Raw genomic sequence first — 55,026 nt, forward strand, 5'->3', positions numbered from 1 at the left:
CCACGCCCGAAACGCCCTCGACCGCGCCGACGGCATTTTCCACCCAGCCGGGCATCTCGCCGGCGACGGGGCAACCCGGCGCCGTCAGTGTCATGACGATCTTCACCATGCGGTCGTCTTCGATGTCGATCTTGTAGATCAGGCCGAGTTCGAAGATGTCGGCGGGAATTTCCGGGTCGTAGACCGTCTTCAACGCCGAAATGACGTCGTCGCTGAGACGCGCCAGTTCGTCGGCCGGAATCGTGGAATGGACGATCCCCTCACGGACATCAATCTTCTGTTCGCTTTCGTCCAGGCTCATCGCGGACACTCCTCAGGCAAAAAATTTGCGCGCATGTTCCAGCGCATCGGCCAACGCATCCACTTCGGCACGGGTATTATACAGGCCGAAGGATGCACGGCATGTGGAGGTGACGCCGAAGCGTTTCAAGAGCGGCTGGGCGCAATGCGTGCCGGCACGCACCGCGACACCGCGACGATCGATGACCATCGAAACGTCGTGGGCATGGATGCCGGCAAGCTCGAAGGAGAAGATTCCGCCCTTGTCCGGTGCCGTGCCGAAGATGCGCAACGAGTTGATGGCGCTCAGGCGTTCCTGTGCATAGGCCGCCAGATCCGCCTCGTGGGCGGCAATCGCGGCCCGGCCGATGCCGTCCATGTAGTCCAGCGCATAACCGAGCCCGATCGCCTGCACGATCGGCGGCGTGCCAGCCTCAAAACGGTGCGGCGGGTCATTGTAGGTGACGGCGTCCTCGGACACGTCGAAAATCATCTCGCCGCCGCCCTGGAAGGGCCGCATCTGCTTCAAGCGATCCATCTTGCCGTAGAGCACACCAATGCCCGACGGGCCGTAGAGCTTGTGGCCAGTCATCACGTACCAGTCACAATCGATGTCGCGAACGTCGACCGGCATGTGCACGGCACCCTGGCTGCCATCGACGAGCACCGGAATGCCACGCTCGCGGGCGATGCGGCAGACCTCCTTGACCGGCACGATGGTGCCGAGCGCATTCGACATATGGGTGATGGCGATGAGCTTGGTCTTTTCCGTCAGGCTTTTTTCGAAATCCTCGATATGGAAAGCGCCCTCTTCATCGACCGGCACCCAGACGAGCTTGGCACCCTGCCGCTCGCGGATGAAGTGCCACGGCACGATGTTGGAGTGGTGCTCCATGATCGTCACGACGATCTCGTCGTCTTCGCCGATGTTCGGCATGCCCCAGCCGTAGGCGACCGTGTTGATCGCCTCGGTGGAGGATTTGGTGAAGACGATCTCGTCCAGCGAGCCGGCATTCAGGAAGCGGCGCACCTTTTCGCGCGCCGCCTCGTAAGCTTCCGTCGCCGCGTTGGAGAGGAAATGCAGGCCGCGATGCACATTGGCATATTCGTTGGAATAGGCATGCGTGATCGCGTCGATGACCACTTGCGGCTTCTGAGCCGAAGCGCCGTTGTCGAGATAGACGAGCGGCTTGCCGTAGACCTCGCGCGACAGGATCGGGAAATCCCGCCGGATCGCTTCGATGTCATAGGCGGTCGGCGCCACAAGCTTGTCCATGGTCTTCGTCCTATCCGGCACGCCTCAGGCGTGCCTGTCCAGCCATGCCGAGATGATGCCTTCCAGCGCCTCGACCAGGCTTTCCTCTTCCAGTTCCTCGACGATCTGCGCCACGAAGGCGTAGACGAGCATGGCCCGCGCCGTCTTCTCCGGCACGCCGCGCGTCATCATGTAGTACATGTGATTGCGGTCGATATCGGCAACCGTCGCGCCATGGCCACACAACACGTCGTCGGCGAAGATTTCCAGTTCCGGCTTCACCGAGAAATCGGCATCGTCCGACAGGAGCAGCGTGTTGCATGCCATCTTGGCATCGGTCTTCTGCGCCGCCTGGGCAACGCGGATCATGCCCTGGAAAACACCGCGGGCGCGATCGAAGATGACGTTGCGGATGATCTCGGTCGAGTTCGTATGCGGCACGTTATGATCGAGCACCAGCGTCACGTCGGTATGCGTATCGCCGCCCAGGAGGTTGACACCGCGCAACGTCAGCTCGGAGCCCTCGCCGCTGACGGTGATGCGCAGTTCCTGCCGCACCAGCTTGCCGCCGGCGTTGACGACGAACAGGCGCAGCTTGGCGTCCGCGCCGAGTTCGACGCGGATCTGGCCGAGATGGGTATCGGCGGCGCCCTGTTCCTGCAGCACGATCCAGGTGACTTCGGCACCGTCTCCGAGCGTCAGGGCACTGATCGAGGAGACCAGGGCCGCCTCGTCACCCTCGCCGCGATGGCGCTCGATGACGGTCGCCTTGCTGCCGGCGCCGAAGCGAACCGGGAAACGGGTATGCACCTGGCCGGCGCCGTGCAGCGACTGGATTTCCAGAGGCGCGGCGAGCTCCGCACCGTCAGCGATCTCCAGCACCAGCCCGTCACGTACGAAGCTGCCGTTGATGCGGCCGATGGCATCGTCGGCGCTCGCTTCGCGCAGGCCTTCGGCAGCGGTTCCGTCCACCAAGCTGTCGGCGTAACGGCGGACCGTGACACCTTCCGGTGCAGTTGCCGCATCGGCAGCGCCCTGCCGCAACGTCAGCACGGAGGCACCGGACACCAGCGGCTTGACCGCCGAGAGCGAGGGCGCCGGCTGTACGGCCGGCACGGCGCGCAGCAGCGCCCGCAGGTCGGTATAATGCCAGGATTCGATGCGGCGGGTCGGCAGGCCGCCCGTCTTCAGCTCGTCCAGCAGCCGGTCACGTACCGAAAGCACGGCGCCGTCGCCCGGCAGGTCACCGATCTGGGCGTTGTAGGCGTCGAGCAATGCGCTCTCCGCCGTCGTCAGCCGGTTCGTCGTTTGAATGTTCATCGACGTCATCCTTCCCGCCGCTTAGGCTGCTTCCCCGATGATGTCGGCGTAGCCGTTGGCTTCCAGCTCAAGCGCCAGGCTCTTGTCGCCCGAGCGGATGATCTGGCCCTTGTAGAGGACATGGACGGTATCCGGCACGATGTAGTCGAGCAGGCGCTGGTAGTGGGTGATGACGACCACGGCGCGATCCGGCGACTTCAGCGCGTTGACGCCGTCGGCAACGATCTTCAGCGCGTCGATATCGAGGCCGGAATCGGTCTCGTCGAGAATGCACAGTTTTGGCTCCAGCAGCGCCATCTGCAGGATCTCCGCACGCTTCTTCTCGCCGCCGGAGAAGCCGACGTTGAGCGGGCGCTTCAGCATGTCCGGGTTGATCTGCAGCTTGGCGGAGGCTTCCTTGACCAGGCGCATGAAATCCGGGGTCTTCAGTTCTTCTTCGCCACGCGCCTTGCGCTGCTCGTTCATGGCGACCTTGAGGAACTGCATGGTGGCGACGCCCGGAATTTCGACCGGATACTGGAACGCCAGGAAGATGCCCTTGGAGGCGCGCTCGGCCGGATCGAGTTCGAGGATGCTTTCGCCGTTATAGAGGATGTCACCCTCGGTGACTTCGTAGTCTTCGCGGCCGGAGAGGATGTAGGAAAGCGTCGACTTGCCGGAGCCGTTCGGGCCCATGATCGCAGCGATCTCGCCCGGCTTCACGGTGAGGTTGAGGCCACGGATGATCTCGGTGTCGGTATCGGCGATCTTGGCGTGCAGGTTCTTGATTTCAAGCATGGTTCATATCCAAAAATTCGGGGTCTTCTGGGGGAGCGAGCCGGTGCTCACTCAACGATATCAAGTCGTTTGCCGATGCGCTCGAGCTGGAGCTTCATCGCTGCGATGTCACCGTCCTGCGCCGTTTCATGCGACATGAAGGCAGCCATGTGCTGCTTCATCGACCGCATCTCGGCGCGGATGCCGCTGACTTCTTCCTTGAGGGAAGAGACGTCGGCGCGGATCACACGCAAATGCTCCAGAATGAGGTTCTCGACTTTCTCGTTCATCTTATCCGACGCTGCCTTCCAGCGAGATATTGATCAGCTTCTGCGCCTCGACGGCGAACTCCATCGGCAGTTCCTGGATGACTTCGCGGACGAAGCCGTTGACGATCAGCGCGATCGCCTCTTCTTCCGGAATGCCGCGCTGCATGGCGTAGAATTTCTGGTCCTCGGAGATCTTCGAGGTGGTCGCCTCGTGCTCCACCTTGGCCGTGGAATTCTTGACCTCGATATAGGGCACGGTGTGGGCGCCGCAGGTATCGCCGATCAAAAGCGAGTCGCAGTTGGTGAAGTTGCGGGCGTTCTCCGCCTTGCGGTGCATCGATACCTGGCCGCGATAGGTGTTGTTCGACACACCGGCGGAAATACCCTTGGAGATGATGCGGCTCGAGGTGTTCTTGCCGAGATGGATCATCTTCGTGCCCGAGTCGATCTGCTGGTGGCCGTTCGACACGGCGATCGAATAGAACTCGCCGCGCGAATTGTCGCCGCGCAGGATGCAGGACGGGTATTTCCAGGTGATCGCCGAGCCGGTTTCCACCTGCGTCCAGGAGATCTTCGAGTTGGCTCCACGGCAATCGCCACGCTTGGTGACGAAGTTGTAGATGCCGCCCTTGCCCTGCTTGTCGCCCGGATACCAGTTCTGGACCGTCGAATATTTGATTTCGGCATCATCCAGGGCAACGAGTTCTACGACGGCAGCATGGAGCTGGTTTTCGTCACGCTGCGGCGCGGTGCAGCCTTCCAGATAGGAAACGAAAGCACCTTCGGCGGCGATGATCAGCGTGCGCTCGAACTGGCCGGTGTTCTTCTCGTTGATGCGGAAGTAGGTGGACAGTTCCATCGGGCAGCGAACGCCCTTCGGCACATAGACGAAGGAACCGTCGGTGAACACCGCGGAATTCAGCGTCGCATAATAGTTGTCTGTGGTCGGCACGACCGAACCGAGATACTGCTTGACGAGATCGGGATGCTCGCGGATCGCCTCGGAGATCGACATGAAGATCACGCCGGCCTTTTTCAGCTCTTCCTTGAAGGTGGTGACGACCGACACGCTGTCGAAGACGGCATCGACGGCGATCTTCGACTTCTCGACGCCGGCCAGGATTTCCTGCTCGCGCAGCGGAATGCCGAGTTTCTCATAGACCTTCAGAAGCTCCGGATCGACCTCGTCGAGCGACTTCGGACCGGCGGTGCTCTTCGGCGCCGCATAGTAATAGATGTCATTGAAATCGATCTTCGGATAAGAAACGCGCGCCCAGGTGGGCTCTTCGAGCGTCAGCCAGCGGCGATAAGCCTCCAGGCGCCATTCGAGCATCCATTCCGGCTCCTGCTTCTTTTCGGAAATGAAGCGGATGATATCCTCGGAAAGGCCTTTCGGGGCCTTGTCGACTTCGATCTCGGTTTCGAAGCCGTATTTATACTGGTCCACATCGATCTGGCGGACCTGCTCAACCGTTTCCTGGACAGCAGGCATGTCTTTCTCCAATCCCGCCGGATTCAAGGTTCCAGCGGCTCTCGTTCATAGCGCGGAAAATTCCGCCTTCATGTAGGCGCCAGAGGCGCGTTTTCACACCTCTTGGCAAGCAGAAATTTGTCTTTCCGCAAAATTCGGCCGCGTCAGGCGGCCTCACCGGCCGGTCTGCGCCGGCCGGCAATCTTTTGAAAGGCGGCAAGCACCCGGTCTATGTCGTCATCCGTCGTCGTCGGGCCGAGCGAGATGCGCAGGGCACCCAGCTTGGGATCCTTGCTCATGGCGGTCAGCACATGGCTCTCGCCGACCTTGCCCGACGAGCAGGCCGCGCCGGCCGACAGCGCGATCCCTTCCAGATCGAAGGCGATCTGGCCGGTTTCCGCCTTCAGGCCGGGCAGCGTGAAGAATGTCGTGTTGGCGACCCGCGTTTCATCAAGGCCATGGATCAGCACGTCGCTAGCCGCAATCCGCATGCCATCTTCGAGGCGGGCGCGCAAACGACCGATCGTCGCGTTGCGCCCGGAAAAATCCTCCAGCGCCGCCGCAGCGGCAGCGCCGAATCCGACAATAGCGGCCAGGTTTTCCGTGCCGGAGCGATGTCCCTTTTCCTGTCCGCCGCCCTGGATCAGGGGTTTCGGCATCAGAACCTCGCCGCGTGAAACCAGCGCGCCGACGCCCTTGGGGCCGCCGATCTTATGGGAGGAAACGATCAGGAAGTCGGCATCGAGCGCGGCGATATCAATCGGCAGGCGCGAGGCAGCCTGAACCGCATCGACGATCATCAGGCCGCCCCTGGCATGGACCAGCCTCGCCGCCTCAGCGGCCGGCTGGACAATGCCGGTCTCATTGTTGACCAACATGACGGCAACCATCGGCAGCCCGTCGGCAGCATCATGTCCGGCAAGCAGATCTCGCAACGCATTGAGATCCACCACACCGGCGCCGGTCACCGGAATTTCCGTGACACGATCCTTTGGAAAACGGCCACCCTCCCGCAATGCCGGATGCTCGATGGCCGAAACGTAAAGCCGGCCGATCGACAACGGCGTGCGCCCCATGCGGAAAACCGGCGACAGAACGAGATTGGCGGCTTCCGTCGCACCGCTGGTGAAGACCACATGGCTGGCCTCGGCACCCACAAGCGCCGCCACCTGGCGGCGGGCATTTTCCAGCATCGTCTTGGCCGCCCGGCCCTCGCCATGCACCGAGGACGGATTGCCGGGCAGGTCGAGCGCACGCAGAACGGCCTCACGCGCTGCCGTCGATAGCGGCGCGGTGGCATTCCAGTCCATGTAAGTGCGCGTGATTGCCATGCCTCTTCCGGTCATCCTTGCTGGCTCGTTGCATTTTTCTTGAAATTTCCGAGCGGCTTGCCTTATGACACCTTTCACAACGTGTGGATCCACACCAAGTTTCGAATGGTTCTAAACTGCGTTCTAGAAAACTTGACGGCATCCGTCAAGTCAAACTGGCAAGCGCGTGAACGTTTTGAACCGGAAGCACCGACCGGAGTACCGATGCCCGAAGTTATTTTCAACGGCCCCGCCGGCCGTCTTGAAGGCCGCTACCAGCCCTCCAAGGAAAAAAGCGCCCCGATCGCGATCGTCCTGCATCCGCATCCGCAATTTGGCGGCACGATGAACAACCAGATCGTATACCAGCTTTTCTACATGTTCCAGAAGCGCGGCTTTACGACCTTGCGGTTCAACTTCCGATCGATCGGCCGCAGCCAGGGTGAATTCGACCACGGCGCCGGCGAATTGTCCGATGCGGCTTCGGCGCTGGACTGGGTGCAGAGCCTGCATCCCGATTCCAAGAGCTGTTGGGTGGCGGGTTATTCCTTCGGCGCCTGGATCGGCATGCAGCTGCTGATGCGCCGGCCGGAGATCGAAGGGTTCATGTCGATCGCGCCGCAGCCGAACACCTACGACTTCTCGTTCCTCGCCCCCTGTCCGTCGTCGGGCCTGATCATCAACGGCGATGCCGACAAGGTGGCGCCCGAGAAGGACGTCAACAACCTCGTGGAAAAGCTGAAGGCCCAGAAAGGCATTCTCATCACCCACAAGACGGTGCCGGGCGCCAACCACTTCTTCAACGGCCAGGTGGAGCCGCTGATGGCCGAATGCGAGGACTATCTCGACCGCCGCCTCAACGGCGAGCTGACGCCGGAGCCGGCCGCAAAGCGGATCCGGTAATCAGTCTTTACAATTCAAATTGACCTGTTCGACACGCATGGCACATTGAAGCCATGCGTGTTGTCGTCGATACCAACGTCTTCATCGGTGCTTGCCTTGCCAGAGGCGCGGCCTCCCAGGTCATCGAAGAATGCATGACCGGCAGGCTCGTACCGGTCATGGGGTCTGCGCTTTTCCTCGAATACGAAGATGTTCTTTCCCGCCGGGAGCTTTTTGCCGGGGCGAGGCTGGATGCTGATGAGCGCGATTTTCTGCTCGATGTCTTTCTCAGCAAATGCCGATGGCATGCCATTTATTTTCTGAGGCGGCCGAACCTGCGGGATGAAGGGGATAATCATCTCGTGGAACTCGCCGTAGCGGCGAATGCTACCCATATCGTAACGAACAATCTCAGAGATTTCCGAAGTTCGAATTTACGCTTCGAACACATTGGGATAACCTCGCCACAGGCGTTAATCAGGGATTTGAGGCTGTGAACGCAATCACTTTTCATCTTCCGGCGGAAGCGCACCAAAAATTGAAGGCCGTGGCGGTAGAGCGCGGCATGAGCATAGACGTGCTGCTGCAGGAACTGACGGTTTCGATGATCGAAGAGCACGAAGTCGAAAAGAGATTTCGTGCCCGGGCAGCACGCGGTGCCGGACGGGAAACCGAAGCGCTCGCGCTTCTACGGAGGGACTAGAGGTAGACGACCGGCGACATTTATCTGCCGGGAGCCATCACCCCACCCGTCACCGCCTCCCTCACGCCCGTGGTACCGGCAAATGTCAGTGGCAAACCCTTCACCGACCGGACCGCGAGATAGGCCCAGGCCTCCGCCTCCATGGCATCGCCGTCGAAGCCGGCGTCTTCGGCCGACAGTACGTCTGCGCCCTGGCGGGCAGCGAGATCGCGCAGGTCCGCCATGATGATGCGATTCAGGCGACCGCCGCCGCAGATGATGTAGAGCACCGGCGCCGCCGGCAGGTGGCCGGCGGATTTGAGGATGGCGGCGGCGGCCACATAGGCGAGCGTGCGGGCGCCGTCGGACAGTTCGGCGTCGCTGCCGGCGGGCGGCAGAAAATCGTTCCGGTCGAGCGAGCGGCGATGGGTTGCGTGGAAGAACGGACTGTCGAGATAGAGACCGGCAAGCGCCGGCAGCACGCGACCCTCGGAGGCGATCATCCCTCCCTGGTCGAAGGGGATGCCGGCATGGGTTTCGACCCATTGGTCGATCAGCGTGTTGCCCGGTCCGCTATCGTAGGCGACGATGACGCCGTCCCGGCCGATGGAGGTGAGGTTCGAAATCCCGCCGATATTGACGAAACACACCGGCGAACGGTCGCCCGGAACGTTGCGGGCCAACGCCGCATGATAGGCCGGCACCAGCGGCGCACCCTGGCCGCCGTGGCGCATGTCGTTGGCCCGCATGTCGTAGACGACGTCGATGCCGGTTTCCCGCGCCAGAAGGACACCGTCGCCGATCTGCACCGTCAAGGCCTCGTCGGGACGGTGGAGAACCGTCTGGCCGTGGAAGCCGAGCAGGTCGATATCCGTTGCCGAAAGGCCGTGAGCCTGCAGAAATGCCTTGACGGCATGTGCATGCCGTAACGTCAACTCACGCTCGATGTCTGCGAGATCGCCCGGCCGTTCTTGTCGATCACGAATCGACTTTGCCATGTCCAGAGCAGACTTCAGCCGGTCGCGAAACGCCTTTTCGTATCCGAATCCCTGGAATGGGCCGCGTTCGACGATCGCCTCGCCGTCGGTTCGCAGCAGGGCGACGTCGATGCCGTCCATCGAAGTGCCGCTCATCAATCCGATGGCCGTCAGAAGTTTCGTCACCGCAGGCTCCTTGCGAATGGAATCGATCATCAACATTCATGGCGGAAACGGGTGCACTTTTCAAAAAACAATGCTAAAGCGCCCGGCATTCTTCCCGGATGCGATGCATCAGCATTCCCTCGCCCAGAAAGAGACAGGTCATGTCCAGGTTCAAATCCGATTTCCTTCGCACGCTCGACGAACGCGGCTTCATCCACCAGATTTCCGACGAACCCGGACTGGATGCACTTTTCGCCAAGGAAACGGTGACGGCTTATATCGGCTTCGATCCGACGGCGCCCAGCCTGCATGCCGGCGGCCTGATCCAGATCATGATGCTGCACTGGATGCAGCAGACCGGCCACCGGCCGATCTCGCTGATGGGCGGCGGCACCGGCATGGTCGGCGACCCCTCCTTCAAGGACGATGCCCGCCAGTTGATGACGGTCGATACAATCGAGAGCAACATCGCTTCGATCAAGCGCGTCTTCTCCAATTACCTCAACTACGGCGAAGGCCCCAAGGACGCGTTGATGATCAACAACGCCGATTGGCTGCGCTCGCTGAACTACCTCGAATTCCTGCGCGATGTCGGCCGGCATTTTTCGGTCAACCGCATGCTGTCCTTCGACAGCGTCAAGAACCGCCTCGACCGCGAGCAGTCGCTGTCCTTCCTCGAGTTCAACTACATGATCCTGCAGGCCTACGACTTCGTCGAGCTGTCGAAGCGTTACGACTGCCGACTGCAGATGGGCGGCTCCGACCAGTGGGGCAACATCGTCAACGGCATCGACCTCGGCCACCGCATGGGCACGCAGCAGCTTTTCGCACTGACCTCGCCGCTGTTGACGACGGCTTCGGGCGCCAAGATGGGCAAGTCGCTCAGCGGCGCCGTGTGGCTGAACGCCGACATGCTGTCGGCCTATGATTTCTGGCAATACTGGCGCAACACCGAGGATGCCGACGTCTCGCGCTTCCTCAAGCTTTACACCACCCTGCCGATGGACGAGATCGCCCGGCTTTCGGCGCTCACAGGCTCGGAGATCAACGAGGTCAAGAAGATCCTCGCCACGGAGGTCACCGCCATCCTGCATGGCCGCGAGGCCGCCGAACAGGCGGCAGAGACCGCCCGCAAGACTTTTGAGGAAGGCGCGCTTGCCGACAACCTGCCGTCGATCGACATCCCGGCTGCCGAACTGGACGCCGGGCTCGGCCTGCTGACCCTTGTGGTCCGCGCCGGGCTGGCATCCTCGAACGGCGAAGCCCGCCGCCATGTCCAGGGCGGCGCCGTCCGGATCAACGACAAGGCGATCTCGGACGAACGCCAGGTGATCGGCAGCGCCGACCTTACGGCAGACGGCGTCATCAAGCTTTCGCTCGGCAAGAAGAAGCATCTGCTGATCCGGCCGGCGTAAGCCTCCTGACCGACGCGCTTTTTGCGCGGCCCTCAGAACTCGAAGATCTGGCGGAAGACGCCCGGCGCGATCAGCGACAGCGGATTGACGCTCAGGCGCGGTTCGGCAAAACTTCCCTGCAGCCGGAAGGTGATGCCGAGCAGGCCGCGGTCCCGGCCGTTGCCGAGGATGACGCCGACCAGCGGCAGTTCCGCAAACAGGCGGTTGAGACCATAGGCCGGCATGAATGTGCCGGTCATGTCCATGTTGCCCTGCTTGTCGCGCAGCGTTCCCTGGAACGTCGCACCCACCTGCTCGCCGCGCACGACGCCGTTCTCGATCCGGACGACATCGTTCTGGATGATGACACGGGCAAAGCCGCGCTGGAACCGCTCGGAACTGACGTCGATGTCGCGCCGGACGGCATTGTTGAGACTGCGCCCGTCATTGCCGACGGGTGTCGATACCATCGATTGCAGCTTCTGTTCGTTGGCGAGCCGGAAGGTGCGGATATCGACATTGCCGGCCCAACTACTGTTCTTGCCGGCGCGGAGTTTTAGGTTGAGCAGGCCGCCCTGCATGCGTTTGTAGACGTCGGTAAAACGGGCAACGGCGCCGGCATCGCTGCTGGTGACCTGGATCTGGCTGCCATCGCCGCCGTTTTCCGTCTGGACGACGATTGCCTGGCCGCTTTTGGTCACGCCGGAAAACTCCGCTTTGTCGATGCGCGAACCGCGTGCGGCATAGGTCAGGCTGACATTGGAGATGGTTTCGTCGTTGAATCCGAGAATGCTGTCGAGATCGGCGCGTAGCGTGATGGCCGTATCGTCCTTGTCGCCGGATCCCGACTGCTGCGAACGCATGCGAGCGATGACCGGCCGGATATCGGCCTGCTTGCCGGAAACGGCGATATCGTAGCCGGATTTGCCACGCTTGACCTTGACGCCATAATTGTCGGCGCCGGTCAGCCGCACGCGGGCAAAATCGGCGGAAACCAGTCCCCCCTTGCCGAACTCCAAGCTACCAGTCGCCCCGAACCCTTGGCCGGTCAACTCGAAATCGCGGATGCGCACCTGAGGACCGTCGGAGGACAGTTCGAATTCCGCCTTGGCGGGAACGCCACTGCCTTTTGTCCAGCCAAGCCAGGGAATGGACAGCACGGACCGGGTGAGATCGACCGAAACGGCCTGTCGGTCGTCGTCCAGCCGCGAAAGCTCGACTTTCGTGGAGCCCGACAGGATGTCGCCGAGACCCGGCGCCAGCATGTCGCGCTGCTCGTTGTTGACGGTCGCGGTGATCACGCGCTCCTTCTTGACGGTCGATCCCGAATCCACCGGCTCGACCAGATGGATATCCATCGGCACCTTGTCGACGGAACCCTTGGCATCGAGCACGGCCCGCTGATTGTCGACATCGAGCGTGCCATCGAGATCGCCGATCTTGCGGCCGGCGATTTCCTTGCCGAGATCGACGCCGGCCAGACGCATATGCGTGCGCCACACCGGCGACGGCGGGTCCTGCGCATTGACCAGCCCGAACGTCGCCTGCACGTCGGCGGTGATCGTGCCGGAAAAATCCGTCGGCTCGAATCCGGTCCGCTGCAGCACCTTGATCGGCTTGTAGGTGATGAGTTCGGCCACGGCATCGGCGGCACCGGCAACCGACATATCGATCTCCGCCATCAATGGCTTGTCGTAAGTGGCCGGGATGACGAATTCGCCGCCGCTGATCGCCACCGAGCGGCCCGAGGGGAAAAACGAGGCGCCGCTCTTCAAGCCGACGGTAAGCCGCGGTCCGCTCAGGTCGAAATGCGCCACGACGTCGCGCACCGGCGGAATGTCGCCGGCAACGTTGAGGCGGGCATCGTCCATGTCGAAATTGATGTTCAGCTCGGTTTCGCCGAGATGCAGCGGCCCGCCGCCCGGCGGAATTCTCCCCTGCGGGATGAAAACGGCAATCGATGCGTTGGTGATGGTCCCGCCGTAGATGTTGGCCAGCGCCCAGGTCCGCGCCTTCGGCGCCATCCAGAACGGCCACAACTGCTTCACCGCTCCCGTCTGCACTTTCGGCGACTGTGCACCAAAACTGATTTCCGGCGAGCCCTCACCCTTGAAACGCACCACCATGGAACCGGCCATCGTGCCGAGCGGGCTCGATACCGCCATGCGCTCCAGTTGCAGTTCCTTGATGCCGGTGACATAGCGGCCGGTCACCTTGGCGCCGTAGGCCAGCGGGGCGACGCCTGTGCCGGCGGGCGCGGCCACGCCGTCGCTGACCAGCAGATCGATGCCGAAACCGTTCTGCGATTTGGGGTCGAGCCGATCGAGATCGATGACGGCTGCGGTGAACGGCACGGTCGTCCCACCGAAACGCAAGGTCGATTGCAAGAATTCCAGCGAGTTCTTGTCGAAATCGTAGATGACGCTGACATCCGACTTGCCGACGTCCTGGGCGATGCTTTCGGAATAGAACGTCGCCTTGTCGATGCCGAGATCGAGCGCGAGCGACGGTTTTTCCTCGCCTTCGGCCCGTTTGGCATTCAGTTTCAGGTTCAACGTTCCATCCAGGCCCTGCCGGGGCAGACCTTGCGCATCCCATTTCAGCAGGAAGGGGGTCAGCACCAGGCCGCCGATATCGGCGGAGAGGGAAACGGTGCGCTCGCCCTGATTTTGCGCGTGGGCAACAAGTGTCGCAGGCGCACCGTCGATGGTGACGCCCCCCTTGAGGCTGAGCGAACCGTCGGCGTCGCGGCGCATCTCCACCGCGTCGAGAACGATGGACAGCGGCGTGCCATTGCTGACGGGAAGCCTGAGATCCAGCCCGGCAATCCTGACCGCGTCGGTTTTGCCGCGATCGACGAAGCCGCGCAGGATGTCGAGCTGGCGGAACAGCGTTTCCAGTCCGTTGGGGATCTGGTCGACCCTGAGGCCCGACACGTCGATCGGCTTGCCGGCCGGCAGCAACCCCGCATCCAGCTGGATGCCGTCGGCCTCTATTTCGGTGATGGCGAGCTTGCCGGCAAACAGCGCCAGCGGATCGAGCACCAGCCGGATGGAGTCCGTACGGGACAGATGCCGGCCGCTGTCGCGCTCGACGGTGTTGACGTCGCGCGCCTCCAGGGCCAGTCGCGGACCGGAGGCAAAGCGGATGACGGTGGAACCCACCTGCGCCGTGTAACGGGGACCGATGGCGCTATCGAGCGCCATCTTCGCCCGCGTCGAAAGCGTCTTGTCGAAAAGTCCGGCCTCGACGGCACCAATCAGGCCGGCGAAAACGAGAACGACGAGCAAGACCAGGCCGGCGACGATGCCGAGCACCCGCTTCACCGAGGAGGTCGGCAGCGGGCAATGCACGATCATCGGGTCATGAACCTGCGCGGATGGCAACTCGTGCAGCGCCACGATGTCCTGCCGGCCAAACACCACTCTTTCGCCGCGGATTTCACCCATGCGTGCGCATCTGTCTCCGTGTAGCCTTGGATAACGTCCGAACAAGCTTGGACGATAGCCGCGGCGACTATATATGCTTCGCGACAATATTCTTGCAAAAAATCGGCAGAAGGAAGGTTTCCCCATGGCAGAATTGCGCGCCGGCGACACGGCTCCGGACTTCGATCTTCCGGGAAACGGCGGCGCCAGGCTGACGCTGCGGCAATTCCGCGGGCATCCGTTTGTCCTCTACTTCTACCCCAAGGACGACACGCAAGGCTGCACTGCCGAAGCCGTGTCGTTCTCCGAGCACAAGGAGGCCTTCGCAGCAGCAGGGGCTTCCATCGTCGGCATCTCGCCGGACTCGCCGAAACGGCATGACAATTTCGTGAAGAAATATGCGCTTGGCATTCCGCTCGCCGCCGACGAGGAAAAGAGCGTGATCTCGGCCTACGGTCTCTGGAAGGAAAAGAGCATGTATGGCCGCAGCTACATGGGCGTCGAGCGCACCACCTTCCTCATCGATGCCGAGGGCGTCATCAGCCGCGTCTGGAACAAGGTCAAGGTGAAGGGCCATGTCGAAGAGGTGCTCGAAGCTGTACAGGCGCTGAAATGAACGGACCGGCGGCGGGACAGACCCAGGTCTTCAAGCTGACGTCCTTGCGCGGCGGCGCCACGGAGGCGATCCTTGCCAGCGATCTCGACCTCAAGACCCGGCTGGCGCAGGAAACCGCCAACCGCTGGTTCGCCCGCACGCTTTCGCTGCGTTCGCCGCTCGACCCGCCGTTGCCGGAGCGGCCCGGGCGCCCCGCAAAGCCCGAACTCGTGCCGCCGAAACATATGGAAAAACGCTCCCTTCACACGCTGAAGGGACGCATTGCCTTGCTGCACGCCATCGCCCATATCGAACTCAATGCCGTCGACCTGGCGCTCGACATCGTCGCCCGCTTCACCAGCGAGCCGATCCCGCATTCCTTCTTCGACGGCTGGATGCAGGTTGCTTTCGAGGAGGCCAAGCATTTTCGCATGGTGCGGGCGCGCCTGAACGACCTTGGCGCCGATTACGGCGACCTGCCCGCCCATGACGGGCTATGGCAGGCGGCGCATTCGACCCGCAACGACCTGACGGCGCGGCTGGCGGTGGTGCCGCTCATCCTCGAAGCGCGCGGCCTCGATGTCACGCCGTCGCTGCAGGCGAAGATGGTCGAGACCGGCGACATGGACAGTGCCGCGGTGCTCGACGTCATCTATAACGACGAAAAGGGCCATGTCGCCGTCGGCGCCAAGTGGTTCCGGTTCCTCTGCGCCCGCCAGAAGAAGGATCCGGCCGCAACCTTCCGGCAGCTGGTGCGCGCCAACTTCCGCGGCTCGCTGAAGGCGCCGTTCAACGACATCGCCCGCGCCGAGGCCGGCCTGACGCCGACATTCTATCGCGCCCTCACCTCCACCAGCAGTTGAGGCGAGCCGAGATTCACGGCTGAAACGGCACCACCGTCAAGAGGTTGTTAACCTTAACAGTGTGTAATCACTCCCAGTTGGCGCACCCTAAAGCGCATCCTCTGGGAGATGATCCGTGACCCACCGGCCGGAAAACCGCGTATTCGGAAAACGTGCCCAGCCTCATGTCCTGATTCTCGCCAGCGGCGACAAGGTCCGGCATATGACGATCCGGCCGTGGATGGCGGCGCTGGGTGTCTGCGTTGCCGGCGCCGTGACCATCGGTTACCTGCTTGCCACTTCCTATCTCGTCCTGCGCGACGACCTGATCGGCGCGACGATGGCGCGGCAGGCGCGCATGCAGCACGAATATGAAGACCGCATCGCGGCGCTGCGCGCCCAGGTGGACCGCGTCACCTCGCGCCAATTGCTGGACCAGCAGGTGGTGGAGGAAAAAGTCGACCAGTTGATGGAACAGCAACTCGCCCTCACCTCCCGCCACGGAAAGCTCGGCTCGCTCCTCAACCGCGCGGAAAATTCCGGCGTGCCGACCGGCGACGTGCCGATCCCCGCCTTCAATCCGGATCGCCGCGCAGAAGTCTCCGGCGGCATCCAGGCGATCGAAAGCCTGATGGCGGGCACCCCCCAGGCCGAAGCCGACACGGCGACGTCGGAGCTTGCCTACGCCCCCGCCAGCGAGACAGCCGCCGAAAAGGCCGACCGGGTTTTTTCCCGCGTCACGCGGTCGCTAAAGGCGATCGAGCGTGAACAGCTGACCCAGATCCAGTCCCTCACCGTCGGCGCCGAAGCAACGGCAGGCGCGATCGAGAAAATCCTGGCACGCAGCGGCATTGATGTCGCCTCAAGCGAAACGACAGAAAACGATGCGGTCGGCGGCCCGTTCCTGGAGCCGCAATCCATCGATCCCTTCGAGGATTCGATGGACGACCTCGACGCGGCGCTGAACCGTCTGGACAACGCCCGTGACACGGCAAAACGCCTGCCCTTCGCCAATCCTGCGCCGGGCAAGGATATCACCAGCCGTTTCGGTAATCGCAGCGATCCCTTCCTCGGCCGGCTTGCCATGCATGCCGGCATCGATTTCCGGTTCGGCGCCGGCGAAGATATTCACTGTACGGGTGCCGGCGTGGTAACGGCCGCCGCTGCCGCCGGCGGTTACGGCAACATGGTCGAAATCGACCATGGCAATGGTCTGACGACCCGCTACGGCCATATGTCGCGCATCCTCGTCTCGGTCGGCGACAAGGTGAAGGCCGGCGACGTCGTCGGGCTCGCCGGCAGCACGGGCCGCTCCACCGGCACGCATCTTCACTACGAGGTCCGCCGCAACGGACAGGCCGTCGATCCGATGTCCTACCTCAATGCCGGACGCAAACTTTTGGCCTATCTCGACTGAAATATCGTCCCGATGGCCGGCTGCGCGCGCTTTCCGGGCGATTGCGCGCTATTTACGGTTTCTTTTAACCCTCAAGCAGCGCAAATCGCTTGGTTTCCTTGACTTGATGGGCATTTGAGACTATGCCGCCCAGCAGTTGCGCAGTCTTGCGCCTGAATCATCAGTGTTCGCTAGAACCGGAACGGAAACAGATTCCCCTTTGACAACGTTTGCTGACCTTGGCCTGAGCCAAAAAGTTCTTTCTGCTGTTACCGACGCGGGTTATTCCACGCCGACCCCCATTCAGGCTGGCGCTATCCCTCCTGCCCTGCAGCGCCGGGATATTTGCGGAATTGCCCAGACAGGAACGGGCAAGACGGCCTCCTTCGTGCTGCCGATGCTGACGTTGCTGGAAAAGGGCCGTGCCCGGGCGCGCATGCCGCGCACGCTGATTCTCGAGCCCACCCGCGAACTCGCCGCCCAGGTGGCCGAAAACTTCGAAAAATACGGCAAGAATCACAAGCTCAACATTGCGCTTCTGATCGGCGGCGTGTCCTTCGATGACCAGGACCGCAAGCTGGAACGTGGCGCCGACGTGCTGATCTGCACCCCTGGCCGCCTGCTCGACCATTGCGAACGCGGCAAGCTTTTGATGACCGGCGTCGAGATCCTCGTCATCGACGAGGCCGACCGCATGCTCGACATGGGTTTCATTCCCGATATCGAGCGCATCGCCAAGATGATTCCCTTTACCCGCCAGACCCTGTTCTTCTCGGCCACCATGCCGCCGGAAATCCAGAAGCTGGCCGATCGCTTCCTGCAGAATCCGGAGCGCATCGAAGTCGCCAAGCCGTCCTCGACGGCAACGACCGTGACGCAGCGCCTCGTCGCCTCGCATCACAAGGACTATGAGAAGCGCGCCGTGCTGCGCGACCTGATCCGCGCCCAGGAAGACCTGAAGAACGCCATCATCTTCTGCAACCGCAAAAAGGACGTTGCCGATCTCTTCCGTTCGCTGGAACGCCACGGTTTTTCCGTCGGCGCCCTGCACGGCGACATGGACCAGCGCTCGCGCACGACGATGCTGCAGAACTTCCGCGACGGCAACATCCAGCTGCTGGTCGCTTCCGACGTCGCCGCCCGCGGGCTCGACCTGCCCGATGTCGGCCACGTCTTCAACTTCGACGTACCCATTCACGCGGAGGATTATGTCCACCGCATCGGCCGTACCGGCCGCGCCGGCCGCTCGGGCCGCGCTTTCACCCTGGTCACCAAAAGCGACACCAAATATGTCGACGCCATCGAAAAGCTGATCGTTCAGAAGATCGAGTGGCTGAGCGGTGACCTTTCCGCCCTGCCCGCGCCCATGGAAAGCTTCGAAAGCGACCGGCCGCGCAAGGGGAAGGACAAAGACAGGGGCCGTGGTCGTCGCGGACGCGACAATCACAAATCGGACATCAAGACAACCGATACTCCTGTCGATTCGGATGAAAGAGCAGCAACCCCAGCAAAGGTCGAAAGTGTGAAGACAGAGCGCAGAGCAGAACAGAAGCCGCACAACACCCCCCGCAATACGCGGCCGTATCCTGCCAATGACGACAACCGCGAGCGCCGCAGCCGCCACTACCGCGATCACGACGATGGCCCGACACCGGTCGGCTTCGGCGACGATATCCCGGCATTCATGCTGATCGTCGCAAACGCGAAAGTTTGATGGGTCTTCCGGGAATCGATTTTCCCGGTGTCGGCGCCGGCCTTGCGATCATGCGCGACGGCCGGCTTCTTCTTTGCCGTCGCCTGAAGGCGCCCGAAGCGGGGCACTGGAACATCGTCGGCGGCAAGGTCGACCATATGGAACCGGCCGTCGAAGCAGCCCGCCGTGAGGCTGAAGAAGAGACAGGCCTGACCATCGGCAAGGTGGATTTCCTATGCTCGACCGAACTGGTCAGCGAGACGGATCGGCAACACTGGATTTCGCTGATCTACGTCACCACGGACATAAAAGGTGAGCCGCGGCTTACCGAACCGGACAAGCTTTCGGAGATCGGCTGGTACGATCTCGACGCGCTGCCCTCACCGCTCTCGGACTTTGCCCGCGTCACCGTCGAACACCTGAAGCGGCAGACCGATCATTTGGCCCGCAGCGCTGCCTCGTAAGCCAATCCCACCCATTTCGCCATTTCATCCGGATCGTCATAGGCGACATCCGGGATCGTCCAGTAGAGCATGGCGACGGGCCTGCCCTTCTTGCCCTCATATTCCCAGCGGCGGGCGCCGGCTGATTCCAGTTCTGGCGCCGTTTCCGCATCACCTTTCAGCATGATCTCGTCGCGCAGTTCTATGGCAATGATGCGGCCCAGATGGTAGATGCCCTTGCCGCCGAACATCCGCCGGATGCTGACTGGCCCGAGCGACTGGAACATCTCCTCGATCGCGGTATTGTCCATCGCCCCTATCCTTTCAGCACGCCGCCGGCGGCAATCACCGCTTCCGGCGTATCGACGTCGAGATGCGCCGCCTCGCCGATATCGACATCGATGACCGCCAGCCCGCAGGTCTCGACGATATGGCGGGCGCCGACATCGCCTTCGAGCTTCATCAGGGCATCGTAGGTGGTACGCGGCAGGATGACGGGATTGCCACGCTTGCCGTTCGATACCGCCCGGACGATGGCCCTGCCGCCGGCGCCGCGGAAGGCCGAGACCAGGGAACGCAGGTCCGCCGGTGTGACGCCGGGCATGTCGGCCAGCATCACCAGCACGCCATCGGCATCCGCCACACCGGGCGCCGAAAGGCCCGTCGTCAACGAGCTTGCCATGCCGCTGGCGAAATCCGCATTGTGCGCCAGCGTCAGGTCGAGGCCATCGAGACAGGCGGCGATTTCTCCAGCGCGATGGCCGGTCACCACGACGGTGCGGCCGACGGCAGCGGCAAGCGCCGTTTCGGCCGAAAGGCGCACCAGCGGCTTGCCGTCGAATTCTGCCAGCAGCTTGTGCCGTCCCTCGCCGCCCATGCGGCTTGCCTTGCCGGCCGCCAGCACCACCACGGCGATGGTCAGCTTCTCCGCCTCGTCGCCGGTGAGGTCGCGCGGTTGCGGGCGGGTGGGTATTTCCATCAGCAAACCTCCGACGCCCAGGCCGGTGATGTCCTGCGCGGTCGGACATTCGCCGGCGAGGATGCGGTTGAGGATCCAGTCGAAGCCGTTTTCCTTGGGGCTGCGGGCACAGCCCGGCGCGCCGAGCACCGGCACCTCGCCGATCCAGCCGAGCACGAGCAGGTTGCCCGGATCCACCGGCATGCCGGCATGCTCGACGCGACCGCCGGCCTGGCGGATCGCCTCCGGAATGACGTCGGAAAAATCGGCCATCGCCGATGCGCCGAAGACGACGATCATCGCCGGCGCAGCGGCAGCGGGCCTTGCCAGCGCCTCGCCGATGGCGGCGGCCACCGCCTCCATGCGGTGCGGCACGCGGATCTCGCCGACGATGCGGCTGCCGGACAGCGACAGCCGCTGCGCCAGCAGCCGCTCCGTCTTGTCCATCACCGAAACCTTGAGCGACGGCAGTTCCGTCGCCACCAGAGTCACGGCCCGCGGCTGGAACGGTTTCACTTCGAAAGCAACGGCCTGTTCGAGGATGCGCCGCGCCGCCTCGACCTTTTGGCGCGATACAGCCAGCGGGATGATCTTGATCGTCGCTACCATATCACCGGCGCGGACGGGCACATGATCGGCGAGGCAGGCGAGCGTGATCGCGGCATCGACACGGTTGAAACGGTCGACCACCGTCTTGTCGGCGACGAACAGCCCGTTGGCATCGGCATAAAGATTGACCCGGCCGGTGGCCGCTTCCGAAAACCGCAGGTGATCGCGCGGGATGGCGTCGGCCAGCTGCGCCGCGGCATCGTCTTCCATCAGGTCATCGGGCTCGACGCGGACGGCTATAATACTGGAGAAACCGGAATTTCTTAGCCGGATAATATCCTCGACGCCCAACACATGGCCTTTCGGCAGCCGGCCATCGGCCAGCTTGGCCGCATGCGCAAGCACGGCGCCTTCCGCCTGATCGAGATCGACGGCGCCGAAAATCATGGCGCCTCGCCGCCGGCGTTCCGCAGATCGCGGCGCCTGAAGGCCTGGATCACCTGCGCCAGGATGGCGACGGCGATTTCCGCCGGGCTTGCCGCGCCGATATCGAGGCCGATGGGCGCGGCGATGCGGCTGAGCGCGATATCGCCGATCCCTGCCTCCTTCAGGCGTTCGATCCGCTTGGCATGCGTCTTGCGGCTGCCGAGCGCGCCGACATAAAAACAGCCGGTGCGCAGCGCCTGCATCAGCGGGAAATCGTCGATCTTCGGATCGTGGGTGACGGCCACCAGCGCCGTATAGGCATCGAGCGGCCTGTCCTTCAGCACATCCTCCGGCCAGTCGGCAACAAGATCGATGCCGGCAAACCGTTCCGGCGTCGCAAAGGCGGTTCGCGGATCGATAATGGTCAGGTCGAAACCCGCGAGTCTCGCCATGACCGCCAGGGGCTGACTGATATGCACGGCGCCGATGACGACGATACGCGGCGGCGGCAGGTGGACATTGAGAAACAGGCTGCGGCCATCCGCCTCGACCGTGCCGGACTTGCCGGAGCGGAAAGCGGCGGCAGCTGCGGCTTCCAAATCGCCGCCCAACGACAAGCCTTCGGTGATGACGCGGTCGCTGCCGTCGGTGAGATCGGTGGCCAGGATGACGGCCTTGCGGTCACGCCTGGCGGCGTTGACCGCCTGCAGATGCTCAAGTTTCATTGGCCAAGCCTTTCGACATAGACGCGGATACGGCCGCCGCAGGAGAGCCCGACACGCCAGGCGGTTTCGTCGGCAACGCCGAATTCCAGCATCTTCGCCCCGCCCAAGCCGATGATATCGACGGCCTCGGTGATGACGGCGCCTTCGACGCAGCCGCCGGAAACCGAACCGTGGAAATTGCCTTCGCCATCGATCACCAGATGGCTGCCGACCGGGCGCGGTGCCGATCCCCAGGTTTCGACGACGGTTGCAATCGCCACGTCGCGGCCCTCGGCCTTCCAGGCCTCGGCGATCGACAGCGGATCGAGCGTTTCGGGTTCGGTCATGGTCTTCACCTTGTCATCTGCTTGAGAAAACGTCGGGGATCGGCATCCCGGCTCCTGCTGCCGCTGAGCGAGGCCACCAGGTCCGCCAGCGAAGAGAGATTGTGGACGGTGCGGAATTCGTCGACATGCGGCAGCATGGCGCGCACGCCGCGGGCACGCGCCTCGAAACCCTCGAAGCGCAGCAGCGGATTGAGCCAGATCAGCCGCCGGCAGGAGCGGTGCAGCCGGTCCATTTCGGCGGCAAGCTGCTCGACGCCTTCACGCTCCAGGCCATCGGTGATCATCAGCACGACGGCGCCCTGCCCCAGCACCCGCCGCGACCACAGCCGGTTGAACTCGTGCAGCGTCTCGCCGATGCGTGTGCCGCCCGACCAGTCCCGGACCAGCCGGGCGCATTCGTCGAACGCCTCGTCGGGATCCTTGTGACGCAGCTGGCGCGTGACGTTGGTCAGCCTGGTGCCGAACAGGAAGGTATGCACCCGGCGCCGACGCTCGGTCAACACATGCAGGAAATGCAGGAAGATGCGGGTGTACTGGCTCATCGAGCCGGAAATGTCGGCCAAAACCACCAGCGGCGGATGGATCTGCCTGGCTTCGCGGTAACGCGGCAGGACCAGCGCTCCGCCGGTGCGCAGGCTGGCGCGCATCGTCGCCCGCGGATCGACATGGCGATGGACATGCGAGGTGGCGAAACGGCGCGTCTTCACCATGTCGAGCGGCAGTTCGAGGCGCGACAGCTCCCGTTTGGCGGCAGCCAGCTCCGCCGCCGACATCTGGGCAAAATCCATGCTGCGCAGCAGTTCGTTGCCGGACATGGTGAAGCGGGCGTCGATCTCGACATCCGGATCGTCCTTGCGCTGCGGCTCCCGACGTTTTTCGGCAAACAGCGCATCGCTGACGCGTGACGAACCGGGCTTGGCCTTCTGCCGCTCGCTGTGGTCGAGCGCCACCGGCGACATCATGGCGATCATCTTCTCGACGAGGTCGCGCGACCGCCAGAACAGGCGGAAAGCCTCGTCGAAGACGGCGAGATCTTCGTGCCGCTTGACGAAGACGCAACAGAGGGCGGCATGGAACTCGTCGCGGGAGCCGATGCCGATCGCTTCCACCGCCGCAATCGCATCGGTGATGGCACCCGGTCCGATCTTGAGGCCGGCCTTGCGCAGCGCCCTGCCGAAGAAGACGATGTTGTCGGCCAGCCGGCCATCGCCGACCGGGATGGGCGGGACGATCACACCGTCTGTTGCCGCTCCCGTCATCAACCGTCTACCCCGTGGCCAGCATCTCGGCCTTGACCTCTGCCAGCACCTTGGCGCCCTCGCCGCCCTGGATGCGGGCGATGTCGTCCTGGTATTTCAACAGGGCGCCGAGCGTATCGGAGATGGTCTCGGGATCGAGCGCCATCCGGTCGAGTTCGGTCAGCGCCGTCGCCCAGTCGATGGTTTCGGCGACACCGGGATTCTTGAACAGGTCGAGGGTGCGCAGCTTCTGCACATAGGCGACGATCTGGCGCGACAGCAGGTCGTTGCAGCCTGGCGCCTTGCGCCGGATGATCTCCAGTTCCTGTGCCGCCTGCGGATAATCGACCCAGTGATACAGACAGCGCCGCTTCAGCGCATCGTGGATTTCGCGGGTGCGGTTGGTGGTGATGATGACGATCGGCGGTTCGGCGGCACGGATGGTGCCGAGTTCGGGGATAGTCACCTGGAAATCGGAGAGGATTTCCAGGAGGAACGCCTCGAAGGCCTCGTCGGTGCGGTCGAGCTCGTCAATAAGGAAGACCGGCGCACGACCTTCGACCGCAGACAGTGCCTGCAGCACCGGCCGGCGGATGAGGTAACGCTCGGAGAAGATGTCCGCTTCCATCCGGTCGCGATCGGTCAGGCCTGCGGCTTCCGACAGGCGAATTTCCAGCATCTGCGCCGGATAGTTCCACTCGTACACGGCGGAGGCGACGTCGAGGCCTTCATAACATTGCAGCCGGATAAGCGGACGTCCGAACGCCTTCGACAGAACTTTGGCGATCTCGGTCTTGCCGACGCCTGCCTCGCCTTCGAGGAACAGCGGCCGCTGCATCTTCAGCGCCAGGAACAACACGGTCGCCAGCGAGCGGCCCGCGAGATAATCATGCGCCGCCAGCATCTCCAGCGTCTCGTCGATCGAGCCCGGCAGGGCGCGCGCAGTGTGATCCGTCATGTCGTCTCCAATCCCTCAGCCGAGCTTATAACGCCCTATAGCCCCGGTCCAGATAGATGAGCGAAGGTTTGCGCGGGCCGAAATGAATGGCTTCGACCTGGCCGAAAAGCACCGCATGCGTCGACATGCGCTTCATCTCGGTCACACGGCAATCGAAAGCGACGGCTGCATCGGAAAGCACCGGCGCACCCGTCGCCATCACCTGCCATTCGGCCAGCGCAAAACGCGCCTCGCCGTCCATGGCCGGGCGGCCGGCAAAGGCATCCGCCAGCACTTGCTGGTCGGCATGCAGGCTGTTCAGCGCAAAAACGCCGCTTGAAAAGAAGATCTCGTTGTTCGGATTGCTGCCGTTGAGGCAGACGAGAACGCTGGCGGGATTGTCGGATACCGAGCAGGCGGCGGTGATCGTCACGCCGCGACGGGCCTCTCCCAGCGCCGTGGTCACGATCTGCACATGTCCCGCATATCGGCTCATGGCGTCGCGATAGAGCGCCGGATCGAAAATTTCTTCACGCAACGATGTTGGTCTCCCTGCCCGGCGGCTGCCGTCTTTCCGACATATGGATTCGCAATCCCTGTTTTTCCATGCTCCGGCATGAACTCAAGTCCCGCCGGGACGAAATCCCGCCTTTTTCTTTGACGGCGGAGTTTCGACCGATCATAAGAAGACTGCGTGCCACGACGGCACGGGGCGGGATTTCGGGTTTCATGCGTTTTTCAGGCTATCTGCCGTTCACCATCGCTTTTTCGCTGCTTGCCGGCACCGCGCAGGCCGCCGGCCTGTCCATCGGCGTCGTTGCGCCGACAGAGGGCAATTTTGCGCTGCTCGGCAAGCAGATCTTCGACGGCGCCGCCGCAAGAATCGCCGCCGATGGCAATACGGCCGTGCCGATCGCCGAAAATTGCGAGCCGGACAGCGGTGCGGCGATCGCCAGGCAGATCGTCGATGCCAAGGTGGTCGCCGCCGTCGGTTTCCTGTGCAGCGAGACGCTGGAAGGCGCCCTGCCGGCTCTCAAGGAAGCGCAGGTTCCCGTCGTCACCGTGTCGGTGCGCGCCACCATCCTTATGGAAGACGCGCTGACGGCCGGATGGCCGCTCTATCGCCTGGCGCCGGCGGACGGATCGGAAGCACGGCGGATCATCGATTTCATTCTCAGCGACTGGGCGAGCCAGCCGATCGCACTGGTCGAGGACGGCACGATCCACGGCCGTGAACTGACCGAGGCGGTCCGCAACGCGCTCGAGGAAAAAGGGTTGAAACCGGTGTTCACCGATACCTACCGGCCCGGCCAGGACCAGCAGTTGGCGCTGGTGCGCCGGCTGGAGAAAGCCGGCGCCACCCAGGTCTTCATCGGCGGCGACCGTGCCGATGCCGCCGTGATCGCCCGCGACGCGACGCAGGAAAACATCAAGCTGACCCTGCTCGGCGGCGACGCCCTGAACGCCGCAAACCAGCCCGTGCCACTGAAGGACGGCGTCCGCGCCGTCGTGCTGCCGGATCATGCCGCCGATCCCGCCAATGCCGCACTGGTGAAGGCATTCCGCGCCAGTACCGTGGAGCCGGAAGGTTATGTGCTGCCGGCCTATGCGGCGGCGGGGATCGTCGGGGAAGCGGCCAGCATCGCCGCCAACGAGAACAAGCCGATCATCGAAGCGTTGCAGATGCGGGCCTTCGAAACGGTGCTTGGACCGGTGCGCTTCACCGATACGCATGAACTGACCGAAAATCCCTACCAGGTGCTCGAATGGCGGGGCAATGCCTTCGCGACACCGACACCGCCAACGGAATGAACGGCAGGCCTTCCAAACTCCGGACAAATGGAGCGGGTCTTGTTGTTCCTCCGCGCCTGCGGTGCTAACAACCGGCTTCATCGCCACCGACGGAGTACCTCCATGACCCTGCCCATCCGTATCGCCCCCTCGATTCTCGCCGCCGATTTTGCCCGACTGGGACAGGAAGTGCGCGATGTGACGGAAGCCGGCGCCGACTGGATCCATCTCGATGTCATGGACGGGCATTTCGTGCCGAACATCTCCTTCGGCCCCGACGTCATCAAGTCGCTGCGCTCCTATTCCAAGGCGCTGTTCGATTGCCACCTGATGATCGCCCCCGCCGATCCTTATCTCGAAGCCTTTGCCAAGGCCGGCTGCGATTCGATCACCGTGCATGCGGAAGCCGGCGTACACCTGCACCGCTCGCTGCAGACGATCCGCAGCCTCGGCAAGCGCACCGGCGTAACGCTCAACCCGTCCACACCGCTCTCGGTGCTGGAAAACGTGCTGGACGATGTCGACCTGATCCTCATCATGAGCGTCAATCCGGGTTTCGGCGGCCAGAAATTCATTCCGGCGATGGCCGACAAGATCCGCGCCGCCAAGGCGATGATCAGCGACCGGCCGATCGAACTGGAGGTCGACGGCGGCGTGACGACCGAGACGGCACCGGCAATCATTGCCGCGGGTGCCAACGTGCTGGTGGCCGGCTCGGCCATCTTCAAGGGCGCCGGCGTTGACGATTACCGCAAAACCATCGACGCTCTGCGGCAGAAAGCCGAAGGAGGCCGCGGGTGAAAGGAATATTTAGGATCGCCGTGCCGGTGCGGCCATGACGACGCTGTCGGCTGCCGCGGCAGGCGTTCCCTCAACCCCGGCACAGGCAAGCCGGCTGCGCCAGCGGATAGCCTCGGCGCGCCCGCCCCTGCCCGGCCTGCTGGTCGGCGCCGTCGCCTGGGGCCTGCTGATGGCCGCCGCCGCCCTTCTCGGCCTCTACCTGCGCTTTCGGCTGCAGACGGCGCATCTGCAGGAATTGATGCTGCTCTATTTCGCCGGCGGCCTGCTCGCCTGGCTCGTTGCCGTTCCTGTCGGCCGCTTCCTTGCCTTCCGCCGTTCGCCCGAAACGCGGTTCGCCGCTTTTTTCCTGACGCTGACCTGTGCCACCATCCTGGCGACGGCCTTCCTGTTTGCGATGCAATACCGGCTTTTCTATTCGCAGTGGCATCAGCCCTTCGGCACCCGCATCTGGGTGCTGCAGTTCCTCTTTACCTCGGCTTCCGCCACTTATCAGTTCCTGGTGCTCGGCATCCGCCTCTATCTGCCGCTCGGCCTCGTCTTCCTGATCGCCGCAAGCGTCTTTCTCGCACGCCGCATGCGTTGAGATTATCGGCCGGGTTTGCTAAAGCGACCGCAACTGCCGCTCCAGACGAAAGCGATATCCCATGATCCCCCGTTATTCCCGTCCAGAAATGGTCGCCATCTGGTCACCCGAAACCAAGTTCCGCATCTGGTTCGAAATCGAGGCGCATGCCTGCGACGCCCTTGCCGATATCGGCGTCATCCCGAAATCGGCCGCCGCGACCATTTGGGAAAAGGGCGGCGCGGCCAACTTCGACGTCGACCGCATCGATGAGATCGAGGCTGTCACCAAGCACGACGTCATCGCCTTCCTGACGCACCTCGCCGAATTCGTCGGCCCGGACAGTCGTTTCATCCACCAGGGCATGACCTCCTCCGACGTGCTCGACACCACCTTCAACATCCAGCTCGTCCGCGCTGCCGATATCCTGCTCGCCGGCATGGACCGTGTGCTTGCGGCGCTGAAGAGCCGCGCCTTCGAGCACAAGGACACCATCCGCATCGGCCGCAGCCACGGCATCCATGCCGAACCGACGACGATGGGCCTGACGCTCGCCCGCTTCTATGCCGAGATGAACCGCAACCGCGAACGCCTCGTCGCCGCCCGCGCCGAAGTGGCGACCGGCGCCGTCTCCGGCGCTGTCGGCACCTTCGCCAACATCGATCCGCGGGTCGAGGAACATGTCTGCGAAAAGCTCGGTCTCATTCCGGAGCCGGTCTCGACGCAGGTCATCCCGCGTGACCGCCATGCGATGTTCTTCGCCACGCTCGGCGTCATCGCCTCGTCGATCGAGAACGTCGCCGTCGAAATCCGCCACATGCAGCGCACCGAGGTGCTGGAGGCAGAAGAGTTCTTCTCGCCCGGCCAGAAGGGTTCGTCGGCCATGCCGCACAAGCGTAACCCGGTGCTGACCGAAAACCTTACCGGCCTCGCGCGCCTCGTGCGCATGTCGGTGGTGCCGGCGATGGAAAACGTCGCCCTGTGGCACGAACGCGACATCAGCCATTCGAGCGTCGAGCGCGCCATCGGACCCGACACGACGATCACGCTGGACTTCGCGCTCAACCGGCTTGCCGGCGTCGTCGAGAAGCTGGTGATCTATCCGGACAACATGCTGAAGAACCTCAACAAGTTCCGTGGCCTCGTGCATTCGCAGCGCGTGCTGCTGGCCCTCACCCAGGCCGGCGTCTCGCGTGAGGATGCCTATCGCCTGGTGCAGCGCAACGCCATGAAGGTCTGGGAACAGGGCAAGGACTTCCTGGAAGAGCTTCTCGCCGACCAGGAAGTGCGGGCCGCCCTTTCCGAAGCCGATATCCGCGAAAAATTCGACCTCGGCTACCATACCAAGCATGTCGACACGATCTTCCGCCGGGTGTTCGGCACCGTTTGATCGGCTGCCGACGGCAATCGAAAAAAACATGCCGGCGGCAGTGCCGAAGCGCACTTCGCCGGCGTGAGACTCTGTATTAGACTGCCTGCCGTGCGCTGTCGCACGTATCCCAGGGAGTCTAAGCATGAGGTTTCCTAAAATCCTGTTCCTTGCCGCAATATTTTCTTCGTCCTTTGCCGGGCTCGCCGCGGCGCAAACGCCGCAATCGATCCTGGAACTGCTCAAGTCCGGTTACGACATCATCAACGTGGCACCGATCTCGGAAAGCTATGCGGTTTTCCTCGAAAAGGACGACGCCGTGGTGATCTGCCAGATGGGGTTCAATTCCGGCGCCTTTTCCACCGACAAATGTTACCCGCTGACCAAGTGACCCCGGTCCGGAGTGGCGATGGTGCCTGCAGCGCCATCGTTTCCCCTTGACACGGCAACCGCGCAACCGCACATCACAGCCATGAAAGTATCGGAAGCAGACATCCTCATCATTCCCGGCCACGGCAATTCCGGCCCGCAGCATTGGCAGACCCGCTGGCAGGAAAAGCTCAGCACGGCACGACGCGTCGAGCAGGACGACTGGATGACGCCGGCCCTGGGCGACTGGACGGGCCGGATCATCGAGGCCGTCGAAGCGGCGACGAAGCCGGTGGTGCTGGTGGCGCATTCGCTCGGTGTCGCAGCCGTGGTGCATGCCGCACCGCAGTTCGGCCAGCGCATCGCCGGCGCCTTCCTGGCCGCGCCACCGGACCTGACGCCCTCCGACCTCCTGCCGCAAGAACTGGTGGCATTCGGGCCTTACCCACGCGATCCGCTGCCGTTTCCCTCGATCACCATTGCCAGCCGCTCCGATCCGTTCGGCACCTACGATCACGCCGAGGACATCACCAATGCCTGGGGTTCGCTGCTGATCGATGCCGGCGATTCGGGCCACCTCAACACCGCATCCGGTCACGGCCCGTGGCCGGAAGGCTCGATGGTCTTTGCCCAGTTCCTGAGCCGGCTGCAGGTATAAGGCCGCAGATCCTTTCCCGAAAACGAATTAATGGGGCTTTAAATCTCTCTTGGCACTATAGACCCTTGTCCAAGCGAGTTTTTGCGTTGACGTCACATCGTAAGACCAAGGCTTCAGATAGCGGTCAGATCATGGCCGATGAAAAATGCCTGCGAGAGATCGTTGCAGGCATTTCCAGTGGCCTGGCATTTCTTGATGCCGGTGGCCTTATCCTTTGCCACAACCCTGCCTTTGCCAAACTTCAACCTCAAGGCCTGCCTGTCAAAGGCCTGGCGCTGGTCGATCTTGTCCATCCCGAAAGTCGCGCCGATCTGGCCGGGCTGATCGCCGCGACGCAACGCGGCGAGGTCGACAATGGCCGGATCGAACTGCGGTGCGGAACCCCGGAAGACGGATACCACTGGTATCGCTTCGCTCTGAACGCATCCGCCGTTTCATCACCGGCAACGGTCCTCGTGACGACATTCGATATTCACAGCCGCAAGATCCAGGTAGACGATCTCATCCTGCGGGAAAACCGCTGGCGGGATGCCCTGGTGAATTCCGGCACCGGCGTGTGGGATCAGAATTATGCGACAGGCGTCATGTATTATTCCGACACCTGGAAAGCCATACGCGGACTGGCGCCGGACGAAAAATCCGCCGATGGTTTCGAGAGCTGGCTGCTGCTGCTCCACCCGGAAGACCGCGACTTTGTCGTCGAAGCGATCCAGCGGCAAAACAGCGGCGATCCGAATTATGCCATGTTCCAGTACCGCGAGCGTCACAAGGACGGCCACTGGGTCTGGATCGAATGCCGCGGCGCGGCGGTGGAATGGGATCGCGACGGCAAGCCGACGCGGGTGATCGGCACCGATACCGACATCACCCAACGCAAGGCCGCCGAAGAAATGCTGGCACAGCTGTCGCGGCGCCTCGAACTGGCACTGTCGATCTCCGATATCGGCGTGTTCGAGGCGGATCTCGAAACCGACATGGTTGATTGGGACGACCGCTTGCTGGAGATGTTCTGCATGGAAGGAACACCCAACCTCAAGCCCGGCCAAATCTGGGAATCGCTGTTGCATCCCGAAGATGCGGCAACGGCGCTCGCCTGCGTCGCAGACCACCTCGATGGCGAAAACGAATTCCGCAACGACTACAGAGTGGTGCTGGGCAACGGCAAGGTCCGCCATATCGAATCGCGCAACAAGGCTTTCCGGGACGCCAACGGCAAGCGCAGGCTGGTGGGCGCAAACTGGGACGTTACCGGCGACGTCATCCTGCGCCGCGAGCTGGAACGGGCGAAAACGCTGGCAGAGGCACGCAACCGCGAACTGGAGATGGCCAAGGCGCGCATCGAGCACAACGCCCTGCACGACTACCTCACCGGGCTTCCCAACCGTCGTTATCTGGACGAGGTTCTCGACGCACGCGCCGAGGAATGCCGGCGCAGCGGCTCGACGATGGTGATCTTTCATATCGACCTCGACCGCTTCAAGCAGATCAACGACACGCTCGGTCACCGGGCCGGCGACACCATGCTGCAGCACGCGGCGAATGTGCTCAAATCCAACCTGCGCAGCCAGGATTTCGTCGCGCGCATCGGCGGCGACGAATTCGTGCTGCTCACCGACATGGGCGGCACGCAGCGCAAGCTCGCCTCGCTCGCCGACCGCATCATCAAGGAATTGTGCAAACCGGTGCTTTATGACGGGCATACCATCCGCTTCGGTGCCAGCATCGGCATCGCCAGCGACGGCGGTGCGGAGCTGAACGCCAAGCAGCTGCTGCTGAATGCCGATATCGCCCTCTACCGTGCCAAGAACCTCGGCCGCAACCGCCACGAATTCTTCTCCCGCGACCTGCAGAACCAGATCATTCACAACAAGCGGCTGGCCGACGAGATCCTGTATGCGCTGGAGCAGGACCAGTTCGTCCCGTTCTACCAGCCGCAATTCTGTGCGCGCACGCTGGATGTTACCGGCGTGGAAACGCTGGTGCGCTGGCTTCATCCGGAAAAGGGCATCCTCACTCCCGACAAGTTCCTTTCCGTCGCTGAAGATCTCGACGTGGTATCGATGATCGACGCGCTGGTGCTGGAAAAGGCGCATGCCCACCACCAGCTATGGATGGCCAAGAAGCTTCCGGTGCCGAAGATTTCGGTCAACGTGTCTGCCCGTCGGCTGAACGACCCCGCCCTGACGAAAAAGCTGCGCGGCATGAAGATCAAGCCGGGCACGGTATCCTTCGAACTGCTGGAATCGATTTTCCTCGATACCTGCGATACCGGCGTGGTGCAGAATCTCGCCCGGTTGCGCAAGCTCGGCATCGATATCGAGATCGATGATTTCGGCACCGGCCACGCCTCGATCGTCAGCCTGCTCCGCATCAGCCCGACCACCCTCAAGATCGACCGGGAACTGATAAAACTCATCCCGACATCGGCCGAACAGCGCAAGATGGTCGGCTCGATCATCGAGATCGGTCGGTCGCTGAACATCAAGGTGGTGGCCGAAGGCGTCGAGACCCGCGATCACGTCCGCATTCTTTCCGAACTCGGATGCGACATTCTCCAGGGCTGGGCGCTGGCGCGGCCGATGGCCTTCGAGGCGATAGAGCCATTTCTCATCAGCGAAGCCTGGCGTGCCGACGAACATCCCGTCCACGAGATGCTTGGCAAGATCCGCCGCGCCGGCAAGGGCTGACCCACAAAAAAGCCGCGGAACAGGATGTCCGCGGCCCGGAGTTTGAAACGATTTCGCTCGAAATCAGCTGTTCTGGATCTGCTCCACGGCCTGCGCCAGAAGCTCGAGCATCTTGCTGCGCAGGTCGGTGTCGCTGACGGCTACGCCTGCAGCATCGAAATCGGCGCGGATCTTGCGGAACACGTCTTCGTCGCCGGCTTCGACGAAATCGGAAGCGATCACATCGCGTGCATAGGCGTCGGCATCGGCGCGGCCGAGAAGTTCGGCGGCCCACAGGCCAAGCAGCTTGTTGCGTCGCGCCTCAGCCTTGAACTTCAATTCCTGGTCCAGCGCGAATTTGCTTTCGAAGGCCTTTTCGCGATCACTCATGGTGCTCATATAAGAATCTCCCCGGCGTGTCGTGTTCGTATGGGTTCCGTTTCCATAAATCAAATGCATGACGAAAGTGCAATGCGAAGTTTGCCAAATTGCGGCGCACGCGAAGAAAGCGCCACGCAGGCTGCAAACGGCAGGATGGGGCGGCAAAACCGAGCGGCCGTGGCGAAAGCAGAACGCGGCCGGCCTTACAAAGGTGAAAATCATGGTGACAAATAGAAGCCGCCAAACGCGATTCCCGCGGAAAGATGAGAGGGCTCCGATGAATTCCCCTGGAAGCCGACACAGGCGCATTGTGGATTCCGGACTTTTCCGATAAGGGACCGCACTGACGAACGTTCCACGCGCTGCCCAAGAGCGCCAGCAACAGAGAAAAATACCATGAACCGTCGCCGCCGTATCTACGAGGGCAAGGCCAAGATCCTTTACGAAGGTCCGGAGCCGGGCACCCTGATCCAGTTCTTCAAGGACGATGCGACCGCCTTCAACAAGAAGAAACACGATGTCATCGATGGCAAGGGCGTCCTGAACAACCGGATTTCCGAATACATCTTCAGCCATCTCAACAAGATCGGCATTCCGACGCATTTCATCCGCCGGCTGAACATGCGCGAGCAGTTGATCAAGGAAGTGGAAATGATCCCGCTGGAGATCGTCGTGCGCAACGTCGCCGCCGGCTCTATGGCCAAGCGCCTCGGCATCGACGAAGGCGTCGTCCTGCCGCGCTCGATCATCGAATTCTACTACAAGTCGGATGCGCTTGACGACCCGATGGTCTCCGAAGAGCACATCACCGCCTTCGGCTGGGCCAACCCGGCCGAGCTCGACGACATCATGGCGCTCGCCATCCGCGTCAACGACTTCCTGACCGGCCTGTTCCTCGGCGTCGGCATCCAGCTGATCGACTTCAAGATCGAATGCGGCCGCCTCTTCGAAGGCGACATGATGCGCATCATCCTCGCCGACGAGATCTCGCCCGACAGCTGCCGCCTCTGGGACATCGAGACACGGCAGAAGCTCGACAAGGACCGTTTCCGCGAAGATCTCGGCGGCCTGCTCGAAGCCTACCAGGAAGTCGCGCGCCGCCTCGGCATCATCAATGAAAACGAGCCCGTCCGCGGCACCGGTCCGGTTCTGGTAAAGTAAGTTCTTTAGGGGAAGACGATAGTGATCAAGGCACGCGTGACCATCACGTTGAAGAACGGCGTTCTCGATCCGCAGGGCAAGGCCATCGAAGGCGCCCTCGGCGCCCTCGGCTTCGAAGGCGTCGGCCATGTCCGCCAGGGCAAGGTGTTCGATCTCGAGCTGGATGGCGAAGACCGCGCCAGGGCCGAGGCCGACCTCAAGGCGATGTGCGAAAAACTGCTCGCAAACACGGTGATTGAGAACTATACTATCGCCCTCGACTGAAGGTTGTGGAGCTAGCGATGGCGGAAGTTACCAACGAGCTGATGTACGAATTGCTCAAGCGGATGCACCAGCGCATCGATCGTGTTGATACTTCGCTTGGTGAAATCAAGAGCGAGATCCAAAGCATACGCGGCACGATGATCTCGATGCAGCAGGATGTTCATAATATCTACGGCGTTCTCGCCCGACACGAAAATCGCCTCGACCGTATCGAAAACCGCCTCGAACTCCGTGAACTGGCAGAAGCTCAAGCAAGGTTTGAACCGCACCCATGAAATCCGCCGTCGTCCAACTTCCTGGTCTCAACCGCGACCGCGACATGATCGCGGCGCTGACGAAAATCTCCGGCCAGGCGCCGATCACCGTCTGGCAGACGGAAACGAGCATTCCCGATGATGTCGACCTGATCGTCATCCCGGGCGGCTTCTCCTACGGCGACTACCTGCGATGCGGCGCGATTGCCGCCCGCATGCCGGTGATGCAGGCGATCAAGGAAAAAGCAGAGAAGGGCGTCAAGGTTCTCGGCGTCTGCAACGGCTTCCAGATCCTCGTCGAGGCCGGAATGCTGCCGGGTGCGCTGATGCGCAACGCCTCGCTGAAATTCGTCTGCAAGGAAATCAAGCTGCAGGTCGTCAACGCCGAGACGGACTTCACCCGCGCCTATGCGGCGGGACAGATCATCCGTTGCCCGATCGCCCATCACGACGGTAACTATTTCGTCGAGGCCGAGACCCTGAAGTCGCTCGAAGGCAATGGCCAGGTGGTGTTCAAATATGCCGAAGGCACCAACCCGAACGGCTCGCTGAACGACATCGCCGGCATCATCAACGAAAAGGGCAACGTGCTGGGCATGATGCCGCACCCGGAAAACCTGATCGAAGCCGCCCATGGCGGTTCCGATGGACGCGGCATCTTCGCCTCGGCGCTCGACGTCATCGCCGCCTGAGGCTGGCTGGCAGGCTGCTTTTCCGACGCCGGCAACTCTTGCCGGCGTTTTTTATTGGGCTTGTCGCCACGCCGGCCCTTCAAGGAGCGACACCGGGCAGTTGGAGCCTTGCGCCAAGGCGGCCATCTTTTTTCCGAGAGCTCGAGAAAACCCGATGAAGCGACGAAGGCCGAAACGGCCGCGGATCATGCGGGTAATGGCTGCTTAACCATGGAACTGCTAGAACGGTACTGTAGCAATCGATCAGAGACTGACATGGCCGTTTTCCGCTCTTTCCACCCCTTGCCGATTTTCGGCACCCTTGTCGTCGCATCAGTGCTTGCCGCCTGCCAGACGAAGCCTGAAACCCCGCCGGCCGCAAACCGCGCCGCACTTCCGGTGATGGAGCGCGTGGCGCTCGGCGCCAATGCCTGCTGGTTCAAGTCGGGCGATGCCGCATTCAAGCCATACCGTCTGGCGCCGGAACTGAATTCCTTCTCCGGCCGTCCGCGCATCCTCGTCGTCCACAAGACGCGGCCGGAGGCGCGTCCGCTGCTGGTGGTTCACGCCGAAGGCAATCCTGCCAAGCTGGAGGCCTTTGGCCCGCTGATGGGCGAAGCGGTCGGCGCACGCGTCACCCGGGACGTCAACCGCTGGGCTGCCGGCGGACAGGGCTGCTGACGGTAGTGTAGAAAAACCCTGCGCGGCCGGTTGGGACTGGCAGCGCAGGGCGTTCTTTCCGGCCGGTGAGCCGAAAAAGCGTCAATCCCAGAAATAGGATTTCGCGACTTCCATTCCCGCTTCCTTCCGGCTCACGCCGATATCGAGCAACTGGTCGTCCGTCAGTTCGCGCAACGCCAGGCGGCCGGTGCGTTTTTGCTGCCAGAGACTGAGAAACGTCCAGATCCGGTTGAAAAGACCGGTCTCGCCTTGCCCCGGACCAGGGCTGAGCATTTCGCCGGCATCGCGAAACAGGCTTTCCCGCCTATAGCCGTCCGGATAAATTGTATCTATTGCACCCATATATTGATTTGTGCTGCGCATATTGCACCGCCATTCCTTGAAGCGATATTGAATTCGACGAAAATTGAGATACAATTGACTCATGAGCAGTGACAATAGAGAGAATTGTCATCATGACAAATTGGCTTCCCGACCTTTCCACCGGCACCGGCCCGCTTTATGTGCGCCTCGCCGACAGCATCGAATCGGCGATTTCGGAAGGGACGTTGTCACCTGGGACAAAATTGCCGCCGCAGCGCAACCTCGCCTATGATATCGGTGTCACCATCGGCACGATCGGACGCGCCTATTCGCTGGTGCACGAACGCGGCCTCGTCAGCGGCGAGGTCGGGCGCGGCACCTACGTGCTGCCGCCGCCGCAGAACCAGAATTCGGCCCAGCCCGATCCCGTCACGGCGTCGATGACCGGGACGCGGCCGCTCGATGCGCCACCGGGCGTGGTGCGGTTCGATTCGACAGCGGCGCCGGATGTCGGACAGGGCGACACCATCGCCAGCAACCTGGCCGATATCGCGCGTGACCACGGGCTCGACATCACCAGCTACACCCGCACCTTCCCGGCACACTGGTTCCAGGCCGGCGCCAACTGGCTGGCGAAAGGCAACTGGCGCCCTGCCCCGGACAGCATCGTGCCGGCGCTGGGCGCCCATGCGGCGATCATGGCCATAATCTCCGCCGTCACGGCGCCGGGCGACAAGATCGTCTTCGAACACCTGACCTATTCGCGGATCAGCCGCAGTGCCGGGCTGATCGGCAGGCGGACCGCCCTGGTGGAGTCCGACGACCAGGGTGTCATCCCGGCCGATTTCGAACGCCTCTGCGCCCAGCAACACCCAAAACTCGCTTTCCTGATGCCGACGGCGCACAATCCGACCGGCATCTGCATGCCGGCGGAACGCCGCCGGGCCATCGGCGAAATCGCCCGCAAGCACAATGTCTGGCTGGTGGAGGACGATCTCTACGGCGCGATGAGCACCGACACGACACCGCTTTTAACGGAGTTCGCGCCGGAACGGACTTTCCTCGTCGGGGGATTTTCGAAATCCGTGGCCGCCGGCGTGCGCGGCGGCTGGGTCGCCTGCCCGGCGCATTTCAGCCACCGTGTCAGCATCGCCCACAAGATGGTGACCGGCGGCATGCCCTTCCTGCTTGCCGAACTCTGTGCCCGCATGGTGCTTTCGGGAGAAGCCGCGGAGATTCGCGCAAAAACCATCGCCGAACTTAGCAAACGGGTGGATTATGCCCGCAAAACCTTTGCCGGTTTCGAATTTTCCGCCGCAGCAGGCATTCCCTTCCTGTGGCTGAAGCTTCCCGATCCGTGGCTTTCCGGCATCTTCAAGAACGCTGCCTTCCGCGAGGGCGTGCTGGTCGATGACGAGGACGAATTCAAGGCCGGCCGCTCCGACAAGACCTTCCACCGCGTTCGAATCGGCTTTTCGACCCAGGCCTCGGCGCAAGAGGCCGACAAGGGATTCCAGATCGTCCGCCGCCTCCTGGAAACAGGATCGGCAGGTTACGACAGTTATTCATGAGTGTGGCATATCCGCCCTTTACCAGTGATCAGGGCAAGTGTTAACGTCCCGCCAAATCAGCGATTCAACGGGGATTGGGGGCTTTTCTGGAATGGCATTTCATTTCGGCAAATTTTCGGCAGTGCGCATGGCGGCTGTCTCGGCCGTATCGGTAATAGCGGGCCTTCTTATGTCCTCCGTCTCGATGGCCGCAGACTTCGAGGGCGCCCCTGCGACGCAGGAACCCTTCTTCGACGAGTTGCGTTTCGGCGCCCAGATCGCCGTGGACAAGACCCGCACCAATGACGAACGTGGCAGTTTCTACCAGGTGACCATGTTCTTCGATCCCTTCAACAACGATACGGCTGTCGGCTGGAAGGAGCATATCCTGCGCCCGCGCGTCTATGTCGGCGGTACGGTCGCAAGCGACAGCCGCGAAGCGAGCATGCTGTTCACCGGTCTGGCCTGGAACGCCAACATCACGGAAAAGGCCTTTCTCGAAGTCGGCTTCGGCGGCATGATCCACAATGGCGATCTGGATTATGACGGCACGCGCGGCCCGAAACTCGGCTGCCGCACGCTGTTCCGCGAATATGCAGCCATCGGTTACGACGTGACGCAGAACTGGCGCGTGCTGGCTCAGGTCGAGCACTCCTCGCACGCCAATCTGTGCGGCGACACCAACAACGGCCTGACCCGCGCCGGTCTCGCCGTCGGTTACAAGTTCTGATCCTGTCTGCATACCGCATCGGCTTGCAGACCCTTCGAAATGATCATCGCCGGCCTTGCGATCCTTGACGGGATAGTGGGGCCGGCGTTTGATTTTCCTGTCGCGCAGTCCACGCAACTGCGCTAAAGAGACGCCAAAAGCCGCCCTATCGCACGGATGTCCCAAGACCCATGAACATTTCCAACACCCGCCCGATCACGCCGGACCTGATTGCCTCCCACGGTCTGAAGCCGGATGAGTACGAACGCATCCTCTCGCTGATCGGTCGCGAGCCGACCTTTACGGAACTCGGCATCTTTTCGGCCATGTGGAACGAGCACTGCTCGTACAAATCCTCCAAGAAATGGTTGCGTACCCTGCCGACCAAGGGGCCGCGCGTCATCCAGGGGCCGGGCGAAAACGCCGGCGTCGTCGATATCGATGACGGCGACGTGGTGGTCTTCAAGATGGAAAGCCACAATCACCCCTCCTACATCGAGCCCTACCAGGGTGCGGCGACCGGTGTCGGCGGCATCCTGCGCGACGTCTTCACCATGGGTGCCCGGCCGATCGCGGCGATGAACGCCCTTCGCTTCGGTGCGCCAGATCATCCGAAGACCCGCCACCTCGTGGCCGGCGTCGTCGCCGGCGTCGGCGGTTACGGCAACTCCTTCGGCGTTCCGACCGTCGGCGGCGAGGTCGAGTTCGATGCCCGCTACAACGGCAACATCCTCGTCAACGCCTTTGCGGCCGGCCTCGCGAAATCGGATGCCATCTTCCTCTCGGAAGCCAAGGGCGTCGGCCTGCCGGTCGTCTATCTCGGCGCCAAGACCGGCCGAGACGGTGTCGGCGGCGCCACCATGGCATCGGCCGAATTCGACGAATCGATCGAGGAAAAGCGCCCGACCGTGCAGGTCGGCGATCCCTTCACCGAAAAGTGCCTGCTGGAAGCCTGCCTCGAACTGATGAAGACCGGCGCAGTCATCGCCATCCAGGACATGGGCGCCGCCGGTCTCACCTGCTCTGCGGTCGAAATGGGCGCCAAGGGCGACCTCGGCATCGAGCTTTATCTCGACCAGGTGCCGGTGCGCGAAGAGCGCATGAGCGCCTATGAAATGATGCTGTCCGAAAGCCAGGAACGCATGCTGATGGTGCTGCGGCCGGAAAAGGAAGAGGAAGCAAAGGCGATCTTCGTCAAATGGGGCCTCGACTTCGCCATCGTCGGCAAGACGACGGACGATCTGCGGTTCCGCGTCATCCACCAGGGCGAGGAAGTCGCCAATCTGCCAATCAAGGAACTGGGCGACGAGGCGCCGGAATACGACCGCCCGTGGACGCCGGCCAAGGTCGCCGCACCGCTGGCCAGCAACGACGTTCCGCAGGCCGATGTGGCCGAAACGCTGCTAAAGCTCGTCGGCTCCGCCAACAATTCGTCGCGCCGCTGGGTCTACGAGCAGTACGACACGCTGATCCAGGGCAATTCCGTGCAGCTTCCCGGCGGCGACGCCGGCGTGGTGCGCGTCGAGGGCCATGCAAAGAAGGCGCTTGCCTTTTCCTCCGACGTGACGCCGCGGTATGTCGAAGCCGACGCCTTTGAAGGCGGCAAGCAGGCGGTCGCCGAATGCTGGCGCAACATCACCGCCACCGGCGCCCTGCCCCTGGCTGCAACCGACAACCTCAACTTCGGCAATCCGGAACGGCCGGAGATCATGAGCCAGCTGGTGCATGCCATCAAGGGCATCGGCGAAGCCTGCACCGCACTCGACTTCCCGATCGTCTCCGGCAACGTCTCTCTTTACAACGAAACCAACGGCCAGGGCATTCTGCCGACCCCTACCATCGGCGGTGTCGGCCTGCTCAAGGACTGGACGAAGATGGCGCGCATCCGTTTTGCCGAACAGGGCCAGGCAATCCTGCTCGCCGGCGCGCCGGCAAGCTGGGGCACGCATCTCGGCCAGTCGGTCTACCTGCGCGATATCCACGGCCGCACCGATGGCCCCGCCCCGCATGTCGACCTCGCTCATGAAAAGAAGGTCGGCGATTTCGTCCGCGCCCTGATCGCCGACGGCCTGGCGACGGCGGTGCATGATTGCTCCTCCGGCGGCATTGCGCTCGCCGTTGCCGAGATGGCGATGGCCTCCGGCATCGGCGCCCATCTCAACCAGCTCAACGATCACGATCCCATCCCGGTGTTCTACGGCGAGGACCAGGGCCGCTACGTGATCACCGTCAAGGAAAGCAATCTCACCAAGGTGCAGGAACGCGCCGAAGCCGCCGGCGTCTTCTGCCCGTGGATCGGCCGCACCGGCGGATCGTGGGTGACATTGGGTTCTGCACGGCCTGTTTCAATTGAGCAATTGCGTTCGGCCCATGAATCGTGGTTCCCTGACTTCATGGAGGGCGGCTCGGGAACTGTCGCCGCCGCTGAATAGTCTGAGGAGTGACCCAAAATGCCCATGAAACCCGGCGATATCGAAGACATGATCCGCGCAGGCATCCCTGGCGCCAAGGTGACCATTCGTGATCTGGCCGGAGATGGCGACCACTACGCAGCAGAAGTGGTCGCCGAGGTATTCCGCGGCAAGACCCGCGTCCAGCAGCACCAGATGGTCTACAATGCCCTGCAGGGCAATATGGGCGGTGTGCTGCACGCGCTCGCCCTGCAGACCAGCGCGCCCGATTGAACTGAATACGGCCCTGACTGCGGGAGGAACGCATGGCTGATCTGGTGAAGGAACTGGTCACGGGCATCATGAACAGCGTGCTCAAGGAAATCCTGAAAAAGGGCAAAGGCAAGAGCACCGCGACCAAACGCAAGAAGCGGCAGACCCGGTCGGCGACGACCGGGCGCTTCGTCAAGAAGACTGCGACTGCCGCCAGCAAGCCGGCAAGAAAACAGGTCAGCCGCCGCCGCACGGCGGCGGGCCGCAGCAAGCAGCGCAGCCGATAGAACTCCCCACGTCACGGGAAACCAAAAAGCCATGCCGAGACCGATTGCCTTCGCCTCTCTCGCTGCCGCCTTCCTTTTGACGCCCCTCGCCGCCATGGCCGGCGAGGTGGAATGCCACGCCAACAAGGAATATGCCGTGGCAGTGCAGAGCGACGACGAGGATGCCGGCGCGCAATTTGCCGTGACGGCACTCAGGGGCAAGAAAAAGCCGGCGTCCTGTCGCTTCGATGCCGACAAGGCGGACCTTGTCATCGGAGAACCCGGCGATCCGCTGTGGTACGGCGACCAGTCCGGAAAATACCTGATCCTCACCCGCTCGACCGGGCCGCAGGGCGACCTCGTCGTCTACGACCTGTCCACCGGCAAAGCCGTTCTGGATGTGCCGGCCGACGAATATGAGGTGTCCGGCAACACGCTGGCCTTCTGGGAACGCACAGGCGAGGCAACCGCGGAAAACTGCCCGGGCTTTGCGGAAAACCAGGCAAACGGCATGGGCTCGGCGGTTGTCGAACGCAAGCAGCTTGACCTGAAATCGCTCAAGATCGACAAAACCGGCGAAGAACGCTGCGACGCGACACAATAACGCTGCTTCCGGCCGTTGAAAGCCAACGGTTTCAAGGCGTTTTTTCGTTGCAGCGCTGGAATTCGTTTTGCAGCATTGCTATTTAAGCCGAACGGTCAAAACTGCGGATCTTGAACCCGCATGTGAAAGGAAAGAGCCTCATGAGCGGCATCAACGAATTCATCGACAACGAAGTCAAGAGCAACGACGTCGTGCTCTTCTTGAAAGGCACGCCGCAGTTCCCGCAGTGTGGTTTCTCCGGCCAGGTGGTGCAGATCCTCGACTACCTCGGCATCGACTACAAGGGCATCAACGTGCTCGCCGACGCTGAGATCCGCCAGGGTATCAAGGATTACTCCAACTGGCCGACCATTCCGCAGCTCTACATCAAGGGCGAGTTCCTCGGCGGCTGCGACATCGTCCGCGAGATGTTCCAGGCCGGCGAGTTGCAGACGCATCTGGAGCAGCAGGGCATCGCGGTGCGTGGTGCGGCCTGATATAATCGGACTCATTCCGAATTTTCATTGGAATTTTGCAAAGGCGCCGGATAATAACGGCGCCTTACCTTTTATCCGGGATTTTCCATCGTGACATCCGCATCCGAGACCATGCCCGCCCAGCTCAAGGGCATGGGTAAAGTTGAATTCATCGTCATGATGGCGTTGCTGATGGCGCTGAATGCACTCGCCATCGACATCATGCTGCCTGGCCTCCAGGAGATTGGTGCCAGCCTTGGCGTCGAGAACGAAAACCATCGGCAATATGTCGTTTCGGCTTACCTCGTCGGCTTCGGTATCGCACAGCTGTTTTACGGGCCGCTGTCCGACCGGTTCGGCCGCCGCCTGCCGATGCTGATCGGGCTGATAATATACATCATCTCCGCCCTTGCCATCGTCGCAGTGCCGTCCTTCGGCCTGATGCTCGCCCTGCGCTTCATCCAGGGTGTCGGCTCGGCCGCGACCCGCGTCATCACCGTGTCGATCGTCCGCGACGTCTATGGCGGCCGGCGCATGGCGGAAGCCATGTCGCTGATCATGATGGTTTTCATGGTCGTTCCGGTCATCGCCCCCGGCATCGGCCAGACGGTGATGCTGGTCGGCAACTGGCATCTCATCTTCCTGTTCATTGCCGTCGCCGGACTTATCGTCACGACCTGGATGTACTTGCGCCTGCCGGAGACACTGAACCCCGCCGATGTCCGCCCCTTCACCTTTTCATCGGTGCTCGGCGGCTTTCGCATCGTGCTGACCACCCGTATCGCTCTCTGTTACACCATCGCCAGCACCTTCATCTTCGGCGCGCTGTTCGGATTCATCAACTCGGCGCAGCAGATCTATGTCGGCATCTACGGTCTGGGTGTCCTCTTCCCGGTCGCCTTTGCCGCCGTGGCGCTGTTCATGTCGTTCGCATCCTTCCTCAATTCCCGGTTGGTCGGCCGTTTCGGCATGCGCCGCCTGTCGCACGCCTCGCTTCTCGGCTTCATCGGCATCACCTTCCTGTGGCTGCTGGTTCAGCTTTTCGGGCCGCAACCGATGCCATTCATGCTGTTCCTCAGCCTCTTCGGGCTGGCGATGTTCCAGTTCGGCTGGATCGGTTCGAACTTCAATTCGCTGGCCATGGAGCCGCTCGGCCACGTCGCCGGCATCGCCTCCTCCGTTCTGGGTTTCATGAGCACGGTGGGCGGCGCCGCCATCGGCGCGGCCATCGGCCAGGCGTTCGACGGCACCGCCTTGCCGATGGTGGCCGGTTTCTTCAGCGTCTCCATCGTCGGCCTGATCTTCGTGCTGATCGGCGAAAAGGGACAACTCTTCCACCCCCACAATCCCCGCGTCTGAAAATACTACGCGACGAAAAAAAAGCGCGGGGCCGGCGAGGTCCCGCGCTTTTTTCATTTTGTTTCCGCTTTGATCAGATGGCGGCAAAAACTTCCGACTTCAACTGCTGCCAGGAATCCTTGTCGGTCGCGAGCAGCAGACCGCCGTCCACATGCTTCGGAAGATAGGCAGAGCCGTCGAGACGCGCCACATGGGCACCGGCCTCCTGCGAGATCAGCGCACCGGCCAGATGGTCCCAGGGCATCAGCTTGTTGTACATGACGAAATGTACATGGCCGCCGGCAAAGGCGCGGTATTCATGCGCGGCGCAACGGTAGCTGGCGGCGTACCGCACCTTGGCAAGGTTTTGCATCACTTCGGCGCGGACCGGCTTTTCAAGGTAACCCGTCGATGCCATGCCGACCATATGTTCGAGATCGACAGGGGCCGCCACCTTCAGCCGTACGGCATCGCTGTCCTCCGGACGGCGTAGCCAGGCACCTGAGCCCTTCTCCGCCATCACCCAGTCGTCGCCCATCGGGTCGTAGATGATGCCGGCAACCGTCTCGCCCTTCCAGACGACGGACGCCATGACACCGAAGGCCGGCACGCCGGCCGCGAAGTTGAATGTGCCATCCACCGGGTCGACAACGATCGCCAGTTCCGCATCCGGCAGCTTGTAGAGCAGGTCCGGATCGCTGGCGACGGATTCTTCGCCGATGAAGACGGCGTTGGGCAGCGTCTTCGCCAGTTCGGCGCGCATCATCCGCTCGGCCGATTCGTCCGCCTCGGTGACGAGGTCGGTGGCTTCGGTCTTGGCGCGGACATCGCCCTCGCCCAGGCGCCGGAAGCGCGGCATGATTTCGGCCTTCGCCGCCCGCCGCAACAGATCGGCAAGCGCAGTCACATCAACGGTCATCGGATACATTCCTCTCAACGGACATCAGACTGGAAAAATCGAAGAGTTTCGGATCGAGCAGGTGCGACGGGTTCACATGCGCCAGCGCCCGCAGCATCGTGTCCTTGCGGCCCGGCATGCGCGTTTCGATATCGGCGAGCATCGCCTTCATGGCATTGCGCTGCAGGCCGTCCTGCGAGCCGCAGAGGTCGCAGGGAATGATCGGGAACTGCATGGCGGCGGCAAACCTCGCAAGATCATCCTCGGCCGCATAAGCCAGCGGACGCAGCACCATCAGGTCGCCCTCGTCGTTCAAAAGCTTGGCCGGCATGCCGGCAAGCCGCCCGCCATGGAAGAAGTTCATGAAGAAGGTTTCGAGAATGTCCTCGCGGTGATGGCCGAGGACGAGCGCGTCGCACCCCTCCTCGCGGGCAATGCGGTAGAGATTACCGCGCCGCAGCCTCGAACAGAGCGAACAGTAGGTCGCGCCCGCAGGAACCTTCTCCTTCACGATCGAATAGGTGTCGCGATATTCGATGCGGTGCGGCACGCCGATGCTCGTCAGGTATTCCGGCAGGATATGCTTTGGAAAATTCGGCTGTCCCTGGTCGAGGTTGCAGGCGATGAGCTCGACAGGGAGCAGCCCCCGCCATTTGAGGTCGAGCAGCAGCGCCAGCAGGCCGTAGCTGTCCTTGCCGCCGGAAACGCCGACGAGCCAGCGCTTCTGGCCCTTCAGCATGCCGAAATCCTCGATCGACTGGCGGACCTGGCGCAGCAGGCGCTTGCGCAGCTTGTTGAAGGAAACCGAGCGGGGGGCCTCGGCAAACAGCGGATGGGCGCCGCCTTCGGCCGCCTCGTCCGTAATCTCCGGCTCATCGATGACCGGTATGGCGATGTTCATGGCGTCTCGTTCCGGACAAACCGTTGCGGGCTGATGCGCAAAGGCAATGCCTGCTATGGACGGCAAGATCAAGGTGTTTTTGCCGGCGACAGCGCCGCATGCGCTTTACATGTCGAAAACCGACCAGCCGGTGCGCGCCGCCAGCATTTCCAGCGCCTCCGAGCCCAGCAGCGAATTGCCGACCTTGTTCAGGCCCGGCGACCACACCGCAATCGAGGCGACACCCGGCGCAACACAGAGAATGCCGCCTCCGACGCCGCTCTTGCCCGGCAGGCCGACGCGGTAGGCGAACTCGCCGGAGCCGTCATAATGGCCGCACATCAGCATCAGCGCGTTGATGCGCCGCGCCCGCTTGGCCGAGACCACGGTATGGCCCGTCAGCGGATTGGCGCCGCGCGCGGCCAGATACAGGCCGGCGCGGGCGAGCTGCGCGCAGGTCATCGACAGCGCGCATTGATGGAAATAGACGCCGAGCACATGTTCGACCGGGTGATCGATATTGCCGAAGGAGCGCATGAAGTTGGCAAGCGCGAAATTGCGAAATCCGGTCTGCGTTTCCGAACGCGCGACGGCATCGTCGATCGACACGGTATCGTCGTCGGCCAGGTATCGGACAAAACGCAACAATTCGCCGATCGCTTCCCGCGGCTGGTGGCCGGCCAGCACGGTATCGGTGACGGCAATTGCGCCGGCATTGATGAAGGGATTGCGCGGGATGCCGTTTTCGCGTTCCAGCTGGACGATGGAGTTGAACGGCGATCCGGACGGCTCGCGGCCGACCCGTTTCCAGATGCCCTCGCCGACCTTGCCGAGCGCCAGCGTCAGCATGAACACCTTGGAAATGCTCTGGATCGAGAACGGCGTGGCGGCATCGCCGGCCATGTGCAGTTCGCCGCCGGTGGTGGCGACGGCGATGCCCAGCTGCTTCGGATCGACCTTCGCAAGCTGGGGAATGTAGTCGGCAACGGCGCCTTCACCGAGCCGCGGCAGAAGCGCCTGATGAATGTCTTCAACGATGGTCTGCAAATCCGGCATCCGCGCTCCCTCTCGTCAATAAAAAAGCCGCCCCGAAGAGCGGCTTTCCAAATCTTGAATACCGATTCGCGAAATTAACGCGAATAGAATTCGACGACCAGATGCGGTTCCATGACGACCGGGTACGGAACGTCGGACAGGGTCGGAACGCGAGCGAAGGTCGCAACCATCTTGTTGTGGTCGACTTCGACGTAATCCGGAACGTCACGCTCGGTCAGGCCGACGGCTTCGAGGACCGAAACGAGCTGCTTGGACTTCTGGCGAACTTCGATGACGTCGCCGACCTTGCAACGGTAGGAACCGATGTTGACGCGAACGCCGTTGACGGTGACGTGACCATGGTTGACGAACTGGCGGGCAGCGAAGACCGTCGGAACGAACTTGGCGCGGTAGACGATCGCGTCCAGACGCGACTCGAGCAGGCCGATCAGGTTTTCCGAGGTGTCACCCTTGCGGCGGTTGGCTTCGTCGTAGGTGGCGCGGAACTGCTTCTCGCGGATGTCGCCGTAGTAGCCCTTCAGCTTCTGCTTGGCGCGCAGCTGCACGCCGAAGTCGGAGAGCTTGCCCTTGCGGCGCTGGCCGTGCTGGCCCGGGCCGTATTCGCGGCGATTGACCGGGGACTTCGGACGACCCCAGATGTTTTCGCCCATGCGGCGGTCGATTTTGTACTTGGACGATTCGCGCTTGCTCATCGCATTTCCTTTCAGAACGTTACACCGCACCGTCGCCAGCGCGGATCAAGGAAACACGCCCTCCTCTGAACCTCGTTTTTGGAAGTTCTGACAGGCCTCTCACATTCGCGAACGGAAAGGCCACGGGACATGTCAAATGAAACACCGGACATTGCTGCCCGGTGCTGGCGCGGTCTTTAGGCCGGTGTCATGGGAATGTCAAGCACACCATGACCGCTCACTTGAGAATGTAGCGTTTCTCGCTACATTAGGGGCATGGATATGGAGAAGCCCATGCGCAACACCGTCGCAATTGAGAAGGACGTCTTTGTCGCGGCTGAGGAGATCGCCAGGAAGCAGAACAGGAGCATCGACGACGTCGTGTCCGAACTCGCACGGCGCTCGCTTAAAATTTCGGCTCCCTGGGAAATCCGCAACGGCATTCCCGTTCTCCCCAAGCGCGCGAACGGCGTGCCGGTAACACCGGAAATCGTCAACGCGTTGCGTGATGAGGAACCGTGACCTATCTCCTCGATGTCAATGTGCTGATTGCGCTCATCGACCCCCATCACGTCCATCACGATATCGCTCACAACTGGTTTACGGCGAAAGCAAACAAAAGCTGGGCAACCTGCGCGATTACGGAAAACGGCGTCATCCGCATTTTGGCAAATCCCCGCTATCCGAACTGGCCCGGATCGCCTGTCGTCGTCGTGGACCACCTCAAGGATTTACAGAAAGCTCCCGGGCATCGATTCTGGTCCGAGTCCGTCAGCCTTCTGGACGACAATGTCGTCCGCATCGACCAGATACGCTCTTCTCACCAAGTCACGGATTGCTATCTGCTCAGCCTGGCGGTCCACAACCACGGGCTTCTCGCTACCTTTGATCGCCGCATCAGCGCCGACGCCGTCATCGGCGGCGATGAAGCTCTCCACGTCATCGAAACGTAACTGCTACTCCGCCGCCAGTTGCTCCGTCCCATCCGGCGCATTCGCATCCCCGGGCGAGGTTTCGGCCCCGATATCCGGAAAGGCGACGATGCGCTTGCCGGAAAAATCCGTGTGGACGACAACGACGCCCTGCTCTTCGAAGTAGCCGAGCAACCGCCGGGCGCGGCGGGCGGAATGGGTGCCGTAGGCGCGGGCAAGACGGGCGTCCGAGGGGCAGGCCTCGTTCCTGATCGCCGCACAGGCCAGAAGCAGGAAGACCCCCTGCAGGTCTTCGGAAACGCGTGTGCAGAGATCCAGGGCACCGGCCCAGGCTTCGCCGGCAGCAGTTTCCTCATCGACGCCGGAGCGCGTGATGGCCACCCGCCTGCGAAACTCCGATAGCGGCATCGGCGATCCCGCGATCCGGCGCATGCGGGCGCGAACCAGAAACTCCTGGTAAAGCACGGCATCGGAGCGGAAGGCCGATTCGGAATCGGCAAGGATTTCCGCGAGCACGGCGACGAGCCGCGTTTCCTTCTCTTCCTCGGACATCTCGGGCGCACTGGCCTTCGGCTCCGCAGCGGCGACGGCGGCCGGCGCCGAGCGGGAAAGCTCGGCGAGAATGTCGGTGGTCAGCCGCGGCGCCGGCGGGGCGCGGCGCACCATGGGGCGGTTGAACTCTTCCGGGTCCGGCGTGAAGATCAGGTCCTCGACATCCGCAGGTGCTTCCGGCATCGGCATCAGTTTCGGGCTCGACGACCGCGCCGAGGTTTCCACCGGGCCGATGACGATCGGTAGCGGCCGTCGCGACAGCGCCGGGCCGAGGGCAACAAAATTGCCGCGCTTCAGGTCGCGGAACATTTCCGCCTGGCGCCGGTCCATGCCGAGCAGGTCGGCGGCGCGCGCCATGTCGATATCGAGGAAGGTGCGGCCCATCAGGAAATTCGAGGCTTCGGCCGCAACGTTCTTGGCGAGCTTCGCCAGCCGCTGCGTGGCGATGACGCCCGCAAGGCCGCGCTTGCGGCCGCGGCACATCAGGTTCGTCATGGCGCCGAGCGACATTTTTCGCGCGTCTTCGGAGACTTCGCCGGCAACCGAGGGAGCAAACATCTGCGCTTCGTCGACGACGACGAGCACAGGATACCAGAATTCGCGGTCGGCATCGAACAGGCCGTTGAGGAAAGCGGCGGCGGCACGCATCTGCTGGTCGATCTCCAGCCCTTCAAGCGTCAGCACGCAGGAGACGCGGTGCTGGCGAATGCGGGCGGCGATGCCGGTCAGTTCCGCTTCGCTGCGCTCGCCATCGACGACGACATGGCCGAACCGATCGGAAAGCGTGACAAAATCGCCTTCGGGATCGATGACGACCTGCTGCACCCAGGGTGCGGACTGCTCGAGGAGACGGCGCAACAGGTGCGACTTGCCGGACCCGGAATTGCCTTGAACCAGGAGGCGGGTGGCAAGAAGCTCCTCGATATCAAGCTTCGCGCTGGCGCCGCCCGAGACCACGCCCATATCGATGCCGACCTGCAATGCATTTCCCTCGTTTGCTGTTTTCCGTGACTCGCCGCAGAGCCAAGGCAGATGCTTTAGCAAAGAATGCGGCGCGTTTCTGCGGCGAAGTCGAAAAATGCACAGGCCTTTGCAGGCTGAACGCCTCGTTTCAGGCAGCAGCCCTCTTCCAGCCGACCGCCAGCAGGCCGGCGCCGATCATCAGCGAGCCGCCGGTGCGGTTGACGGCACGCTGCACGGCCGGCTTGCGAATCGTCTGCCGTGCCATCGAGGCCATCAGCCCATAGGCCGCGGCGTTGAGAGTTGCCAGCACCAGGAAGGTCGTTTCGAAAATAACCATCTGTGTGGCGATCGGGCGCGTCAGGTCGAGGAACTGCGGCAGGAAGGCGACGAAAAAGACGATGCTCTTCGGGTTCAGAGCCGTCACCACATAGGTGTGCAGGAAGATGCGCAGCGGTCGTTCCCTGGCCGGCTCCATGTCCTTCGTTTCGCCGGGATCGGTTACCGGGGCGCGCCAGAGTTTTATGCCGAGATAGATCAGATAGGCCGCGCCGACCCATTTCAGCACCGTGAACAGGGCGGCGGACGCGGCCAGCAGGGCGCCGAGCCCGAGCATCGAGGCGGTCATCGCGGTGAAATCACCGAGCGCCACGCCGGCGACGGTCGCCGTCGCCGACTTGCGGCCATGGCTCAACGCATAAGAAATCACCAGCAGGATCGTCGGCCCGGGAATGGCCAACAGAATGGCGGACGCGGCCACGAAGGCAATCCAATGTTCGAATGACATGCGTGTTCTCTCCCAATTTCGACCGAGCAAGCCACCGATTTGCGGGCTTGGCAAGAGACGACGGCGACCGGCAGTGGATTTCCCGCCTGCCGGCCTTGTCAACGAAAAGGCGCCGGTTTCTTGCACAGGACCGGCGCCTTGTTCACCTGACTCTAAGTCATGCCACTCACGCTACGTTAAGCACACTTTCCGCCGCATAGGCTTCATAACCCAATGCTTCGGCCACCGGCCGGTTCGTGACACGGCCCTTGTGGACATTGAGGCCGTTGCGCAGGTGCTTGTCCTCGGCAATTGCCCTGAGACCACGATCGGCGAGCGCCAGGCCATGCTGCAGCGTCGCATTGTTCAAAGCATGCGCCGAGGTAATCGGAACCGCGCCAGGCATGTTGGCGACGCAGTAGTGAATGATGCCGTCGACCTCGTAGGTCGGCTCGGAATGGGTCGTCGCATGCGAGGTCTCGAAGCAGCCGCCCTGGTCGATGGCAACATCGACGATGACTGCGCCCTTCTTCATGCCGGACAACATTTCGCGCGTCACCAGTTTTGGCGCGGCGGCACCGGGGATCAGCACGGCGCCGATAACCAGGTCGGCGGCGAAAACTTCGTCCTCCAGCGCGTCGATCGTCGAGTAGCGGGTGCGCACGCGGCCGGCAAAAATGTCGTCGAGCTGACGCAGCCGCGGCAGCGAGCGGTCGATGATCGTGACTTCGGCACCGAGGCCGGCAGCCATCTTCGCCGCATGCAGGCCGACGACGCCGCCGCCGATGACGGCGACCTTGGCCGGCAGGACGCCCGGAACGCCGCCGAGCAGGATGCCGCGACCACCATAAGCCTTCTGCAGCGCCACGGCACCCGCCTGGATCGACAGGCGGCCGGCGACTTCCGACATCGGCGCCAGCAGCGGCAGCCCGCCGCGGTCGTCGGTGACGGTCTCATAGGCGATGGCGGTGACGCCGGAGGCCAGCAGGCCCTTGGTCTGTTCCGGATCGGGAGCGAGGTGCAGGTAGGTGTAGAGCAACTGGCCGTCGCGAAGCTGCGCCCATTCGGCGGGCTGCGGCTCCTTGACCTTGACGACCATGTCGCACTTTTCGAAGATTTCCTTGGCCGAACCGACGATCCTGGCGCCGGCGGCAATATAGGCCGCATCGTCGGCACCGATCCCGGCACCGGCCTTGGTTTCGATCAGGACGTCGTGGCCGTGCGCCACATATTCTCGCACCGCGCCGGGCGTCAGACCGACACGATATTCATGGTTTTTGATTTCCTTCGGGCAACCGACACGCATCTTCGCGTTCCTCTCCTTGTGGGCATTTTGCCGCTTTCCTCTGTCATCAGGAGATCAGAAAGATTTCGAAATGTCCTTGCGAAGACGGTTTCTTTTTCACTGGTTTATCGAATATTGTTGCAAGAATTACAGGATTCTTCGAAGGATTCATCAATGAGTGCGCTGGATGCCATAGATGCTTCAATCTTGAGAATACTTCAGCAGAACGGCCGGATGTCCAATGCCGATCTCGCCGCCAAGATCGGCCTTTCGCCTTCCGCCTGCTCCCGGCGCCTGGATATTCTCGAAAAATCCGGGGTGATCAGCGGCTATCATGCCCGCCTTTCGAACAAGGCGCTGGATTACAAGATGGTGGTCATCGTCCACATCTCGCTCTCCGGCCAGTTCGCCAAGACGCTGCAGGAATTCGAAGCCGCGGTAAAGCGCTGTCCCAACGTGCTCGTCTGCTACCTGATGTCGGGCGAGTACGATTACATCCTGCGCGTCGCCGCCAAGGACCTGGAAGACTACGAACGCATCCACCGCGACTGGCTGTCGGCGCTGCCGCATGTCGTCAAGATCAATTCGTCCTTCGCGCTGCGCGAAATCATCGACCGTCCCAATGTCGGACTTTGAGGTGTGTGTCGGCGGGAAAGCAGACAATCCGAATGGTTTTTGCAAGCCGGCCGCAACCTTTTTGACCTAGGCTCCCGGACAACGATCACAATATGTCCGGGTGGAACATGAACAACGGCCTGAAGATGGAAACCCGCAAGACGCAGCGCAAGGCAACACGCGTCATGGCCAAGGTGAAGTACGGCCTGCAGGAAATCCAGGGCCGCGTGCTCAACCTTTCGACCAACGGTATCGCGCTGGAACTGGCGGGGCCGCTGCATGCCGGCATCGGCAGCCAGATCAAGATCTACGGCGACGATATCGGCCATCTCGAAGGCTTGGTGCGCTGGTGCCATCGCGGCCGCCTCGGCATCCAGTTCAATCCCAATTCCAACGCCCGCGCGCAGGTCGGATCCTACTTCCGCTTCTTCCACAAGGATATGCGGCCGACATCCCCGCGCTGATCCCCAAAACACGAAGACGCCGCCCCGATAACGCGCCGTTGCAGTAACCAGAAAAAGTTCACCCGATTTCCTGGGCTTGTGGCATTTTCGGCAGCATTGGGAAATTCGCGGGCGCAACGGCAACCTATGCCCGCCCGCTGCGAAAAGCGGGGGTGATCATGGCAGTCTTCTACACGCCACACACGGGCAAGCGGGCAACGATCAAGTGTGGTGACATCCTGATCAACAACAACACGTTTTCGCCGGCGCATTGCGGCATCGTCGTTTCGAACCAAGACGTCATCCACGCCACCGGCAAGGGCATCAAGATCGATGATATCGACATGTGGGGCAACAATGCCGACATGTTCCGCTCCGCAACCGACCTGACGACCGCCGAGGCCGGCAAGCTGGAGCGCATTGCCCAGGAAATCAAGGATTCCGCCTCCTACGGCGTCGGCCGCGCCGCCTTCAAGAGCACCTTCAGCACCCATACGGCCGCCGAAGGCACACACCAGCGCCTCAACAAATATCGCGAGCGCCTGAAGAACCACCAGGGCGTGGTCAAGCACGTCTATTGCTCGGAACTCGTCATTCTCTGCTACCAACTGGCCTGGATCGAGAGCGACGCGATCAACGCCAACCATCGGCTGTTCATCCAGCTCGACGGCAAGCACACCTGGCCGAGCACGCTGCGCCGCTATCTGCGCAGCAACGCCAACTTCAAGGAGCTCGGCGAATATAAGAAGGCATAAGGCAGCATAAAACTACCAGAAAAAGTTAAGGATACGGCCCGCCGCCTGAATTCCCATTTCGAAACTGGCCATATATACTTAAACCACAAAAGAAACTCTTTGCAAAATCGAGGTTTCCAGCATGGTTGTCTTCTATCAGCCAAATATCGGCATGAAACGCGACAAGGTTAAGTCCGGGGATATATTGATAAACACCAATACCTTCAAGCCTGCCCATTGCGGAATCGTGGTGGATGGCCAGATGGTCATCCACGCGACAACACGCGGCATTCTCATCGAGCACATCGACATGTGGAACGAGGAGGCCGACATGTTCAGGGCCAATCCGGAAATGAATGCCGCCGATACCAAAAAGGTCGTTGATGTCGCCAGAAACATCCTGGGGTCGGCCGACTATGGAAAAACGCGGGCGGTCATCAAGAGCACCTTCGGCAGCAGCACGGCCGGCGAAGACCTGTATGCCCGGCTGACGAAATACAACGAACGCCTTGAAGACCATCAGGGCATGGTCAAGAACGTCTATTGTTCCGAACTGGTCATCCTTTGCTATCAGATGGCCTGGTTTCAAGGGAAGATCTCGGAGAGGAACAGCAAGCTTTTCATCAATCTCGATGGCAAGCATGCCTGGCCGAGCACGTTGCGGCGATACCTTCGAAGCAACCCGTTTTTCAAGGAACTGGGCCTGTTCAAGAAGCAGCCAAACGCCTGATCCGGAATTGCCAAGCCGAATGGCGGAGACCTTCTGAACAAGCCGGCGTCTCCGTCAGAGGCATTCTTGAGGTCGACAATGCTGCCACTGCAACGATGTCAGCCCCGGGCCTGCCATTTCATTCGGCTGCCTGCTGCAGCGGCATTGCCTCATCCGCCATCATCGCCACGAAGTCCTGGCGGCTGGGGCAACGTGACAGCCGGCTCGAAAAGGCCTCCAGCATCCAGGCAACGGCCGGCCCCGGCGGGTTCGAATGTTTGCGGATCGCGTAGAGCGGATATTCCCCCTGCTCGTAGGCATCGAGTTGCAGCTGCACCAGCCTGCCCTCGGAAAGATCTTGCCGCACCAGCGAGGCCGGAATGCCGCCCCAGCCCAGCCCGCCGCGCACCAGGTCGAGCTTTGTCGCCATGTCGCTGACCCGCCATGTCTTGTAGGACAGCACATTGAAATCGCGTCCCTGGGTGCGGCCGGAAGCATCCGTCACGACAAGTTGCACCTCTTCGCGCACATCCGCCACCGTCAACGGCCGCGTGATGCGGGCCAGCGGGTGGTCCGCGCTCGCCACCGGCAGCATGAAGGAATGGCCGATCTTTTCCGCCAGCAGCGCATCGTCGTGCTGCAACAGCGCACCGCCGATGCCGATGGATGCCTGGTCGCTCAGAACCATGTCCA

The 55,026-nt window shown here is 62.3% G+C and carries 62 protein-coding genes (2 of these 62 running past the window's edge); 35 read left to right on the forward strand and 27 right to left on the reverse strand.

Going from position 1 to position 55,026, the window contains the following annotated elements; genetic code table 11:
* The 7 genes from DEM27_RS09035 to DEM27_RS09065 form a co-directional block, all read right to left on the reverse strand.
* Positions 1-301 carry the 5' portion of an SUF system Fe-S cluster assembly protein gene (locus tag DEM27_RS09035; RefSeq protein WP_109457896.1) on the reverse strand. It extends 80 nt beyond the left edge of the window, so only the first 301 of its 381 coding nucleotides appear in the window; it begins with the start codon at positions 299-301; its stop codon lies off the left edge, out of view.
* 12 nt (positions 302-313) lie between these two features.
* A complete protein-coding gene (locus DEM27_RS09040) occupies positions 314-1,555 on the reverse strand; it encodes a cysteine desulfurase (RefSeq protein WP_109457897.1) in 1,242 nt (413 codons plus the stop codon).
* Between the two features lie 24 nt (positions 1,556-1,579).
* Positions 1,580-2,854 carry a Fe-S cluster assembly protein SufD gene (gene sufD, locus DEM27_RS09045; protein WP_109458194.1) on the reverse strand — a complete coding sequence of 425 codons (1,275 nt, stop codon included), beginning with the start codon at positions 2,852-2,854 and terminating at the stop codon, positions 1,580-1,582.
* A 21-nt stretch (positions 2,855-2,875) separates the two neighbouring features.
* Positions 2,876-3,631, reverse strand: coding sequence for a Fe-S cluster assembly ATPase SufC (sufC, locus tag DEM27_RS09050; protein WP_109457898.1), 756 nt, complete (start codon positions 3,629-3,631; stop codon positions 2,876-2,878).
* A gap of 47 nt (positions 3,632-3,678) precedes the next feature.
* Positions 3,679-3,900 carry a hypothetical protein gene (locus DEM27_RS09055; protein ID WP_109457899.1) on the reverse strand — a complete coding sequence of 74 codons (222 nt, stop codon included), beginning with the start codon at positions 3,898-3,900 and terminating at the stop codon, positions 3,679-3,681.
* Between the two features lies 1 nt (position 3,901).
* Positions 3,902-5,371 carry a Fe-S cluster assembly protein SufB gene (gene sufB, locus DEM27_RS09060; RefSeq protein ID WP_109457900.1) on the reverse strand — a complete coding sequence of 490 codons (1,470 nt, stop codon included), beginning with the start codon at positions 5,369-5,371 and terminating at the stop codon, positions 3,902-3,904.
* A 143-nt stretch (positions 5,372-5,514) separates the two neighbouring features.
* The gene (locus DEM27_RS09065) at positions 5,515-6,681 is read right to left on the reverse strand and encodes a cysteine desulfurase family protein (protein WP_109457901.1); all 1,167 of its coding nucleotides are present in this window, start codon (positions 6,679-6,681) and stop codon (positions 5,515-5,517) included.
* Positions 6,682-6,885: 204 nt separating this feature from the next.
* On the opposite strand from DEM27_RS09065, the gene DEM27_RS09070 reads away from it, so the two are divergent.
* The 3 genes from DEM27_RS09070 to DEM27_RS33925 all read left to right on the forward strand — a co-directional run bounded on the left by DEM27_RS09070 (position 6,886) and on the right by DEM27_RS33925 (position 8,245).
* The gene (locus DEM27_RS09070; RefSeq protein ID WP_109457902.1) at positions 6,886-7,563 is read left to right on the forward strand and encodes an alpha/beta hydrolase; all 678 of its coding nucleotides are present in this window, start codon (positions 6,886-6,888) and stop codon (positions 7,561-7,563) included.
* Between the two features lie 53 nt (positions 7,564-7,616).
* Positions 7,617-8,039 carry a putative toxin-antitoxin system toxin component, PIN family gene (locus DEM27_RS09075; protein WP_109457903.1) on the forward strand — a complete coding sequence of 141 codons (423 nt, stop codon included), beginning with the start codon at positions 7,617-7,619 and terminating at the stop codon, positions 8,037-8,039.
* Positions 8,040-8,107: 68 nt separating this feature from the next.
* A complete protein-coding gene (locus DEM27_RS33925) occupies positions 8,108-8,245 on the forward strand; it encodes a hypothetical protein (RefSeq protein ID WP_165823379.1) in 138 nt (45 codons plus the stop codon).
* A gap of 20 nt (positions 8,246-8,265) precedes the next feature.
* Here the strand turns inward: DEM27_RS33925 and DEM27_RS09085 are convergent, their stop codons facing one another.
* Entirely contained in the window at positions 8,266-9,387 is a 1,122-nt protein-coding gene (locus tag DEM27_RS09085; RefSeq protein ID WP_109458195.1) for an anhydro-N-acetylmuramic acid kinase, read from the reverse strand.
* Between the two features lie 140 nt (positions 9,388-9,527).
* Here DEM27_RS09085 and tyrS point away from each other — a divergent pair, with 140 nt between their 5' ends.
* Positions 9,528-10,781 carry a tyrosine--tRNA ligase gene (gene tyrS / locus DEM27_RS09090; protein ID WP_109457905.1) on the forward strand — a complete coding sequence of 418 codons (1,254 nt, stop codon included), beginning with the start codon at positions 9,528-9,530 and terminating at the stop codon, positions 10,779-10,781.
* 32 nt (positions 10,782-10,813) lie between these two features.
* On the opposite strand, the gene DEM27_RS09095 is transcribed toward tyrS, so the two are convergent.
* On the reverse strand, positions 10,814-14,209 hold the full coding sequence (locus DEM27_RS09095) for a YhdP family protein (protein ID WP_109457906.1): 3,396 nt from the start codon (positions 14,207-14,209) through the stop codon (positions 10,814-10,816).
* 124 nt (positions 14,210-14,333) lie between these two features.
* Here DEM27_RS09095 and DEM27_RS09100 point away from each other — a divergent pair, with 124 nt between their 5' ends.
* From DEM27_RS09100 to DEM27_RS09120, 5 genes are all read left to right on the forward strand, one after another.
* Positions 14,334-14,804: a peroxiredoxin gene (locus DEM27_RS09100; RefSeq protein ID WP_109458196.1), complete on the forward strand. Its 471-nt coding sequence runs from the start codon at positions 14,334-14,336 to the stop codon at positions 14,802-14,804.
* Positions 14,801-15,646: a ferritin-like domain-containing protein gene (locus DEM27_RS09105; protein ID WP_109457907.1), complete on the forward strand. Its 846-nt coding sequence runs from the start codon at positions 14,801-14,803 to the stop codon at positions 15,644-15,646. The genes DEM27_RS09100 and DEM27_RS09105 overlap by 4 nt, the downstream gene beginning before the upstream one ends.
* 115 nt (positions 15,647-15,761) lie before the next feature.
* Entirely contained in the window at positions 15,762-17,042 is a 1,281-nt protein-coding gene (locus DEM27_RS09110; protein ID WP_109457908.1) for a M23 family metallopeptidase, read from the forward strand.
* Between the two features lie 199 nt (positions 17,043-17,241).
* Complete coding sequence (locus DEM27_RS09115; protein WP_109457909.1) at positions 17,242-18,735, forward strand: DEAD/DEAH box helicase; 1,494 nt, start codon at positions 17,242-17,244, stop codon at positions 18,733-18,735.
* A complete protein-coding gene (locus tag DEM27_RS09120; RefSeq protein ID WP_109457910.1) occupies positions 18,735-19,178 on the forward strand; it encodes an NUDIX domain-containing protein in 444 nt (147 codons plus the stop codon). Before DEM27_RS09115 ends, DEM27_RS09120 begins: the two co-directional genes overlap by 1 nt.
* Here DEM27_RS09120 and DEM27_RS09125 read toward each other — a convergent pair.
* From DEM27_RS09125 to DEM27_RS09155, 7 genes are read right to left on the reverse strand one after another with little or no spacing between them, the layout of a single operon-like run.
* Positions 19,151-19,468, reverse strand: a complete 318-nt coding sequence (locus DEM27_RS09125; protein ID WP_109457911.1) for a TfoX/Sxy family protein — start codon at positions 19,466-19,468, stop codon at positions 19,151-19,153. The two genes, DEM27_RS09120 and DEM27_RS09125, sit on opposite strands and share 28 nt — an antisense overlap.
* Before the next feature lie 5 nt (positions 19,469-19,473).
* Positions 19,474-21,111 (reverse strand): NTP transferase domain-containing protein, encoded by a 1,638-nt coding sequence (locus DEM27_RS09130; protein WP_109457912.1) that lies wholly within the window; start codon positions 21,109-21,111, stop codon positions 19,474-19,476.
* Complete coding sequence (locus tag DEM27_RS09135) at positions 21,108-21,815, reverse strand: XdhC family protein (RefSeq protein ID WP_109457913.1); 708 nt, start codon at positions 21,813-21,815, stop codon at positions 21,108-21,110. The genes DEM27_RS09130 and DEM27_RS09135 overlap by 4 nt, the downstream gene beginning before the upstream one ends.
* On the reverse strand, positions 21,812-22,141 hold the full coding sequence (locus DEM27_RS09140; RefSeq protein WP_109457914.1) for an XdhC family protein: 330 nt from the start codon (positions 22,139-22,141) through the stop codon (positions 21,812-21,814). Before DEM27_RS09140 ends, DEM27_RS09135 begins: the two co-directional genes overlap by 4 nt.
* Positions 22,142-22,146: 5 nt before the next feature.
* Positions 22,147-23,400, reverse strand: a complete 1,254-nt coding sequence (locus DEM27_RS09145) for a vWA domain-containing protein (RefSeq protein ID WP_109457915.1) — start codon at positions 23,398-23,400, stop codon at positions 22,147-22,149.
* Positions 23,401-23,407: 7 nt separating this feature from the next.
* Positions 23,408-24,337 carry an AAA family ATPase gene (locus tag DEM27_RS09150; RefSeq protein WP_109457916.1) on the reverse strand — a complete coding sequence of 310 codons (930 nt, stop codon included), beginning with the start codon at positions 24,335-24,337 and terminating at the stop codon, positions 23,408-23,410.
* 25 nt (positions 24,338-24,362) lie between these two features.
* On the reverse strand, positions 24,363-24,812 hold the full coding sequence (locus DEM27_RS09155; RefSeq protein ID WP_109458197.1) for a flavin reductase family protein: 450 nt from the start codon (positions 24,810-24,812) through the stop codon (positions 24,363-24,365).
* Positions 24,813-25,045: 233 nt separating this feature from the next.
* Between DEM27_RS09155 and DEM27_RS09160 the strand changes: the two genes are divergently transcribed.
* The 6 genes from DEM27_RS09160 to DEM27_RS09185 all read left to right on the forward strand — a co-directional run bounded on the left by DEM27_RS09160 (position 25,046) and on the right by DEM27_RS09185 (position 29,866).
* Positions 25,046-26,128 (forward strand): branched-chain amino acid ABC transporter substrate-binding protein, encoded by a 1,083-nt coding sequence (locus DEM27_RS09160; protein ID WP_245445747.1) that lies wholly within the window; start codon positions 25,046-25,048, stop codon positions 26,126-26,128.
* Positions 26,129-26,230: 102 nt separating this feature from the next.
* On the forward strand, positions 26,231-26,908 hold the full coding sequence (gene rpe, locus DEM27_RS09165; RefSeq protein ID WP_109457917.1) for a ribulose-phosphate 3-epimerase: 678 nt from the start codon (positions 26,231-26,233) through the stop codon (positions 26,906-26,908).
* Between the two features lie 34 nt (positions 26,909-26,942).
* The gene (locus tag DEM27_RS09170; RefSeq protein ID WP_245445749.1) at positions 26,943-27,491 is read left to right on the forward strand and encodes a hypothetical protein; all 549 of its coding nucleotides are present in this window, start codon (positions 26,943-26,945) and stop codon (positions 27,489-27,491) included.
* Positions 27,492-27,552: 61 nt separating this feature from the next.
* Entirely contained in the window at positions 27,553-28,860 is a 1,308-nt protein-coding gene (gene purB, locus DEM27_RS09175; RefSeq protein ID WP_109457918.1) for an adenylosuccinate lyase, read from the forward strand.
* A gap of 124 nt (positions 28,861-28,984) precedes the next feature.
* Positions 28,985-29,230: a hypothetical protein gene (locus tag DEM27_RS09180; RefSeq protein ID WP_109457919.1), complete on the forward strand. Its 246-nt coding sequence runs from the start codon at positions 28,985-28,987 to the stop codon at positions 29,228-29,230.
* Positions 29,231-29,311: 81 nt separating this feature from the next.
* On the forward strand, positions 29,312-29,866 hold the full coding sequence (locus DEM27_RS09185; protein ID WP_109457920.1) for an RBBP9/YdeN family alpha/beta hydrolase: 555 nt from the start codon (positions 29,312-29,314) through the stop codon (positions 29,864-29,866).
* A gap of 113 nt (positions 29,867-29,979) precedes the next feature.
* On the opposite strand, the gene DEM27_RS34580 is transcribed toward DEM27_RS09185, so the two are convergent.
* Positions 29,980-30,267 (reverse strand): hypothetical protein, encoded by a 288-nt coding sequence (locus tag DEM27_RS34580; protein ID WP_245445751.1) that lies wholly within the window; start codon positions 30,265-30,267, stop codon positions 29,980-29,982.
* Between the two features lie 54 nt (positions 30,268-30,321).
* On the opposite strand from DEM27_RS34580, the gene DEM27_RS09190 reads away from it, so the two are divergent.
* Complete coding sequence (locus DEM27_RS09190) at positions 30,322-32,553, forward strand: sensor domain-containing protein (protein WP_245445753.1); 2,232 nt, start codon at positions 30,322-30,324, stop codon at positions 32,551-32,553.
* A 63-nt stretch (positions 32,554-32,616) separates the two neighbouring features.
* Here DEM27_RS09190 and DEM27_RS09195 read toward each other — a convergent pair whose 3' ends face one another.
* The gene (locus DEM27_RS09195) at positions 32,617-32,931 is read right to left on the reverse strand and encodes a DUF1476 domain-containing protein (RefSeq protein ID WP_109457922.1); all 315 of its coding nucleotides are present in this window, start codon (positions 32,929-32,931) and stop codon (positions 32,617-32,619) included.
* A gap of 378 nt (positions 32,932-33,309) precedes the next feature.
* Between DEM27_RS09195 and purC the strand changes: the two genes are divergently transcribed.
* From purC to DEM27_RS09220, 5 genes are all read left to right on the forward strand, one after another.
* Entirely contained in the window at positions 33,310-34,074 is a 765-nt protein-coding gene (purC, locus tag DEM27_RS09200) for a phosphoribosylaminoimidazolesuccinocarboxamide synthase (RefSeq protein WP_109457923.1), read from the forward strand.
* Between the two features lie 21 nt (positions 34,075-34,095).
* On the forward strand, positions 34,096-34,338 hold the full coding sequence (purS, locus tag DEM27_RS09205) for a phosphoribosylformylglycinamidine synthase subunit PurS (RefSeq protein WP_109457924.1): 243 nt from the start codon (positions 34,096-34,098) through the stop codon (positions 34,336-34,338).
* 17 nt (positions 34,339-34,355) lie between these two features.
* The gene (locus tag DEM27_RS09210) at positions 34,356-34,613 is read left to right on the forward strand and encodes a hypothetical protein (protein WP_109457925.1); all 258 of its coding nucleotides are present in this window, start codon (positions 34,356-34,358) and stop codon (positions 34,611-34,613) included.
* Positions 34,610-35,284: a phosphoribosylformylglycinamidine synthase subunit PurQ gene (gene purQ, locus DEM27_RS09215; protein WP_109457926.1), complete on the forward strand. Its 675-nt coding sequence runs from the start codon at positions 34,610-34,612 to the stop codon at positions 35,282-35,284. The genes DEM27_RS09210 and purQ overlap by 4 nt, the downstream gene beginning before the upstream one ends.
* A gap of 255 nt (positions 35,285-35,539) precedes the next feature.
* Positions 35,540-35,944, forward strand: a complete 405-nt coding sequence (locus tag DEM27_RS09220; protein ID WP_109457927.1) for a hypothetical protein — start codon at positions 35,540-35,542, stop codon at positions 35,942-35,944.
* 81 nt (positions 35,945-36,025) lie between these two features.
* On the opposite strand, the gene DEM27_RS09225 is transcribed toward DEM27_RS09220, so the two are convergent.
* Positions 36,026-36,361, reverse strand: coding sequence for a DUF1127 domain-containing protein (locus tag DEM27_RS09225; RefSeq protein ID WP_420028808.1), 336 nt, complete (start codon positions 36,359-36,361; stop codon positions 36,026-36,028).
* A 38-nt stretch (positions 36,362-36,399) separates the two neighbouring features.
* Between DEM27_RS09225 and DEM27_RS09235 the strand changes: the two genes are divergently transcribed.
* The 8 genes from DEM27_RS09235 (at position 36,400) to DEM27_RS09270 (ending at position 43,853) form a co-directional block, all read left to right on the forward strand.
* Positions 36,400-37,818 (forward strand): aminotransferase-like domain-containing protein, encoded by a 1,419-nt coding sequence (locus tag DEM27_RS09235; protein WP_109457929.1) that lies wholly within the window; start codon positions 36,400-36,402, stop codon positions 37,816-37,818.
* Positions 37,819-37,945: 127 nt separating this feature from the next.
* Positions 37,946-38,527: an acyloxyacyl hydrolase gene (locus DEM27_RS09240; RefSeq protein ID WP_109458201.1), complete on the forward strand. Its 582-nt coding sequence runs from the start codon at positions 37,946-37,948 to the stop codon at positions 38,525-38,527.
* A gap of 170 nt (positions 38,528-38,697) precedes the next feature.
* Positions 38,698-40,938, forward strand: a complete 2,241-nt coding sequence (gene purL / locus DEM27_RS09245) for a phosphoribosylformylglycinamidine synthase subunit PurL (RefSeq protein ID WP_109457930.1) — start codon at positions 38,698-38,700, stop codon at positions 40,936-40,938.
* An 18-nt stretch (positions 40,939-40,956) separates the two neighbouring features.
* A complete protein-coding gene (locus DEM27_RS09250) occupies positions 40,957-41,190 on the forward strand; it encodes a BolA/IbaG family iron-sulfur metabolism protein (protein ID WP_109457931.1) in 234 nt (77 codons plus the stop codon).
* A 32-nt stretch (positions 41,191-41,222) separates the two neighbouring features.
* Positions 41,223-41,456 (forward strand): hypothetical protein, encoded by a 234-nt coding sequence (locus tag DEM27_RS09255; RefSeq protein WP_109457932.1) that lies wholly within the window; start codon positions 41,223-41,225, stop codon positions 41,454-41,456.
* A 31-nt stretch (positions 41,457-41,487) separates the two neighbouring features.
* The gene (locus DEM27_RS09260) at positions 41,488-42,039 is read left to right on the forward strand and encodes a hypothetical protein (RefSeq protein WP_109457933.1); all 552 of its coding nucleotides are present in this window, start codon (positions 41,488-41,490) and stop codon (positions 42,037-42,039) included.
* A gap of 140 nt (positions 42,040-42,179) precedes the next feature.
* The gene (gene grxD, locus DEM27_RS09265; RefSeq protein ID WP_109457934.1) at positions 42,180-42,515 is read left to right on the forward strand and encodes a Grx4 family monothiol glutaredoxin; all 336 of its coding nucleotides are present in this window, start codon (positions 42,180-42,182) and stop codon (positions 42,513-42,515) included.
* A gap of 132 nt (positions 42,516-42,647) precedes the next feature.
* Positions 42,648-43,853 carry a multidrug effflux MFS transporter gene (locus tag DEM27_RS09270; protein ID WP_109458202.1) on the forward strand — a complete coding sequence of 402 codons (1,206 nt, stop codon included), beginning with the start codon at positions 42,648-42,650 and terminating at the stop codon, positions 43,851-43,853.
* 73 nt (positions 43,854-43,926) lie between these two features.
* Here DEM27_RS09270 and DEM27_RS09275 read toward each other — a convergent pair whose 3' ends face one another.
* From DEM27_RS09275 to rpsD, 4 genes are all read right to left on the reverse strand, one after another.
* Positions 43,927-44,751 carry an inositol monophosphatase family protein gene (locus DEM27_RS09275; protein WP_109458203.1) on the reverse strand — a complete coding sequence of 275 codons (825 nt, stop codon included), beginning with the start codon at positions 44,749-44,751 and terminating at the stop codon, positions 43,927-43,929.
* On the reverse strand, positions 44,741-45,631 hold the full coding sequence (ttcA, locus tag DEM27_RS09280; RefSeq protein ID WP_109457935.1) for a tRNA 2-thiocytidine(32) synthetase TtcA: 891 nt from the start codon (positions 45,629-45,631) through the stop codon (positions 44,741-44,743). The genes DEM27_RS09275 and ttcA overlap by 11 nt, the downstream gene beginning before the upstream one ends.
* A 105-nt stretch (positions 45,632-45,736) precedes the next feature.
* Positions 45,737-46,666, reverse strand: a complete 930-nt coding sequence (locus DEM27_RS09285) for a glutaminase (protein ID WP_109457936.1) — start codon at positions 46,664-46,666, stop codon at positions 45,737-45,739.
* 74 nt (positions 46,667-46,740) lie between these two features.
* Positions 46,741-47,358: a 30S ribosomal protein S4 gene (rpsD, locus tag DEM27_RS09290; RefSeq protein ID WP_109457937.1), complete on the reverse strand. Its 618-nt coding sequence runs from the start codon at positions 47,356-47,358 to the stop codon at positions 46,741-46,743.
* A 273-nt stretch (positions 47,359-47,631) separates the two neighbouring features.
* Between rpsD and DEM27_RS09295 the strand changes: the two genes are divergently transcribed.
* Together DEM27_RS09295 and DEM27_RS09300 are read left to right on the forward strand one after the other, a co-directional pair.
* Positions 47,632-47,859, forward strand: coding sequence for a CopG family transcriptional regulator (locus DEM27_RS09295; protein ID WP_109458204.1), 228 nt, complete (start codon positions 47,632-47,634; stop codon positions 47,857-47,859).
* Positions 47,856-48,290, forward strand: coding sequence for a TA system VapC family ribonuclease toxin (locus DEM27_RS09300; RefSeq protein WP_109457938.1), 435 nt, complete (start codon positions 47,856-47,858; stop codon positions 48,288-48,290). The genes DEM27_RS09295 and DEM27_RS09300 overlap by 4 nt, the downstream gene beginning before the upstream one ends.
* Positions 48,291-48,293: 3 nt before the next feature.
* Here the strand turns inward: DEM27_RS09300 and DEM27_RS09305 are convergent, their stop codons facing one another.
* The 3 genes from DEM27_RS09305 to ald form a co-directional block, all read right to left on the reverse strand.
* The gene (locus tag DEM27_RS09305; protein WP_109457939.1) at positions 48,294-49,802 is read right to left on the reverse strand and encodes a helicase HerA domain-containing protein; all 1,509 of its coding nucleotides are present in this window, start codon (positions 49,800-49,802) and stop codon (positions 48,294-48,296) included.
* Positions 49,803-49,932: 130 nt separating this feature from the next.
* A complete protein-coding gene (locus DEM27_RS09310; RefSeq protein ID WP_109457940.1) occupies positions 49,933-50,568 on the reverse strand; it encodes a LysE family translocator in 636 nt (211 codons plus the stop codon).
* A gap of 166 nt (positions 50,569-50,734) precedes the next feature.
* Complete coding sequence (gene ald, locus DEM27_RS09315) at positions 50,735-51,853, reverse strand: alanine dehydrogenase (protein WP_109457941.1); 1,119 nt, start codon at positions 51,851-51,853, stop codon at positions 50,735-50,737.
* Between the two features lie 153 nt (positions 51,854-52,006).
* Between ald and DEM27_RS09320 the strand changes: the two genes are divergently transcribed.
* The 4 genes from DEM27_RS09320 to DEM27_RS09335 all read left to right on the forward strand — a co-directional run bounded on the left by DEM27_RS09320 (position 52,007) and on the right by DEM27_RS09335 (position 54,354).
* Positions 52,007-52,468 (forward strand): Lrp/AsnC family transcriptional regulator, encoded by a 462-nt coding sequence (locus tag DEM27_RS09320; protein ID WP_109457942.1) that lies wholly within the window; start codon positions 52,007-52,009, stop codon positions 52,466-52,468.
* 92 nt (positions 52,469-52,560) lie between these two features.
* Complete coding sequence (locus tag DEM27_RS09325) at positions 52,561-52,911, forward strand: PilZ domain-containing protein (protein ID WP_245445755.1); 351 nt, start codon at positions 52,561-52,563, stop codon at positions 52,909-52,911.
* A 158-nt stretch (positions 52,912-53,069) separates the two neighbouring features.
* A complete protein-coding gene (locus DEM27_RS09330) occupies positions 53,070-53,645 on the forward strand; it encodes a hypothetical protein (protein WP_128755470.1) in 576 nt (191 codons plus the stop codon).
* A 121-nt stretch (positions 53,646-53,766) separates the two neighbouring features.
* Entirely contained in the window at positions 53,767-54,354 is a 588-nt protein-coding gene (locus tag DEM27_RS09335) for an NlpC/P60 family protein (protein ID WP_109457945.1), read from the forward strand.
* 118 nt (positions 54,355-54,472) lie between these two features.
* Here the strand turns inward: DEM27_RS09335 and DEM27_RS09340 are convergent, their stop codons facing one another.
* On the reverse strand, positions 54,473-55,026 hold the 3' portion of the coding sequence (locus tag DEM27_RS09340; RefSeq protein ID WP_109457946.1) for a LysR family transcriptional regulator. It continues 412 nt past the right edge of the window; the window shows 554 of its 966 coding nt (coding positions 413-966); its start codon lies beyond the right edge, outside the window; the stop codon is at positions 54,473-54,475.

The organism is Rhizobium album, assembly GCF_003122325.1.
GTDB lineage: Bacteria > Pseudomonadota > Alphaproteobacteria > Rhizobiales > Rhizobiaceae > Metarhizobium > Metarhizobium album.

Coding starts and splice junctions, on each gene's coding strand:
- DEM27_RS09040 (WP_109457897.1), bottom strand. CDS start 1,555: ATGGACAAGCTTGTGGCGCCGACCGCCTATGACATCGAAGCGATCCGG.
- sufD (WP_109458194.1), bottom strand. CDS start 2,854: ATGAACATTCAAACGACGAACCGGCTGACGACGGCGGAGAGCGCATTG.
- sufC (WP_109457898.1), bottom strand. CDS start 3,631: ATGCTTGAAATCAAGAACCTGCACGCCAAGATCGCCGATACCGACACC.
- DEM27_RS09055 (WP_109457899.1), bottom strand. CDS start 3,900: ATGAACGAGAAAGTCGAGAACCTCATTCTGGAGCATTTGCGTGTGATC.
- sufB (WP_109457900.1), bottom strand. CDS start 5,371: ATGCCTGCTGTCCAGGAAACGGTTGAGCAGGTCCGCCAGATCGATGTG.
- DEM27_RS09065 (WP_109457901.1), bottom strand. CDS start 6,681: ATGGCAATCACGCGCACTTACATGGACTGGAATGCCACCGCGCCGCTA.
- DEM27_RS09070 (WP_109457902.1), top strand. CDS start 6,886: ATGCCCGAAGTTATTTTCAACGGCCCCGCCGGCCGTCTTGAAGGCCGC.
- DEM27_RS09075 (WP_109457903.1), top strand. CDS start 7,617: ATGCGTGTTGTCGTCGATACCAACGTCTTCATCGGTGCTTGCCTTGCC.
- DEM27_RS33925 (WP_165823379.1), top strand. CDS start 8,108: ATGAGCATAGACGTGCTGCTGCAGGAACTGACGGTTTCGATGATCGAA.
- tyrS (WP_109457905.1), top strand. CDS start 9,528: ATGTCCAGGTTCAAATCCGATTTCCTTCGCACGCTCGACGAACGCGGC.
- DEM27_RS09095 (WP_109457906.1), bottom strand. CDS start 14,209: ATGGGTGAAATCCGCGGCGAAAGAGTGGTGTTTGGCCGGCAGGACATC.
- DEM27_RS09100 (WP_109458196.1), top strand. CDS start 14,334: ATGGCAGAATTGCGCGCCGGCGACACGGCTCCGGACTTCGATCTTCCG.
- DEM27_RS09105 (WP_109457907.1), top strand. CDS start 14,801: ATGAACGGACCGGCGGCGGGACAGACCCAGGTCTTCAAGCTGACGTCC.
- DEM27_RS09120 (WP_109457910.1), top strand. CDS start 18,735: ATGGGTCTTCCGGGAATCGATTTTCCCGGTGTCGGCGCCGGCCTTGCG.
- DEM27_RS09125 (WP_109457911.1), bottom strand. CDS start 19,468: ATGGACAATACCGCGATCGAGGAGATGTTCCAGTCGCTCGGGCCAGTC.
- DEM27_RS09130 (WP_109457912.1), bottom strand. CDS start 21,111: ATGATTTTCGGCGCCGTCGATCTCGATCAGGCGGAAGGCGCCGTGCTT.
- DEM27_RS09135 (WP_109457913.1), bottom strand. CDS start 21,815: ATGAAACTTGAGCATCTGCAGGCGGTCAACGCCGCCAGGCGTGACCGC.
- DEM27_RS09140 (WP_109457914.1), bottom strand. CDS start 22,141: ATGACCGAACCCGAAACGCTCGATCCGCTGTCGATCGCCGAGGCCTGG.
- DEM27_RS09145 (WP_109457915.1), bottom strand. CDS start 23,400: ATGACGGGAGCGGCAACAGACGGTGTGATCGTCCCGCCCATCCCGGTC.
- DEM27_RS09150 (WP_109457916.1), bottom strand. CDS start 24,337: ATGACGGATCACACTGCGCGCGCCCTGCCGGGCTCGATCGACGAGACG.
- DEM27_RS09155 (WP_109458197.1), bottom strand. CDS start 24,812: ATGAGCCGATATGCGGGACATGTGCAGATCGTGACCACGGCGCTGGGA.
- DEM27_RS09160 (WP_245445747.1), top strand. CDS start 25,046: ATGCGTTTTTCAGGCTATCTGCCGTTCACCATCGCTTTTTCGCTGCTT.
- rpe (WP_109457917.1), top strand. CDS start 26,231: ATGACCCTGCCCATCCGTATCGCCCCCTCGATTCTCGCCGCCGATTTT.
- DEM27_RS09170 (WP_245445749.1), top strand. CDS start 26,943: ATGACGACGCTGTCGGCTGCCGCGGCAGGCGTTCCCTCAACCCCGGCA.
- purB (WP_109457918.1), top strand. CDS start 27,553: ATGATCCCCCGTTATTCCCGTCCAGAAATGGTCGCCATCTGGTCACCC.
- DEM27_RS09180 (WP_109457919.1), top strand. CDS start 28,985: ATGAGGTTTCCTAAAATCCTGTTCCTTGCCGCAATATTTTCTTCGTCC.
- DEM27_RS09185 (WP_109457920.1), top strand. CDS start 29,312: ATGAAAGTATCGGAAGCAGACATCCTCATCATTCCCGGCCACGGCAAT.
- DEM27_RS09195 (WP_109457922.1), bottom strand. CDS start 32,931: ATGAGCACCATGAGTGATCGCGAAAAGGCCTTCGAAAGCAAATTCGCG.
- purC (WP_109457923.1), top strand. CDS start 33,310: ATGAACCGTCGCCGCCGTATCTACGAGGGCAAGGCCAAGATCCTTTAC.
- DEM27_RS09210 (WP_109457925.1), top strand. CDS start 34,356: ATGGCGGAAGTTACCAACGAGCTGATGTACGAATTGCTCAAGCGGATG.
- purQ (WP_109457926.1), top strand. CDS start 34,610: ATGAAATCCGCCGTCGTCCAACTTCCTGGTCTCAACCGCGACCGCGAC.
- DEM27_RS09220 (WP_109457927.1), top strand. CDS start 35,540: ATGGCCGTTTTCCGCTCTTTCCACCCCTTGCCGATTTTCGGCACCCTT.
- DEM27_RS09235 (WP_109457929.1), top strand. CDS start 36,400: ATGACAAATTGGCTTCCCGACCTTTCCACCGGCACCGGCCCGCTTTAT.
- DEM27_RS09240 (WP_109458201.1), top strand. CDS start 37,946: ATGGCGGCTGTCTCGGCCGTATCGGTAATAGCGGGCCTTCTTATGTCC.
- purL (WP_109457930.1), top strand. CDS start 38,698: ATGAACATTTCCAACACCCGCCCGATCACGCCGGACCTGATTGCCTCC.
- DEM27_RS09250 (WP_109457931.1), top strand. CDS start 40,957: ATGCCCATGAAACCCGGCGATATCGAAGACATGATCCGCGCAGGCATC.
- DEM27_RS09255 (WP_109457932.1), top strand. CDS start 41,223: ATGGCTGATCTGGTGAAGGAACTGGTCACGGGCATCATGAACAGCGTG.
- DEM27_RS09260 (WP_109457933.1), top strand. CDS start 41,488: ATGCCGAGACCGATTGCCTTCGCCTCTCTCGCTGCCGCCTTCCTTTTG.
- grxD (WP_109457934.1), top strand. CDS start 42,180: ATGAGCGGCATCAACGAATTCATCGACAACGAAGTCAAGAGCAACGAC.
- DEM27_RS09270 (WP_109458202.1), top strand. CDS start 42,648: ATGGGTAAAGTTGAATTCATCGTCATGATGGCGTTGCTGATGGCGCTG.
- DEM27_RS09275 (WP_109458203.1), bottom strand. CDS start 44,751: ATGACCGTTGATGTGACTGCGCTTGCCGATCTGTTGCGGCGGGCGGCG.
- ttcA (WP_109457935.1), bottom strand. CDS start 45,631: ATGAACATCGCCATACCGGTCATCGATGAGCCGGAGATTACGGACGAG.
- DEM27_RS09285 (WP_109457936.1), bottom strand. CDS start 46,666: ATGCCGGATTTGCAGACCATCGTTGAAGACATTCATCAGGCGCTTCTG.
- rpsD (WP_109457937.1), bottom strand. CDS start 47,358: ATGAGCAAGCGCGAATCGTCCAAGTACAAAATCGACCGCCGCATGGGC.
- DEM27_RS09295 (WP_109458204.1), top strand. CDS start 47,632: ATGCGCAACACCGTCGCAATTGAGAAGGACGTCTTTGTCGCGGCTGAG.
- DEM27_RS09310 (WP_109457940.1), bottom strand. CDS start 50,568: ATGTCATTCGAACATTGGATTGCCTTCGTGGCCGCGTCCGCCATTCTG.
- ald (WP_109457941.1), bottom strand. CDS start 51,853: ATGCGTGTCGGTTGCCCGAAGGAAATCAAAAACCATGAATATCGTGTC.
- DEM27_RS09320 (WP_109457942.1), top strand. CDS start 52,007: ATGAGTGCGCTGGATGCCATAGATGCTTCAATCTTGAGAATACTTCAG.
- DEM27_RS09325 (WP_245445755.1), top strand. CDS start 52,561: ATGTCCGGGTGGAACATGAACAACGGCCTGAAGATGGAAACCCGCAAG.
- DEM27_RS09330 (WP_128755470.1), top strand. CDS start 53,070: ATGGCAGTCTTCTACACGCCACACACGGGCAAGCGGGCAACGATCAAG.
- DEM27_RS09335 (WP_109457945.1), top strand. CDS start 53,767: ATGGTTGTCTTCTATCAGCCAAATATCGGCATGAAACGCGACAAGGTT.